The following is a 56,742-nucleotide window of genomic DNA, read 5'->3' on the forward strand; positions in this document are numbered from 1 at the left end:
CGTGGAGGGAAATGGAGCGTTCCGAAAGTGGTCAGGCGGCGGTCCCCTTCTCTGCGGTGGTCAGGAAGTCCTGGGCGATGAGCGGCAGCCGGCGGCGGGCGTGGACGACCGCGATGACCCGGCGCACGGCGGGGTCGAGCGAGCGCACCACCAGGCCGGCGCGACCGGCCTGCTCGGCCATGCCGCGATACCACAGCAGGGATGCCTGGCCGGCGCGTACCGCGTTGAGCCAGCCGTTGCGCTCGTCGGTTTCGAGCACGACGACGGGCGTCACGGCGAACTTGCCGAACATCGCGTCGAGTTCCCTGCGGCGCAGGCTGCCGCGGGCGGGCAGCGCCAGGCGCATGCCGTTCAGCTTGCCCATCGGCACGGGGTTGGGGAGGTCGAGCCCGGGCGGGGAGATCAGCACGATCTCCTGGCGTTCGAGCGGATGGGTGATGAGGTCGGTGGGCACGGGGAGATCGGTGAGCCCTAGATCGGCCCGCTGATCCCTGATGGCGCTGACGACGCCGTCACGGCCGTCGCAGCGGACGATGTGCACGCGCACTCCCGGGTGGTGAGCCGCGTAGGCGGGCAACAACCGCCCTGCGAGACCGGGTTCGAGGCTGGGTGTGGCGGCAATGCGGAGCTCGGCCTCGGTGGTCCCGGCCTGGTTGGCCAGTCCCTCGATCTCGTGAACCGCGTCGAGTGCCTCCCTTGCCAGCTTGACCACCCGGCGACCCTGCGCGGTGACGACCACGCCGCGGCCGGAGCGAGCGAAGAGCGTCATGCCGAGCTCTCGTTCCAGATCCCGAATCGCGCGGGAGAGCGCGGGTTGCGCGATGTAGAGCGATCTTGCCGCGTCGGTCATGGTGCGGTGCTCCGCAGTCGCGACCACATAGCGGAGCTGCTGGAGATTCATGCCAAAGAAGCTAGGACACCACCCGCCGTCGGGACCGAAAGATAGCGGAGATCACCTCGAATGATTTCGGACCGTAACCGAGTACCGCTACATCCGTGACGGGTGAGAAATCAGTATGCTTTTGCCCCAAATTTGGCAAAGGTCCGCCAAGTCGCGGCGCAAAGCCACTGAAAGCAGACAACCACGTGAACGGGGAGACACGGTGACAGGGAACGGGCAGTATCCACCCCCGCCACAAGGGCCAGGGCAGCCACAACGGCCACCGTCCTTGCCGTGGCCGCCACCGGGCTACCGCCAGCCGCAGCCGCAGGGGGGCGGCCCGTACCCGCCGCCGCAAGCGCCACCGCCGCCTCAGCATCCCCCGCAGCACTCCCCCCAGCGCTCCCCTCAGGGCTCCCCTTACCAGAGCCCGCCGCAGGGAGGCCAGCAGTACGGGCAGCAGCCCCCGTACGGGGAGCAGCCCCCTTACGGGCACCAGCCACCGTACGGGCAGCCGCCGCACCGGCAGCCGCCCCCTCCGCCCCCGCCACCGCCTCCCCTGCCGCCGACGCTGCGCTGGCCGCACCCGCCGCCGCGCAAGAAGTCCGGCATGGGCGCCGTCGGGGTGATCGGCGCCGTGCTCGGCTCGGTGGCGGCGCTGTTCGTGCTGATCGTCGTGGGGGCGGCGTTCTTCAAGGGCACGTCGCGGTCGGAGACCTCGAGGCCGATCGCGATCCCGACGTACGAGCCCTCGGAACGCGCCACCGACGACGACGAGCCGTTCCCCGAGCGCACGCGCAGCCAGGAGCCGACCGAGGAGCCCAGCACCAGCGAGCCCACGAGCCGGCCGACGGAGCGGGAGACGGAGGAGGCGGAGCAGGAGCCGCGGCGGACCGTCACGCTCAACACGAGCCTGAAGAACAACACCATGTACCGTGCGGGCATCCTGCCCAGGCTCAGATGCCCGGCGGGCAACGCGAGCATCTTCAGCCACAGCCAGCTCAAGGCGCTCATCCTGAAGACCGGCAAGTGCATGGACCGGGCGTGGAAGCCCATCCTGGAGAAGCAGGGCATCACGTTCAGCCCGCCGGGTTACGCCATCGCCGCCAGACGGGGCAGGGGCGCGTGCGGCGACTACCCGTCGCCGGGGAACATCGTTCCGTACTACTGCCCGCAGAACAACACGATCTACGCCTCCACCTCGGCCATGGCCAGGGGTAACGGCAACGCCCGCGGCTACGGGCAGATCATCTCCTGGCACGGCGGGATCATCAGCATGATGGCCCACGAGTACGGCCACCACGTGCAGAACATCACGGGCCTGATGAACTCGTGGTGGCGCTCGACCCTGGACACCTCGAACAAGAACGCCAAGCTCGCCCTCAGCAGGCGGCTGGAGCTGCAGGCCACGTGCTTCGGCGGCATGTGGATGCGCTCGGTCGCGTCGTCGTACCCGGTGAGCACGTCCAACCGGAGCCGGCTGTTCGCGTTCTACGGCCAGGTGGGCGACCATCCGGGCTATCCGCGCGACCACGGCAAGCCGATCAACAACCACCGCTGGTTCAGGCAGGGCTGGACGAAAAACAAGGCGTACCAGTGCAACACGTGGATGGCGTCGTCCTCAACGACCTCCTGAAGTCAACGAGGAATTCATCTCAGGTTGGGCACATGTCGTTGTTGTCCAGGTATGGGGACTAGAATCCTGGCAATCTTGTGGCCATTGGGGGGCAAACGTCAGTTTTGCCTGGTAGGCGAGTAGGGAGCCGGGTGTGCGCAATCGGGATGGGGAAGCAACCGTGCCAGGAGGCAGGAAACGGCGCCCCGCTCGCCGCCCACGCCCCGCTTCCCCTCGCGGCTCCGGCTCCACACCGCGCAATGTCCCGCCGCGCTTCGCCAAGCCGCTGACCCCCGCCTCCGTCCTCGGGTGGACCGCACTGTCCGCCATCGTGCCCGGCGCCGCACACCTGCGGGCCGGGCAGCGTCGTATCGGGCTGGTGCTCGTCAGCGTGTACGCGGTGCTGGTGCTCGCCGCCCTGGCCTACGGGCTGAGCATCGCCGGCAACCTGGGGAACGCCGCCGCGCTCGTCGGCGACGGCATGCTGGTGACGATCGTCGTCCTCGCCTCGCTCGCCGCGCTGGCGTGGTTCGCGCTGCTGGTGACCTCGTACATCGCGCTCGGCCCGAGCAAGCTCAACCAGCAGGGCCAGATGATCACCGGCATCGTGGTCGGCGTGCTGTGCGTGGCCGTCATGTCGCCGTTCGCCCTCACCGCCAACACCGTGATGACGTTCCGCAGCACCATCAACGGCATCTTCCCCTCGTCGGACGACTCCGACGTGCCACCGGCGGCCAAGGAGGGCGAGGACCCCTGGCACGGCAGGGAACGGGTGAACTTCCTGCTGATCGGCGGCGACGCGGCGAGCAACCGTACCGGCGTGCGGACCGACAGCATGACGGTGGCCAGCGTGGACATCAAGAGCGGCGCCACCGTCCTGTTCAGCCTCCCGCGCAACCTGCAGCACGTACGCTTCCCCGCCTCGTCGCCGCTGCACGACCAGTTCCCGAACGGCTACCTGGCCGAGCTTCCCAACGGCGGCCTGCTCAACGAGGTGTGGCAGTACGCCAACGACCATCCCGAGATCATGGGCGGCAAGAACAAGGGCCCGCGGGCCCTCATGGACGCCATCGGCCACACGCTCGGCCTGAAGATCGACTACTACGCGATGATGAACATGTACGGCTTCGCGGACCTGGTCGACGCCATCGGCGGCCTCAAGATCCGGGTCGAGCAGGACGTCAAGTGGGGCGGCCACTACGGCACCGCGGGCACGATCAAGGCCGGCTACCGGCGGCTCAGCGGCGAGGAGGCCCTCTGGTACGGCCGGTCCAGGGTCAACAGCGACGACTTCTCCCGCATGGGCCGCCAGCGCTGCGTCATCGGCGCCTTCGCCCAGCAGGCCACGCCCGCCGTGATCCTCACCAACTTCACCAAGATCGCCGGTGCGGCCAAGCGGCTGGCGCGCACCAACATCCCGAAGCACCTCGTTCAGCCGCTGGTGGAGCTGGCCGTCAAGGTCAAGGACGCCAAGATCACCAGCCTGCAGTTCGTGCCGCCGCAGTTCTGGCCGGGCAACCCCGAGTGGGCGAAGATCCGCACCGCGGCGCGCAAGGCGATCGCCTCCTCGCTCCGGCCGGCCAAGCAGGCGCAGACGGCCCATGTCGGCGCCTCGCCGACCACCACGTCCAGCTCGGTGAAGACCCAGGCCGCCCAGCCGACCCAGACGCCGACGAGGAACAGCCAGAAGCGCAAGGAGGACGACGCCAAGTCCCTCGAGGAACTCTGCGGCCTTTGAGAGACCGGGCGGGCGCGGCTCAGGTGACGGCGTCGAAGGTCACCGGGAGCCGCTGCGGGCCGCGTACCGTCAGGCTGGCGCGCCAGCTCAGCGTCTCGGGCGGCACCGCCAGGGCCAGCCCGGTCAGGCGGCCCGTGACGGAGGCCAGGGCGGCCCTGCCGACGATGCGCGCGAGCATCGCCCCGAGGCAGTAGTGCGGACCGTGGCCGAAGCTCAGGTGGGCGTTGTCCTCCCGGGCGAGGTCGGGCCGGTCCGGGCCGGGGAAGCGGCGCGGGTCGCGGTTGGCCGCTCCCAGCGCCACCAGGATCGGCTGCCCGGCGGGAACCACCACCCCGCCGATCTTCAGCGGCTCCAGCGCGAAACGCCACGTCGCCAACTCGACCGGACTGTCGTGCCGCAGCAGTTCCTCCACCGCCCGGTCGATCAGCTCCGGCCGTTCCCGCAGCCGGCGGAGCTGGTCGGGATGCCGCAGCAACGTGTACGTGCCCAGCCCGACGAGACCGACGGTCGTCTCGTAGCCGGCCACGAGGAGCAGGAAGATCATCGACATCATCTCCCTCTCGGACAGCCGATTCTGCTCGTCCGCGGCCACCGTGATCGCGCTGATGACGTCGTCCCCCGGCTCGCGCCGCTTGGCGGCCGCCAGCTCGCCCACGTACGCGCCCAGACGGCGCAGCGCCTCGGGCCTGGCCTCGCCGTCCCGCCCCTCCCCCGAACTCACGACGGCCGTGGTCCAGCGCTGGAAGTCCGTACGGTCGCCGGCCGGCACGCCGAGCACGTCGCAGATCGTGGCGAACTGCAACGGCGAGGCGAGGTCCCCCACCAGCTCGGCTCGATCCCTCGCGCGGAACCCGTCGATGAGCGCGCCGGCCCGTTCCTCGACCCGCGGCCGCAGGGCCGCCAGCCTGGCCGGCGTGAAGTAGCGGGCGACCAGGCGGCGCAGCCGGGTGTGCTCGGGCGGGTCCGTGGTGAGCAGGTGGGTGCCCAGCCCCGAACGGTCCTCCAGCGGCCGCCCGCGGCCCGCCTCCTGCCAGTCGGGCGGCGCGTTGCGCGGGTCCTTGCTGAGCCGGGGATCGGCCAGCGCGGCACGGGCGTCGTCGTAGCGGGTCACGAGCCAGCCGTACAGGCCGCTGCGCAGCCTCACGCGGTGGGGCACACCCGACTCCCGCAACCGGGCGTAGGCGGGATAGGGGTCGGCCAGCACGCCGTCGTCGTCGGGCAGCATCTCCTCAAGCATCCATCCCCCACAGGTCGGCCCGCTCCTGTCCCCGGTCTACCCCGGCCGCGCGCCTCCGACCAGGGCGCGCATAACGTCGAGCCGCCGCCGCGCGACACCTGCCCCGAACGACTAAACAGGACCCGGGACACAATCGTGCAGCACGCCATAACGACGCTGCGCGACCCGCATCAGTTCCGTCAGGTCCTTGATGGCATCACGCCCCTTGGCCACCTTTTTGAGATCGATGCGAATCCAGGGATCCGCGTCACCGCAGGCAAAGCGGGAAATCACGTAGTAGGGCCGTCCGCCCAGCATGTCGTTGCCCGCGTAGGCGGCGAACCCCTCTCCGAGATCTGCGGGCAAGTCGGTGGGCTCGGCCATGGCCCAGTTCTCGCGGGTGAGCTCGAGTCGCTTGACGCTGTCATCGGTCGTCGACCACCACACGCCGACGGGATCGCCGTTCTTACCCCCTTCGACCAGGCAACCACCGTCATCACGCCACGGCCCGTCCTTCCGCTCGCTATACGTCCTCGTGTCGCCGCTGACGCGGCGATAGGACTCCCGCGAGACGAATTCGCACCAGTACGGAGGCTGGTCGACGACCGGACGGAGGTCGTTCGGAACCGCATTCGAATCACCGCCGGAGCACGAGGAAACGGCGACCATCGTCAAGAGCGCCGAAACGGCGAGTTGCCGCCTGCTGATCACGGTTATCCTTCAGTCAGAAATCCGATAGGACCGGCGAGCCTCCTCGGCTCCATCATTCATGATGCCTTCGGAGAAGGCCTTGTGGCTGTTGAACCCGGAGTGATCTGCCGCCCAGTTCAGGAAAGCTTCGTACTGCTCCGGCGTCATTTCCACTATCGGTTTCATGGCGGCGTTCTTGTCCGTGAACGACCGTCCCTCGAGGCCCTGGCCGTCGTGCTGGCCGTGGGCGACCGTGGCCGTGGCCACCATCTGCTCCATCAACCGGTTGACCAGCTCCCGGTTCTCCGTCGCCGTGGCGTAGGACTCGTCCAGCATCTTGCCGTTCTTGAAGAATCCGGCGATCCAGTTCGCCCCCTTGTCGAACGCGTACGTCCCCGGCCGTCCGCCTGCCTCGCCCGCCACCTCCTTGGCGAAGCCCTCCAGGCGCATGCCCTTGAACGCCTGCTCCGCCAGCTTGCCGGCGAACTCCTTGCCGGGCACGGGCACGATGCCGATGGCGGAGCGCACCATGGACTCGAGCTCCTTGGCCGCGGCCTCGTTGGCCCTGCCCACCGAGTAGAGGGCCTGCTCGCGGGCGCCAAGGAGGTGGCCGAAGGTCTTGCTCTCCCGGGCGATGGGGTCGGCCAGCCGCGGCCCCTTGTCGGTGAGCGGGAAGATCCGGTCGATCTCCACGCGCGTGTGCTCGGCCTGTGCCCTGGCGATCTGGCCGAACACGGCGTCGTCGCTGGTCGCGAGGAGCAGCGCGTAGTCGATGTCGCGCCGGTTGACCGACTGGTCCTTCAGGGTGGCGCCGACGCCGGACTTGAGCACGTTGCGGCCGTCGATGATCCGGCCGAGAGCGTCGATGTGGGCGGACAGGATGGTGCCGAGCGCGGGCCGCAGGGAGGCGCGCTGGTCGAAGCCGGCCTGGTCGGCGAGCTGGAGTTTCTCGGCGGAGTTGCGGGTGTAGAGGCCGGGCAGGTCGGCTCCGAGGATCTTGAGGGTCTCTGCGGTCAGCCGGAGCGAGACCGAGTCGGAGCCTTTCATCGCGGCTTCCATCGCCGCGCCGAGCGCCCTGGCGTCGCGGTCGTCCGTTGTGGAGTTGGGGTTGTCGGTCCACCAGGCCACCCGGTCGTGCAGCAGGTAGTTGAGGTTGGTGGTGGTGCGGCCGGCGGGCGTGTGGTCGAGGAGCGCCTGGGCCGCGGCGGGGCTGGAGGCGGCCCGCAGCAGGTCGGGGACGAAGGTGCGCATGTCGTCCATGACCTTCGTGCCGTCGCCGTTCTTGAGGGCGTCGTGGACCTCGCGGTCGAGCGCGATCATGTCGCGTCCGACCGTGCGCATGAACTCGGCCGAGTACGGCGGCTCGCCGGGGTGGGCGCCGAGCACGTCGGCCAGGTCGTGGTAGGCGGTGGGCCGCCCTCCCGTCACGCTGTGGATGCCTCTGGAGGTGCGGCCCGCGGCCTTGAGCCGCTGGAGGAAGCCGGCGCCCAGGTAGGCGGGACCGGCCGGGTCGGTGGCGGCGGCCAGCGTCGTGCTCAGGATCCGCAGGACGTGATCGCCCTGGGCGGCCGCCCGTTTGGCCCCGTCATGGTCTCCCGCGCGCTCCCAGGAGGCCTGCTCCAGCCGGATGGCGTGGGCCAGGTCGGTCACGCCCCTGGCGCCGAGCCTGCTCATGAACGCCTTGGCGAAGGCCGGGTCGTGTGCCTTGGCGGCGTACCGCTGCACGACCGCGAGCTGCTCGGGCAGCACCTTGCCCCGCGGCGGCCTGGTGTAGGCGGCGATGGCCGCGTCCGCGGCGGCGGTGCCGTCCAGCATCGCCTGGCCGGTCTCCAGCCTGTCGGGCAGCGGCAGGAACGTGCCGGCGGCGGTGGAGGCGCCGAAGACGACCTTCTTGCGTTCGAGCTCGTCGACCAGTTGCCGGCGCCGCCGCAAATCCTCGGCCTGGGTCTGGGCCTGCCTGGCCAGCTCGCGGATGCGGGTGGCGGGCATGGTGTCCAGGCCCGCGGCCGTCAGCTCGCCGTGCAGCCGGGTGGCGAGGTCGGCGAGCCGTTCGGCGGCGGCGGTGTGCTGGGTGGCCATCGTGTCGAACTGGGGCCGCTTGACGCCCGTGAAGTCAGGGTCGGGGCTCACGGCCGCTCCGGGAGGCCGCTCAGTTTCCGCCTGGCGTCGGCGACGGCCTTGGCGAGCATCTCCCGCAGCCCGCTCGGCCGCGTGCACCTCCTCGCCGAACCTGCGCCCGGTCGGACCCACCCACGCGTTGTCCCGCATCAGCCCGCAGACCTGGTGCAGAGTCCACCAGTGCTCGTCGGACAGCCGCTGGATGCGGGCAACGGCCGCCTGCACCGCCTCGCGATCGGGCTCAGGCATCTCGCTCCTCCGAGGCTCCCGAAGAGCGGGCGCACTCGCCGCGCCTCTCCACGCCAGTCAACCGCAAGGGCGTCGGCGGGAGCGCGGACCATGCCGAACGTCTATGGCGTGAACCGCGCTCCCCTCTGGTCACACCAGCGCGGCCTTCTTCCTCGGCAGCAGCACCAGCGCCCCGATGTAGAGCAGGGCCGCCACGATCAGCAGGCCCTTGTACCCGATGATCAGCGCGGCGTACTCCAGGCAGCCGCCCACCATGGCGCCCAGCAGGTTGGCGCCGAAGGACGTGGTGGCGTCGGCGGTGTCGGCGAACCGCTTGGCGAAGACGATGTTCGCGGCGAAGATCGGCAGGAAGGCCACGGTCACCGCGGCCACCGCGCGCAGCGGCAGCGGCAGGGACAGCAGCCACGCGTTCGGCACCAGCCAGGCCAGCAGCAGTCCGGCGAGCAGCACGCCGTACATGACGGGCAGCGGCGGGGTGCGGAAGCGGCGGGTCACCTCGACGGCGGCGAGGACCGCGACGAGCACGCCGGCGAAGACGATGGCGTTGACCACCCACGTCGTGCCGAACAGCAGCGCGAAACCGGTCACGCTCTTCGTCTCCAGCAGCATGAACGCCACGCCCAGCAGGAACAGGTCGGCGTACGGCCGCATCCGGTCATAGGGGCCCGCGACGACGCGGACGGCGAGGAGGCTGACGATGAGGATCAGGCCGAGCGTGATGATGTAGATCGGCGGGATCGTCGCGTCCTTGAGGTAGAGGAACGGGCGGTCGTCGTCGGCTGGGGCCGGGGTGCCGGGGGCGGCACCGGCCCAGGCGGTGCCGCAGCGCTGGTCGGCCTCGCTCAGGCCGGCGGTGATGACGGCCTGCTGGCCGGCGGTGCTGACGACGTCGACGCACGGCTTGTGGCCGAAGGCGCTCTGCATGGTGGCCGCGAGGCGGTCGACGAGCCAGCTCTCGCGGTAGTAGTTGTACATCGAGAAGGAGCCGCCCGGCTTCAGGTGCTCGCGGGCGGCCCGCATGGCCTCTTCGGTGAACAGGTAGCTCTCCAGGCGCAGCGAGCTGGCTCCGGAGACGAGGGTGAGCGAGTCGGGCAGGGCGAACAGGATGAGGTCGTACTTCTCGCCGGTGCGTTCCAGGAAGGCACGGCCGTCGGTGATGTGGGTGGTGACGCGCGGGTCGTCGTAGGGCCGGTCGGGGTGAACGGAGCCGCCGAGCTCGCGCAGTTTGGGGTCGATCTCGACGGCGTCGACGCGGGCGGCGCCCTTGGACAGCGCGATCGCCACGTCGGTGCCGCTGCCGGCGCCGACGATGAGCACGTCCTTGGGCGGTTTCGTGGTCCGTTCGTACGGCAGGCCGTACTGGCGCTCCCACTGCAACCGGGCGGCGGCGGGCACGGCCTGCTGGTGCGGGATGCCGTTGACCGCGATGTCGGTGACGGCGACGCCCAGCTGCTGGAGCTGCCTGAACGTGACCTTGTAGTAGGGCGACCAGATGGCCCCGGCGGTCAGCGTCTCGGCCAGCAGCAGCCCGACGACGGCCAGCGAGGGCACGGCGACCAGCCCCGCGTAGAGGGCGCGTGGCCGGGGCACCAGCAGCAGCGCGTAGCAGGCCGCGGCGATCAGCCCCCAGAACACCGGCGGCGCGCTCAGGAAGGACAGCGCGGTGAACGCGGCGATGCCGGTGAGGCTGCCGATCAGGTCGTAGCGGTACGCCTCCAGGCGCGGCAGTTCGGGGAAGCAGCGTCCGACGAGCTCGGCGGGGCCCATGAGCACCAGCGCCGCGGCGCAGAAGATCACCGGCAGGATCAGCCACGCGGGCGGGCCGCTGGTGGACAGGCTCGTCCAGTAGAGGACGCCCTCGGTGTTCCTGTCGACGGTCACCGGGAAGGTCAGCACGACCACGACCAGGAGGGCGAGCACGACGGGCGAGTAGTAGGGCTGCCGCCGCGACCGGCCGACGCGCAGGAAGCCGAGCCCGATGCCGAGGAACGAGCCGAGCAGCACGAAGTTCGTGAAGTAGCTGAGGTGGACGATGTTGGATCCGGTCCACCTGATCAGTGCCAGCTCGAGGAAGAGCATGAAGGCGCTGGCGAGGATGAGCCTCGGCCGCACCGCCAGCCAGTGAGTCTTCTCCCCGTCGTCGACCGGCTTCCTGGCCTCCAGCGTCATGCTGCCTCACCGTAGTGAAAAGATCGCCGGCACGGAAGTCCGGCGAGCCGCGGACAAAAGTCGTCCACTTCGCGGCGATTAGCGCATTTCCGCAGGTCAAAACCAGTGCGATCCGCTGGACGCGGGCGGGCGGATGCAGGAATGTTGGGACGTTCGCTCCCCCACACACGTTGGTGGTGACACATGCGGGTCCTGATCCAGCTCCGTCCCTCTCCCGACCTGGTCGCGGCCGTCGCCGACCCCGGCCAGGCCGCCAGCACGGCCGACGTCGCCGACGGGCTGCCCGGAGTCGAGCTCGACTCGGCGTTCGTGCCCGTGGCCGTGCCGAGGCCCGTCCCCTCGACCGGCGGCGACCCTCTCTCGCTCAACCAGCCGCTCGACTTCTCGCTGGCCGCCGAGGACGCGTCGGTCCTGGTCCGGGGGACGATCTCCGACGACGAGCTGGCCTCCAGGGTCACACTGCTTCCCGGCATCAGGACCGACGTGGTCGGCATCTTCGCCGATCCGGTCATCGGGTCGGCGCCTGTGTGCGGGGGCGATCCGCCGGCCGGCGACTGGCACGACGTCGAACGCCTGCTGCACGTCCCCGGGCTGCACGCCGAGGGCCTCGACGGCGCCGGGGTCGCGCTGGCCGTGCTCGACAACGGCATCAACGCCGCCCACACGGCCAGGCAGCTCGGCAGGGCCGTCACGCTGGACGCCGAGCGTTCCTGGAGCCCGCCGGGAGTGTCGGGCGCGCCGGGCGAGTTCGAGGTGGACCACGGCACGATGTGCGCCTTCGACGCCCTCATCGCGGCCCCTCACGCGTCGCTCATCGACATCCCGGTGCTGCTGTCCACCCGGCCGGGCGGCTCGGCGATGGACGGGCTGCTGTCGGACGCGGTGTCGGCCTTCGCGCACCTGCGCAACGTGCTCGACGCCCAGCCCGCGGGGTCCAGGGCGCTGGTGGTGAGCAACTCGTGGGGATCGTTCTCGCCCGAGTGGGACTTTCCCGTCGGGCATCCCGGCAACTACTCCGACAACGCCGCCCACCCGTTCAACCTGATGGTGGCCGGCCTGGACCGGGCGGGCGCGGACGTGTTGTTCGCGGCGGGCAACTGCGGCCGCGAGTGCCCCGACGGCCGGTGCGCCTTCCCCTCCCGGCCGATCGTGGGTGCCAACTCCCATCCGAAGGCCCTGTCGATCGGCGGCATCGACGTCAACGGCGAGCGGGTGGGCTACTCCTCGCAGGGGCCGGGACGGCTGACCGCCCGCAAGCCGGACCTCTGCGCGTACACGCATTTCTCCGGGTCCCAGGCGCTGGGCCCCGGCTCGCCCGACTCGGGCACGTCGGCGGCGGCGCCGGTGGCGGCGGGGCTCGTGGCGGCGGTGCGCACCATGTGGCCGGCGGACAGGCTGTCGCCCGCCCAGCTGCGCGCGCTGCTGCGGCGCACCGCGGAGGACCGCAGCGAGGTGGGGTTCGACTACGGCTACGGCTACGGCATCGTGGACCCGGCGGGTGTCATCGCGGCCCTTCAGCGCCGCGCCAGAAGCGCGGCCTGACCCCTCGCGGGCGTGGCCGGAACGCGGTTGGGCCACGCCGCGCTCCTTACGCGTTCTCCCGGTTGAACACGCGCGTCCCGATGGTGAGGCTGACCACGGCGAACACCGCGGTCACCGCCACGCCGGCGCCGACCGTGCCCGTCAGGTAGTGGCCGTGGAACAGGTCGCGCAGCGCCTCCAGCACATACCGGAACGGGCTGACGTGCGAGAGGGCGTCGAGCCAGCCCGGCGCCATCGACATCGGCAGGAACGAGCCGGACAGCAGGACGAGCGGGATCACCGCCGTGGACATCACCGGCGCGAACAGCTGCTCGTTCATCGTCAGGGCGACGGCGTACGACAGCGCGGCGAGGCTCAGCCCGAGCACGACGACCAGCACGAACGCGGCCACCAGCCCGAGCGCGGGTGCGCGCAGGCCGAAGGCGAAGCCGACCGCCAGGAGCAGCAGCGTCTGCAGGATCAGCGTGACCGCGTTGGTGAGCACACGACCGAGCAGCAGCGACAGCCGGCTGGCCGGGGTGACGCGCATCCGTTCCAGCACGCCGGAGCGTTTCTCGAAGACGATGCCGAACCCGGCCAGCCCCATGCTCATCAGGCCGAGCTGGATGATCAGGCCCGGCACGAGCGTCTCCCAGGTGTCGAACGTGGCGAAGATGGGCCCGAACAGCACGAGGAAGAGCAGCGGCTGGACCGCGCCGAAGACGACGCCGACCTTCTGCCGCAGCGTGGTGCCCACGCCGTGGCGGAACAGCACCCAGGTGTCGCGGAGCATCAGACGCCCTTCCCCGGCAGCGCGCTCTCTTCGCGCAGCGACCTGCCGGTGATGTCGAGAAACACGTCGTCGAGCGTGCGTCCGCAGGCCTTGAGCTCGGCCGGGGCGCCTTCGGCCACGATCCGGCCGCGGTCGATGATCAGCAGCCGGTCGCAGAGAGCGTCGGCCTCGTCGAGGTAGTGGGTCGTGAGGAACACCGTCATGCCCTTCTCCTCGCGCAGCGCGCGGATGTGGCCCCACAGGTTGGCCCGGCTCTGCGGGTCGAGGCCGGTCGTCGGCTCGTCGAGGAAGAGCAGCGCCGGGGCGTGCAGCAGCGCGAACGCGATGTCGAAGCGGCGGCGCTGGCCGCCGGAGAGCGCGCCGCCGAGCCTGGTCTCCAGGCCGGCGAGGTCCAGCCTGGCCAGGACCTCGCCGGCCTTGGCCGCGGACTCCCGGCGGCTCAGCCCGTAGAGCATGCCCTGGAGCTCGAGCTCTCCCTTGAGCGGCACGGTCGGCAGGATGCCGCCGCCCTGGGAGACGTAGCCGATGTGCCTGCGCACCTCCTTCGCATCGGCCCGCAGGTCGTGCCCGGCCACCGTGGCGGCGCCGGACGTGGGGCGCAGCAGGGTGGTCAGCATGCGCATGGTCGTGGTCTTGCCCGCGCCGTTCGGACCGAGGAAACCCACGATCTCACCGCGCTCCACCGCTATGCCGAGGTCTCTGACGGCCTCCACGCCGCCGTCGAAGGTCTTGCTCAGACCTACAGTCGTGATCATTTTATCGCCTCCAAAATTGAGGTAACCACAAAATTAAAGTGACTGCAATTTCGGTACGATGGTGACATGGGTGAGGGGCTGCGGGAGCGGAAGAAACGCGAGACCAGGGAGCGCATCGCCGACATCGCGATGGGCCTGTTCATCGCCAAGGGGTTCGACAACGTGACCGTGGCCGAGGTGGCGCGGGCCGCCGACGTGTCGGTCAACACGGTGTTCAACTACTTCAGCACCAAGGAGGACCTGTTCGCCGACCGGCAGGACCTGGCCGTGGACCACCCCGTGCGGGTGATCCGGGAGCGCGAGCCCGGAGAGAGCGTGGTGCGCGCCTTCCGGCGCGACGTGCTCGACGCCATCGGCACCCGGCACTGGCGCTACGGGTTCAACCTGGGCGCCGACGTGTTCGCCAGGATCGTGAACGCCAGCCCGGCGCTGGTCGCCCGGCTACGCGAGATGCACGAGCAGCGGGAGCAGGCGCTGACCCGGGCGCTCGCCGAGGAGCTCGACGCCGGCCCCGGCGACCTGCGGCCCAGGCTCGTCGCGGCGCACATTCTCACCACGACGCGGCTGCTCACCGACTATTCGGTGAGCAGGAGGCTCGCCGGGCAGGAGTGGGAGAGCATCGAGCCCGACCTCAGAGCGCAGGCGGAGACGGCGTTCGACCTGCTGGAGCCGGGCCTCGGCGACTACGGCCGGCGGCGCTAGAGGCCGCTGGTCAGGAACGCCATCCCCAGCACGAAGAAGATGAGACCGAACGTGAACATCATCAGGACGCTGCTGATGATGCCGCAGATGCGCCCCGCCTGGATCGAGCCGCGGTTCTCGTAGTAATGACCGCTCTCGTCGATCTCGCGCAGCGCTCTGTTGCCCATCACCCAGGCGAAGGGCCCGAGGAGGCTGCAGACCACCAGGCCCAGGATGCCCAGCACGAGGATGACGGTGCCGTTGGGGTGGCTCAGAGGGGGCGGACCGTAGAAGGAAGAGCCGTGATGCGGATAGGACATGTCGTCCGGCAACTCCCCTGCCTGGTCGTGTGGGTCACGCCACAGTCTCCTGCTTGATCATCTTGCGCCATCATGGTGGGGCAAACGATCATTGCCTTAGGAGCCTACCCCCGTGCGTGAACGCATGCGCGACTTCCTCGCCCACCGGCACTTCCAGCGGTTCATCATCGCGGCCATCCTGACCAACGCGGCCGTTCTGGGACTCGAGACCTTCCCTCAGGTGGTCGAGCGCCACGGCGACCTCCTCATTCTCGTCGACCATGTCGCGCTCTACATCTTCGTCGTCGAACTGCTGGCCAAGGTCTACGTCGAGCGTTCGGCGTTCGTCCGCGACCCGTGGAACATCTTCGACGCGGTGATCGTCGGCATCGCCCTCGTCCCGGCGACCGGAGGCCTGTCGGTGCTGCGCTCCCTGCGCATCCTGCGCGCGTTGCGGTTGTTGTCGGTCGTGCCGAGCCTGCGCCGCGTGGTCTCGGCGCTGCTGCGCGCGCTGCCGGGGATGAGCTCGATCGTGGTGCTGCTCTCCCTGGTGCTCTACGTGGCCGCCGTCATGGCCACCAAGCTGTACGGGCAGGCCGCCCCCACCAGGTTCGGCAGCCTGCCCACGTCGTTGTTCACCCTCTACCAGACGATGACGGGTGACGACTGGGGCAACATCGCCAAAGAGGTGATGGATCGTCATCCGTCGGCCTGGATCTTCTTCACGATCTTCATCCTGGTGTGCACGTTCGTCGTGCTGAACCTGTTCCTCGCCGTCGTGGTCAGCGCGATGGACGAGGAGAACTCCGAGGAGCGCGCCGCCAGGGAGAACACCGGCGATCACAGCCAGCGCATCCTCGACGAGCTCGCCGAGCTGCGCAAGGAGCTGGCCGAGCTGCGCGCGCAGCGGGCCCTGGACTGAGCTAGCGGGAGTAGAACTCCACGACGAGCTGCTCGTCCACGGGGATGTCGATCTGCTCGCGCTCCGGCTGGTGCGTCAGCGTGAAGCGGAGGTCGGCGTGGTCGACCGCGAGGTAGGGGGCGATGCGATCGTCGGCGTGAACGCCCTCGGCGGCGGCCACGAACGGCTGCATCCTGCGCGAACGCTCCCTGACGGTGACCACCTGTCCCGGTCTGACCAGGTAGCTGGGGATGTCCACCTTGCGGCCGTCCACGGCGATGTGACCGTGGTTGACGTACTGCCTGGCCGCGTAGATGGACGGAGCCAGCCCGGCGCGCAGCACGAGCGAGGCCAGGCGGGTCTCCAGCAGCGTGACCAGCTCGGCGCCGGACGCGCCCGGCTTGCGCAGAGCGAGGTCCCAGTAGCGGCGCAACTGCCGCTCGGACACGTCGTAGTACCAGCGCAGCTTCTGCTTCTCCATCAGCCGCAGGCCGTAGTCGCCGGTGTTGCGGCGGTTGGTCTTGCGGCCGTGCTCGCCCGGCGGGTAGGGGCGCTGCTCGAAGTAGCGGACGGCTTTCCTGGTCAGCGGGACGCCCGCGCGACGTGACAGTCGCACCTTCGGACCGGTGTAGCGCACGTTCACCTCGATGTGATTAGGTATTCCTTATTTAGGCTTGCCTAACCTAACACACGATTTCCGCCCTCAAGGAGGCGTCATGCTGCCGATCCCCGAGCGGGTCCGCACCCTCGCCGCGACCGCCGGCGTCGCCAAGCTGTCCGTCGACGGCGCCCCGTCACCCGCGCGCGGAGGAGTCGACGAGCGCGGGCGTCCGGTGCTCCTGGTGCTGCCCGGGGAGACGCTGCACGGCCTGCGCGAGGACGCCGTCGTGGCGGTGAACCTGACGGCGATGCGGCAACTGGGCTCCGCCACCCACCCGCGCGGGCTGATCGAGGTGCAGGGCTGGGCGGAGGCCGTCCCCGAGGGCGAGGCGCGCTCGTCGGCGGTCGCGGTGGCCACGCACTGCCCGGACGAGAGCCTGTTCAAGGCGCTGGAGGGGTTCGGGCGGCCGGACGCGCCCCGGCTGCTGCGGCTGGACGTCGGCCAGGTCGTCTACCTGACCGGACAGGAGTCGGGGATGCTCGACGCCGACGACTACCTGGGCGCGGCGCCCGACCCGCTCGCCGAGACGGCCGAGCGGGTGCTCGCCCATGTCAACGCCTCGCACCGGCCGCAGCTCACGGCCGGCGTGTCCAGGCAGCTGGGCGAGCAGGCGGGCGAGGTGTGGTTGTGGGAGCTGGACCGGTTCGGGGCGACCGTACGGGTGGACGAATCGCTCGTGCGTTTCCCGTGGCCGCGCCCGGCGCGTTCCGGCCTGTGCCTGGAGACGGCGCTGCGCGGGCTGCTGTGCACGTGCTGAGCTCGCTACCGGACATCCCTGGATTTTTAGTGATTTACCAGCACATTGCCCGATCGGCGCGCCACATCTCTAGCATGTGAGGGATGACTGGACCGCGCCGTGCACCTGGGCCCGCCGCGCCCGACGACGAGGGCGGGTGGCGCGGGCGGGCGCTGATGGTCACCGGCGTCCTGCTCGGCGTGGTCATGCTGATCGCGGCCGCCGTCCTGGTGGTGCGTACGCCGTACCCCAGCGACCTGGACCCGCTCGACTGGCCCGCCGTCTCCGACCGCGTCCCCGGCGACGTCCCGCCCTTCCCCCCGGTCACGGAGCGTCCCACCGCCACCCGCACGGCCACCCCGTCACCGGACGGCACGCCGGCCGCCTCCACCCAGCTCGCCTCCGCCGAGCCGGTCCGGTCCGCCTCCACCCGGCACACCCCGCCCGCCTCCACCCCGCACGCCCCTCCCGCCTCCACCCGGCATGCCATCCGGCCCGCCCAGCAAGCCGCCCGGCCCGCCCAGCCCGTCGTGGCCCGGTCCGACACGCGGACCGCCCCACCCGGCTCGCGCACCTCCCGGCTTGAGGTGCGCAGCACCGGGCTCGACGCCCGCACCGCACACCCTGGCGCGCGTACGTCCCGGCTTGTCTCCCGCGCCGCCGGATCCGCCGCACCACGGGCCGGAAACGCCGACACCGCCGGGCTCGGGGCCGGCAGCGCCGACACCGCCGGGCTCGGGGCCGGCAGCGCCGACACCGCCGGACTCGGGGCCGGCAGCGCCGACACCGCCGGGCCTGGGGCCGGCTCGCGCTCCACCGCATCCTGGTCGCCGTCCGCGCCCGCGCCGAGCCCCTCCCCTTACGGCAGGCCGGCGGCACCGCACGCGCCGCCCCCCGTGACCGCCCCTTCTGGCCGGTCATGAAGGCCGACGGGTTGCTCGCCGTGACGGCGCGCCCTGCCGGCCGTGCGCCGTGGCGACATGTCACCCGTATCGCGAGCAGTCCTCCGCCGCACCTCCGGCATGAAGCGTTCCGCCCTGCTCGTGACGAGCCGGTTCAGCCGGGCCCGCGACGCCGCGCCTGCTCGGCCTGCTCCATCCCGTCGAGGAGGTAGCCGAGACCTTCGGCGAACGTGGTGTCCCACTCGGTGGAGGGATCGTGCGCGGGCCCGCCGGGGAAGTCGAGACCGTGCTCCGCGAGGGACGGATAGAGGTCGGCGCGCTCCTTCAGGAAGGCGCCCGTGCCGCCCTCGTCGCGTCGCTGCCAGGTGACCTGCATGATGACCGAGCCCATGACGTAGTTGGCCAGGCTGTAGGCGGCGATCTTGGGCGCGGGGAAGCCCGCCTCGGCCAGGGTCTCGTACAGGAACTCGGTGCGCTCCAGCGCGTTCGGGCCCAGGAGCGGCCGGTCGAGGATGGTGGCCGACCAGGGATGGCGTAGCAGCGCGCCCCGCCAGCCGCTCATCAGCTCGTGCGCCGCCGCCCGCCACCCGCCCTCGCGGCCGGGCAGCCGCACCTCGTGGAAGACGGCGTCGAGAGCCAGGTCGAGAACGTCGTCATTGGTCTTGACGTGCCAGTAGAGGGTGGTCGAGCCGGTGTCGAGCCGCTCGGCCAGGCGGCGCATGGTCAGCCGGCCGACGCCTTCCTCGTCGAGCAGCGCCACCGCCTCGGCCACGATCCTGCCGGGCGTCAGCGTCTGCCTGGGCGCCTTCGGGGGGCGCGACCACACGATGTCCACCCGGGAGATAATACGTTGTACGGGATACCGGATCGATGGTCTAGTTGTAGAACGTTGGTCGAGTGGAGGTTCGGGTGGGACACATCGAGGTGAGCGGGCTGGCCTATCTGCTGCCTGACGGGCGGCCGCTGCTGAACGACGTGTCGTTCAAAGTGGGCGACGGCGCCAAGGCGGCGCTGGTCGGGCCGAACGGCGCGGGCAAGACCACGCTCCTGCGGCTGATCGCGGGCGAGCTCGTCCCGGCCGGCGGCCGGATCTCCGGCAGCGGCGGCATCGGCGTGATGCGGCAGTTCCTCGGCTCGGGCACCGTGCACGACCTGCTGCTGAGCGTGGCGCCGCGAAGCGTTCGAGAGGCGGCCGCCGCGCTGGACGCGGCCGAGTCGGCGATCGTGCTGCGCGACGACGAGCCACGCCAGCTCGCCTACGCCCAGGCCGTCGCCGACTACGCCGACGCGGGCGGCTACGACCTGGAGGTCGTGTGGGACGTGTGCACGACCGAGGCGCTGGGGCTGCCGTACTCACGGGTTCGGGACAGAGGGGTGGGCACGCTGTCCGGCGGGGAGCAGAAGCGGCTCATGCTGGCGGCGCTGCTGCGCGGGCCCGACGAGATCCTGCTGCTCGACGAGCCGGACAACTTCCTCGACGTGCGGGGCAAGCAGTGGCTGGAGCGGGCGATCAGGCAGTCGTCCAAGACTCTGCTGCTCGTCTCGCATGACCGGTGGCTGCTGGCGGAGACGGCCGACCGGATCATCACGGTGGAAGGGCGCGGGGCGTGGGTGCACGGCGGCGGGTTCGCCGGTTACGCCGAGGCCCGCAGGCGCCGCGCCGAGCGGCTCGAGGAGCGGCGCGGGCGCTGGGAGGACGAGCGGGCCCGGTTGCGCGGCCTGGCGCACACGTTGCGTCAGCGCTCGGCGAACAACGACGCGCTCGCGGGTGCGTACCGGTCGGCGGTGACGAGGCTGGAGCGGTTCGAGCGGGCCGGTCCGCCCGAGCGCGCGCCGAAGGAGCAGAACGTGCGCATGCGGCTGCGCGGCGGCCGCACCGGCAAGCGGGCGGTCATGTGCGAGCACCTGGAGCTGAGCGGGCTGCTGCGGCCGTTCTCCACGGAGATCTGGTACGGCGAGCGCGTCGGCGTCCTCGGCGCGAACGGCACCGGCAAGTCCCATTTCCTGCGGCTGCTGGCCGGCGAGCCGATCGCGCACACCGGTGTCGCCCGGCTGGGCGCCAGGGTCACGCCGGGACATTTCGCGCAGACCCACGAACGGCCCGACCTGCTCGGGCAGGCCGCGGCCGACGTCGTGATGCGCGAGCACGCCATGACCCGCAACGAGGCGATGGCGGCGCTGGCGCGCTACGAGCTGGCACCGGCGGGCGGCCAGCCGTTCGAGACGCTGTCGGGCGGGCAGCAGGCCCGGCTGCAGATCCTGCTGCTCGAGTTGTCGGGGGCGACGCTGCTGCTGCTCGACGAGCCGACCGACAATCTCGACCTGGCCGGCGCGGAGGCGTTGCAGCGGGGGCTGTCAGGGTTCGCGGGCACGGTGCTGGTGGTCACGCACGACCGGTGGTTCGCCGCCGACCTCGACCGTCACCTGATCTTCCGCGCGGACGGGGGCGTGGAGGACAGCTCCCGGCCGCGCTGGGACCTCTAGCCGGAGGCCGCGCGCTCCGGGCGCAGGGCGGAGACCGTCATCGCCTCGTCGACGGCCTCAGGCGACAGCACGTGGTCGAGCACCATCACCGCGCACCCACTGATGCCGGCGCCCGCCCCGAGCCGGCTCGGCTCGATGCGCAGCCTGCGGGTGGCGAGGGCGGTGGAGCGGCGGTAGACGACCTCGCGGATGCTCGACACGAGCGGCCCGAACGCCTCGGCGACGTCGCCGCCCAGCACCACCACCGACGGGTTGAGGATGTTGACCGCCCCGGCGAGCACCTCGCCGATCCTGCGCCCCGCCTCGCGCACGGTGGCCATCGTCTCGGCGTCGCCCGCCCGCACCAGCGCCGTCACGTCGGCGATCGTCGTGACGTCCTTGCCGCGCGCCCGGAGGTCGCGCAGCAGCGCGGTGCCGCTGGCTACGGAGTCGACGCAGCCGGTGTTGCCGCACCGGCACAACACGTCGCCACCGTCGAGCACGGGGATGTGCCCGATCTCGCCCGCGGCGCCCAGCGCGCCGCGCAGGATCCCGCCGCCGGCGACGACGCCCGCGCCGATCCGCGTCGAGATCTTCACGAACATCAGGTCGTCGAGCTCGGGGTAGGCGCCGCGGTGCTCGCCGATGGCCAGCACGTTGACGTCGTTGTCGACGAGCACCGGGACGGGGAACCGCTCGCGGATGATCGGCGGGATCACCACGCCGGTCCACGAGGCCATCACGCGGGCGCTCTCCGTGCGGCCCTGCGCGAACTCGACCGTCGCCGGCACTCCCATGCCGACGCCCGCGACCATCGAGCGGGGACGGCCGCCGAGCAGCTCGTCCCAGGTGTCCATGAGCAGCGGCAGCACCACGTCGGGGCCCTGCTCCACGTCCATCGCGAACTCGCGGCCGTCGAGCTGGCGCCCGGCCAGGTCGCAGACGGCGACGCTGGTGCGGCTCGCGCCGAGCGCCGCCACCAGCACCACCCCGCCCGAGGCGTTGAACTCCAGCCGGACCGGCGGCCGCCCGCCGGTGGACGGGGCGTCGGCGCGCTCCACGACCAGGCCGCGTTCCAGCAGCTCGCCGACGCGCAACTGCACCGCGGGACGCGACAGACCGGTCACCCGGCCGAGATCTCCGCGTGTCACGGCCTCTCCGGAGCGGATGAGGCGGAGCACCTCGCCACTTGTGGCGAGGCTCGCGGCAGTACGTCGAGGCATCGGCTAAGTGAACCACATGGGGTTAGGTAATGAAAAGTCGAGACTTTTTTATCTCAGATGCCAAAACTCCGCTTGTGTATGCACCAAACTCTGGTTATTGTCCGTTCTGTCCCTGCTTGGTAGATCATGGAGCTCTCAACCGTGTCCCCCCTCTCGACCTCACCCGCAGATCGCCCTACAGATCAGCCCGCGGATCAGCCCGCGGATCACGCCAGTGCGCACACCGCCGACCTCGTCGTCTTCGGCGGGACCGGCGACCTGTCCATGCGCAAGCTGATCCCGGCGCTCTACCACTGCGACAGGGACGGCCGGCTCTCCCATGAATCCCGCATCATCGCCATGTCCAGGGGCGGGCTGACCGACGCCGACTTCCGCGGCAAGGTGGACGCCGAGGTGCGCGACCAGGTGCCGGCCGACGACCAGGCCGGCTGGCAGCGGTTCCTGGGCCGCCTGCACCACGTCTCGGTCGACGTCGGCGCAGGCACCGGAAGAGACGCCGGCGGGGCCGACGGAGCGGGCTGGGGTGCGCTCACCGCGCTGCTGGCCGGGCACGAGCAGCGCGATCGCGTGTTCTACCTGGCCAGCCCGCCCCGCACGTTCGGACCGTTCTGCCGCGAGCTCGACCAGGCCGGGCTGGTGACGCCGCGCTCGCGCGTGGTCCTGGAGAAGCCCCTGGGCCACGACCTGCCGAGCGCGCAGCGCATCAACGACGAGGTCGGCGCCATCTTCGACGAGCACCAGATCTTCCGCATCGACCACTACCTGGGCAAGGAGACCGTCCAGAACCTCCTGGTCCTGCGCTTCGCCAACGCCTTCCTGGAGCCGATCTGGAACTCGTTGTGGATCGACCACGTCCAGATCACCGCGGCCGAGACCGTCGGGACGCCCGGCAGGCGCGGCTACTACGACCACGCCGGCGCGCTGCGCGACATGGTGCAGAACCACCTGCTCCAGCTCCTCACGCTGACCGCGATGGAGCCGCCGGCCCGCAGCGACCGCGAGGCCGTACGCGACGAGAAGGTCAAGGTGCTGCAGGCGCTGCGGCCGATCACGGGCACCGAGGTCGACCGCTTCACCGTGCGCGGCCAGTACGTCGGCGCGGACGGCATGCCCGGCTACCTCGACGAGCCCGCCTCCACGCCGCCGACCGAGGCGTCGCGGCGGGTGGAGACGTTCACCGCGATCCGGGCCGAGGTTAAGAACTGGAGGTGGGCGGGGGTGCCGTTCTACCTGCGCACCGGCAAGCGGATGCCGTACCGGCGTTCGGAGATCGTGGTGCAGTTCAAGGACGTGCCGCACTCCATCTACCCCGGCGGCGCACCGAACCGCCTGGTGCTGCGGCTGCAGCCGGAGGAGGGCATCCGGCTGCACATCATGGCCAAGGAGCCGGGCGCGGGCGAGGTGACGCCGAAGCCGGTGCCGCTGTCGCTGAGCTTCGGCGAGACGTTCACGACGCGGGTGCCGGAGGCGTACGAGCGGCTGCTGACCGACGTGCTGGCCGGGAACCCGACGCTGTTCATGCGGCGCGACGAGGTGGAGGCGGCCTGGCGCTGGATCGACCCGATCCTGCACGCCTGGGAGTCGCAGGCCGACGTGCCCGAGCCCTACCCCGCGGGGACGACCGGCCCCGCGGGAGCCCACGAGCTGCTCGGCCGCAGCGGTCGTGCGTGGCACGAGGAGGACGCGTGAACGAGCGCGGCGGGCCGACCACCGGACCGGTCCTCGGGCGGTTCAGCGGGCCCGCCATCCGGCCGGCCACCTGGTCTGTCATCGGGCCGGTCGTCGGGCCGGTCAGCAGGCCCGTCGTCGGGCCGGTCATCACACGGAGCGACCTCGGGTTCACCGGCCCGACGAAGGAGCGTGCATGAACCCCGTCATACAGGAGATCACCGACCGGATCGCCGAGCGGAGCGCCGCCAGCCGGACCGCGTACCTCGCGCGGATCCGCCGTGACGGCGAGGCCGCGCGGGCGAAAGGGCCCGCGCGGGCGCACCTCGGCTGCGCGAACCTGGCGCACGGCTTCGCGGGCGCGCCGGGCGAGGACAAGCCCGCCCTGCGCGGCACGGCGAAGCCGGGCGTGGCCATCGTGACCAGCTACAACGACATGCTCTCCGCGCACCAGCCGTACGAGACGTACCCGCAGGAGCTGAAGGCGGCCGTGCGCGGGGCCGGGGGCGTTGCGCAGGTGGCGGGCGGGGTGCCCGCGATGTGCGACGGCATCACGCAGGGGCGGCCCGGCATGGAGCTGTCCCTCTACAGCCGCGACGTGATCGCCATGGCCACCGCGATCGCGCTGTCGCACGACATGTTCGACGCGACGCTGCTGCTGGGCGTGTGCGACAAGATCGTGCCGGGGCTGTTCATCGGGGCGCTGCACTTCGGGCACCTGCCCGCGCTCTTCGTGCCGGCCGGGCCGATGACCTCCGGCCTGCCGAACAAGGTCAAGGCCCGCACCCGGCAGCTGTTCGCCGAGGGCAAGGTGGGCAGGGACGAGCTGCTCGACGCCGAGGCCAAGTCGTACCACTCCCCCGGCACCTGCACCTTCTACGGCACCGCCAACTCCAACCAGGCGCTGATGGAGGTCATGGGCCTGCACCTGCCGGGCTCGACGTTCGTCAACCCGCACACCGAGCTGCGCCACGCCCTGACCGGGGCCGCGGGACGCAGGGCGGTGCGGATCACCGCGCACGGCGGGGAGTACACGCCGATCGGCGAGGTGGTCGACGAGAAGGCCATCGTGAACGCCTGCGTCGCCCTGCTGGCGACCGGCGGCTCGACCAACCACACGCTGCACCTGGTGGCCATGGCGGCCGCCGCGGGCATCGTGCTGACCTGGGACGACCTGGCCGGTCTGTCGCGGGTGGTGCCGTCGCTCACGAAGATCTACCCGAACGGCCAGGCGGACGTGAACCACTTCCGCGACGCCGGCGGCATGCAGGTGCTCATCGGCGATCTGCTGGACGAAGGGCTGCTCCACGCCGACGTGCTCACCGTCGCCGGACGCGGCCTCGACCGCTACCGCGAGGCGCCTGCCCTGGTGGACGGCGAGCTGCTCTGGTCGCCGGTCACCGGCGGCAGCGCCGACCTGAACGTGCTGCGTCCCGTCGCCGCGCCGTTCGCCGCGGACGGCGGGATCCACATGGTCGAGGGCAACCTGGGCCGCGCCGTCAGCAAGGTGTCGGCGGTCAAGCCGGAGCACCTGGTGATCGAGGCGCCGGCCAAGGTCTTCGACGACCAGCTCGATCTGCTGAAGGCGTTCGAGGCGGGCGAGCTGGACGGGCAGGACTTCGTGGCGGTCATCCGCTACCAGGGGCCCAGCGCGAACGGCATGCCCGAGCTGCACAAGCTGACCTCGCCGCTGGGCGTGCTGCTCGACCGGGGGCAGCGGGTGGCGATCGTGACCGACGGGCGGATGTCCGGCGCGTCCGGCAAGGTGCCCGCGGCCATCCACCTGTCGCCCGAGGCCGCCGACGGCGGGCCGATCGCGCTGGTGCGCGACGGGGACGTCGTCAGGCTCGACTCGGCGGCGGGCGTCCTGGAGCTGCTGGTGCCCGCCGAGGAGCTGGCCGGTCGTACGCCGGAGGGGCGGCCGCTGAGCGACGCGCAGTGGGTGGGGACGGGACGCGAGCTGTTCGCCGCCTTCCGCCGCATGGCGGGGCACGCGGAGCAGGGGGCCGGCATCTTCGGGGTGAGCGGCGCCGAGTCGCCGCACCACGGCCCCGGGCTGGGGTTCCCCGCCGAGGCGGGCTCCTCCCACCTGGAGGCCGGCGCCCCCGTGGCCGCCCGCCCCGCCGGACTGGCCCGGTGACGCGCCGGCGAAGGCGCGCGGCCGTACGGGACGGCGAAAGCGGGACGGTGAAGGGCGCGCGGCCGTCAGGGCCGGCGCGGAAGGTCGTGGCATCCCGCCGGGTGAGGCGAGCGATCCTGACGCCCGCCCGTGGACGCCGGAGGTATGCGTGAGTGCCTTTGACCTTCCCTGGCTCGTGGCCGACATCGGGGGGACCAACGCCCGGTTCGGCCTGGTCACCTCGATGGGGGCGCGGCCGTCGAACGTCGCGGTCCTGGCGGGGTCGGCGTACGCCACGCTGCCGGAAGCCGTGGACGCCTATCTCGCGGAGCACGCGGCCGGGGCGCGGCCGGGGGCGGTCTGCCTGGCCGTGGCGGGGCCGGTCGACGGCGACCGCTACCGGCTCACGAACTCCCCGTGGGCGGGGTCCGTGCGCGACCTCGACGTCCCGTACGCGCGGCTGCTCAACGACTTCGAGGCGCTGGCGGTGTCGCTGCCGCACCTGGAGGGCGATGACCTGGTGCACCTGGGCGGCCCCGGCCTCTGCCACGGTGTCAAGGCCGTGCTGGGGCCGGGCACCGGGCTGGGCGTGGGCGGTCTGGCGCCGGCGGACGGCGGCTGGACGCCGATCCCTGGCGAGGGCGGGCACGTCACGGTGCCGGTGGTGGAGCGGCGCGAGTTCGAGATCGTACGGGTCCTCCAGTCGCAGGGGCTGGCGCACGTCGTCGCCGAGCACGTGCTGTCCGGGCCGGGCCTGGTCCGGCTGCACCGGGCGCTGGCCCAGGTGAACGGGGTCGCCGCGCCCGAGCTGACCGCCTCGGACATCGTGGCCGGGCTCGACGACTCGTTGTGCGCCGAGACGGTCGAGGTGTTCTGCGGGATGCTGGGCGGCTTCTCGGGGAACGTGGCGCTGACCCTGGGCGCGAGGGGCGGGGTCTACCTGGGCGGCGGAGTGCTGCCCCGTATCGTGGAGCGCGTGCGTGCCGGCGGCTTCCGTACGCGGTTCGCCGCCAATCCCGACATGGCGGATTACCTTTCCGCCATCGGGACGGCGCTGATCGTCGCGCCGCAGCCGGCGCTGACGGGCGCCGCGGCCTGGCTGAGCCGGCGCGCGCGCAGGGAACCGGTGGGTTGAGGCCGTATCCCCCGAGGGTTCGGACGGCCTCGCTGGTAGCGCGGGCCGGAAGCATCAGTCCGGAAATATCAGTACGGAAGGTCCCATGCGGGGCCGACGAGGAGAAGAACGTATGAGTAGCCTGCTCGATCTCGCCCCGGTGATCCCCGTCGTGGTGATCGACGACGCGGAGAGCGCCGTGCCGCTGGCCAGGGCCCTGGTCGCCGGAGGGCTGCCGGTCATCGAGGTGACCCTGCGCACGCCGGCCGCCCGCGAGGCGCTCGCCAGGATCGCCGCGGAGGTGCCGGAGGCGACCGTGGGCGCCGGAACGATCCGGACTTCTGCCGATATTTCAGCATCGGTGTCAGCCGGGGCCAGGTTCCTGGTCTCGCCGGGCACCACCCTGTCGCTGGTCGAGGCGCTCGACGCGAGCGGCGTCCCCTACCTGCCCGGCGCGGCCACCGTGTCGGAGGCGATGGCGCTGGCCGAACGCGGGATCAAGGAGCTCAAGTTCTTCCCCGCCGAGGCCGCGGGCGGCGTCCCCTACCTCAAGTCGCTGGGCGGGCCGCTGCCGGACGTGCGCTTCTGCCCGACGGGCGGCATCCGGGCGGACACGGCGGCCGCCTACCTCGCGCTGCCCAACGTGGGCTGTGTCGGCGGCACCTGGCTGACCCCGGCCGACGCGCTCGCGGCGGGCGACTGGGGCCGGATCGAGAAGCTCGCGTCGGAGGCCGCCGCGCTGAGGTAGCGCCCCGGAAGCGGGCGTACGCCCGCAGGCCCGACCAGAGACCTGAAACCACTGTGACGTGGACATTTCCGGATCCGCGAAGATCATCAGACCGCGTTGACCGGGTATCAACGAGTGGTCAACCGGGTAGGTCAAGGCATGCACGACCGCGGCCCCCGGGAAGCCCCTTTCGCTCCTCGGAAAGCGAAAGGACAGTCATGCCGACACAGACGGCCGGTCACGGGCAGCACGTCACGGACGACCGCCGGGCCGCGCAACCGGGCAGCCTGGAACGCGGGATCGACATCCTCCTCGCGCTCAGTGTGGCCGCCCGCCCGGTGAGCCTGTCGGAGCTGTGCCGGCGCACGGGGCTGCCCAAGTCGACCGCGCACCGCATCCTCGGCGTGCTGTGCGCCCGCGAGTTGGCTCGACGGGTCGGCAACGGCTACGTGCCCGGCGAGCTGCTGGAGACGATGGCCGGCACCGCCCGCGCCCTCGTGCCGGGCACCCGCGCGGTGGTGCTGCCGTACCTGCTCTACCTGTACGAGGCCACCCGGCAGACGGTGAACCTCGCCGTGCCGGCCGGCCTGGAGGCCCGTTACGTCGAGCGCCTCTACGGTCACAACCGCGTCGGCTCGCGCTCCGACGGCACCGACCGGGCGCCGCTGCACTGCACGGCCATGGGCAAGGCGCTGCTGGCCTTCGATCCCCGGCTGCGCCACGAGCTGATCGCGCGCGGCCCCTTCGAACGCTGGACGCGCCGCACCGTCACCACCCTGACCGCGCTGGAACGCGAGCTGGCCCAGGTCCGCAGGCACGGCGTGGCGTACGCGCAGGAGGAGTACACCGAGGGCGTGGCCTGCGTGGCCGCGCCCGTGTTCGGGCCCGCGGGCACGGTGTGCATGGCGCTGGGCGTGGCCGCGCCCGCGCACGCGGCCCAGCTCGCCAGGCTCGGCATCTCCGTGCGCGGCGCCGCCCAGGCCATCTCGGCCGCGCTCTCCCCCTCCAGCTGCTCCTGGCCGCCGCGCGTCCCGTGAGGCCGGAGGTGTTCCGGTCACCGGAACACCTCCGGCGCACGCGGCGGCAGGCGTTCCGCTGACCGAAACCCCGGATTGCGAACGGGGCCCCGCGGCGATCACATCGGCATATGAACTTCCTCCCCGCTCCGGCCATCCAGGAGGCGCCCGCGGGCTCAGGGCCGAGGGCCCACCAGGCCCGGACCTCGCGGGCGCCGGCCGGGCTCCGGGAGGCCGCGCGTGCCTAGAGGGCTGCCCAGGGCCACCGCGCTGGAGAGCCTGCGCCTCAAGGCCGCCCTCGTCCCGCCCGGCACGCCCCACCTCACGCCCGGACGCGACCTACTGCGCTCCCGCACGCTGCTGTCGGAGCTCGAAGCCCGGTACGGCGGCCGCCCCGTCCTGGTCCGCGGCCCGCGCGGCCCTGCGCTGCTGATCATGTCCAAGCGCGACGCGCTGCGCGTGCTGGCCGAGGACGACGAGGCGTACGCACCGGCCGTCGAGACACGCCCCCTGGGCCTGCCGACGGACGTGCTGCGCCCCGCGTTCATCGAGATCGCCCGCGAGGAGGCCAAGGAGCTGACCGAGGGCGTGGTGGACTACGCGCGGCTCAACGGCCGCTGGCAGCGCGTCGCCCGGCGCTGCGTCTACGGGGACGGCGCGGCCGGCGACGAGGAGCTCACGCGGCTGCTGGCGGACCTCACGCGGGCGGGACGGCTGCGGGCCAGGCGGCGCCAGCAGCTCCTGTCCGGACGCTACGACGCCCGGATCATCGACCACCTGCGCCGCGCCGAGCCCGGCAGCCTGGCCGGGCTGATCGCCGAGGCCCCCGGGCAGGCCGAGTCGCGAGGGCTCATGCAGGCGGCGTTCTGGCTGATGGGGCTCGGCGTGACCGCGCCCGGGCTGATGCAGACCCTCGCCCTGCTGGCCGCACACCCGGCACACCGCAAGGCGGCCCGCACCGACCCCTGCCATCTGCGCGCCTGCCTGCGCGAGGGCCTGCGCCTGTGGCCGCCCGTGCCGGCGCTGACCCGCCTCACCACGGTGGAGACCTCCTGGTACGGCGCCGCCCTGCCCGCGGGCACCACCGTCATGGTGCCGATGGCCGTCCACCAGCGCAGTCCGCGCCTGCCGTACGCGAACACCTTCGCTCCCGAGATCTGGCTGGACGGCACCGCCGCGAGCGAGTGGTGGGCCAGACCCGGCTGCGAGGGCGTGCACCTGACGCTCGTCGTCGGCACGGCCTTCCTGGCGGGCATCCTGCGCGGCTCGCGGCCCAAGCCGGTCGGGCGGCTCGTCTCGCCGCACCGGCCGCTGCCCCACACGCTCGATCTCGCACGGCTGCGGGTGACGATGATCCCCGCGCGCCGCAAGCCCGCTCACGCCTAGTGGCCGACGAGTAGGCCCTTCCTCCGTTAGAGTCTTGGGGTACAAACGGGATGCCGTGCGGCTGAACGGTGCGGGTCGCGTCATGACGACCGGCCGGGGCGGAGGATCGGGTCGGGTTGAGACGGGATGACGACGGCGAGAGGACGGCGACGTTGGGGCGCTCCGCTGGCTCTCCGCTGAAGCCGGACGATCCGCCGGCGATCGGCCCCTATGAGCTGCTCAGCCGTCTCGGCTCCGGCGGCATGGGGGTGGTCTACCTCGCCAAGGCCGCCGACGGGTCACGGGTGGCGCTCAAGGCGATCCGGCGCGACTTCACCGCCGACCCGGTCTATCGCGCGCGCTTCCACGAAGAGGTGTCCAACGCGCGCAAGGTGGCGTCGTTCTGCACGGCGCGGGTACTCGACCACGGCGAGGACCGCGGCCGCCTCTATCTCGTCACCGAGTTCATCGACGGCATCTCCCTCGAGGACCACCTCATCGAGCACGGCGCGTTGTCGCCGTCGGTGCTGCACGCCGCGGCCGTCGGCGTGGCCGCCGCGCTGACCGCCATCCACGCTGCCGGGCTGGTGCACCGCGACCTCAAGCCGGCCAACGTGATGCTGACGCTGGCCGGGCCGCGGGTGATCGACTTCGGGCTGGCGCGCTCGACGCACGTCGACTCCCGGCACACCAACGCCGGCATGGTCATGGGCACGCCCGGGTGGATCGCTCCCGAGCAGGTCTTCGAGGGGCGCACGAGCCCGGCGGGCGACGTGTTCGCCTGGGGCTCGCTCATCGCGTACGCGGGGCTCGGCGGGCACCCGTTCGGCGAGGGCGACGCCTACGTGATGGCGGCCAGGGCCCGCACCGCGCCTCCCGACCTGCGGGGGCTGCCTGTCCCGCTCGACCGGCTGGTGGCGGCGGCCATCCATCCCGACCCGGCGCGGCGGCCCGCGGCCAGGCAGCTGCTGCTGGAGCTGGTGGAGGCGGCCGACGAGCCGGCCGCGCAGCTGGCCGCGACCAAGCACCTGACCAACGCGTGGAACCCGTCGGAGTTCGGGCCGCTGATGCCGCGGGCTCCGCACCGCCCGCCGCCCGACCGTGCCGCGCCGGGATCGCCCCCTCCGCACCGCCATCCCGAGGCCGCCCGCCGCGGCCCGCAGCAGGTCCCGCCCGCCGAGCGGACGGGCCCCACTCCCGGCTCCAGCCGGAGCCCGCAACCGCCGCCGGCAGAGCGCACGGGGCCCACGGCGACCGGCCAGGGCCACCTGCCGCATCCCGAACGCACGGGACCCACGGCGACCGGCCAGGGCCACCTGCCGCATCCCGAACGCACGGGGCCGCTGCCGCACACCCCACGCGGTCCGCAGGCGCCGCATCCCGAGCACACCGGCCCGCTCGCCACCGGACGCGGGCCGCTGCCGCACCACCGGACCGGCCAGGCGCCGCCGCACCACACCTTCACCGGCCCCGTCACCGGCACGGGGACCGGGCAGGGCCCGCTGCCCGGCTACCGGCCGCCCGAGCGCAAGCGCAGCGTGTTCGGCGGCTGCCTGACCGTCCTGGTCGTCGCGGCGGTGCTGCTGGTCCTGCTGCTGGCCGTGCTCGCCTGGGTGTTCCGCCCTCCTCCCGCGGCCGGTGCGGACGGGCCCGTGCAGGACGGCAAGCTGAAGTTCGCCGTGACGAGCACGAAGTGTTCCAAGCCCGCGAAGTCCGCGGCCGAACGGGTCTGCCGGATCGGCGTGACGATCGACAACGTCGGCCCTGACGCCCGCGTGCTCTACCCCGGGCAGCAGAAGCTGATCGACGAGGACGACGCGTCGCACCCCGGCATCAGGCTGCTCGACGAGGCGGGCAAGGAGATCACGCCGGTCCGGATCGAGGCCGGGCGGTCGTTCACCGGCGCCCTGGTGTTCGAGCTGGCCAAGGGGCGCACGCCCGTGGGGCTCGAGGTGCACGACTCGGGATTGAGCGCGGGCGCGCGGATCAACCTGCGCGACCGGCCCGACGCCGCCGCCCCCGGCACCCGTCACCATCCGTCGCCCGCCTGACCCGCCCGCCTCACGAGCCCGCACCGCTGCCGGACCCGCCCGCACCGCGACGCCCGCGCACCGTCAGAGAACGAGCCCGCGCCATGTGCCGGAAGCGCCCGCGCTCGCCTGCGCCGGCACCGCCTGCCGGCCGAGCTCCGTCGTCCGGCGGAGGCTCCCCCTCGCGTGGCAGGCCGGACGGCGGCATCGGTGGTCACCTCGATCGCCGCTGGACGAGGGCGGCCATGGCGGGACCGCGGTCATGCGGCCCGGCGACGCCGGTGGAGGGGTCAGAAGCCCTGGGACGGGGAGACCACGCCTTCGAGCGGGGCGCCTTCGGCGAAGCGGCGCACGTTGGCGGTGACGCGTTCGGCCAGGCCGCGCCAGTAGGCCTCGCGCGGGTTGGCGCAGTGCGGTGTGATCAGGGCGTTGTCCAGCTCCCACAGCGGATGCCCGTCCGGCAGCGGCTCGGGGTCGGTGACGTCGAGGGCGGCGCCCCCGATGTGGCCCGCGCGCAACGCGTCCACCAGGTCCTCGGTCACCACGAGCCCGCCCCGCGCGACGTTCACCAGCCAGGCGTCCGAGCGCATGAGGCCGAACTCGCGCGCCCCGAACATCCCGCGGGTCTGCGGGGTAGCGGGCGCCGCGACCACCACGTAGCCGGCCTCGGGCAGCGTCTCGCGGTAGCGGGCTCGCGGCACGATCTCCGCCGCCCCCGGCGCCTCTCCCCTGTCGGTGACCGCCAGGACCCGGCAGCCGAACGGCTCCAGCATCGGCATGAGCGCCCGCCCGATGCCGCCGAAGCCGACGATCGAGACCGTCGAGCCGGCGAACTCCTTCGAGGTGTTGGGCCCCCACGAGGTGGCCCTGGCGTGCCGGTGCAGGCCGCGCGCGGCCGCCAGCATCAGTGCCAGCGCGTGCTCGGCCACGGCCGGCCCGTAGGCGCCCGCGGCGGCGGTGAAGACCGGCTGCTCGGTGATGACCCCCGCGGCCGCCCATCGTTCGACGCCCGCGTGCGGCAGTTGCACCCAGCGGACGCCGCCGTGGATCATCGCCCGGATCTCCGCGGGCTCGTCGCTGCCGTAGTAGACGATCGCCTCGGCCCGCTCCAGCGGCACGACCTTGCCGCCCGCCCGCTCCACGGCCTCGATGAGGACGGGCACGGGCTCGGGGCCGACGTGGACGGCGACGGTCATGATGGATCCTCCTGATAGCCGAGATGCTCGGAGATGGCGCCTGCGCACCGGCGCACCGGCGGGAGCAGGGCGTGCAGGGCGGCGCGATCGGCCTGGGCGCGCAGCGCGGTCAGCGAGACCGCCGCGGTCACGTCGCCGAAGGCGTTGCGCACGGGCACGGCCACGCAGTGGACGAACTCCTCGAACTCCCCCTCATCGGCCGCCCACCCCCGCTCACGCACGGCCCGCAGCTCCTGGTCGAGCGCGGCCCTCGTGATCAGCGTAGCGGGAGTGTACGGGGTGAACTCCCAGCCCTCCAGCACCTCGTCGGCGTGGGCGGCGGGCAGGTGGGCGAGGATCGCCTTGCTCACGCCCGCCGTGTGCAGGGGGACGGGCCGCCCGATGCGGGCGTACATGCGGACGGGGCCGGGCGGCGAGAGCTTGTCGACGTAGACGATCGTGCTCTCGCGCAGGGCGGCCAGGTGGACGGTGTGGCCGGTCGACTCCTGCAGCGCGGCGAGGTGCGGGTGGGCGAGGTCGCGCAGCCCGAACTGGCCGCCGGCGCGGGCCGCCAGCGCGGCGAGCCCGCGCCCCGCGCCCCACGTGCCGTCAGGCAGCCGCCGGACCAGGCCGGCCTCGGCGAGCGTGTGGAGCAGGCGCAGCGCGGTGGTGCGGTGCACGCCGAGCCGGTCGCCGATCTCCGCGAGGCTGCGCGGGCCGTCGCACGCCAGCTGGAGGATCGTGGTCGCCCTGCTCACGGTCTGCGACATCAGGCTCTGCCCTTTACAGCGGTGTTGACACGACCGAATACCTGCAGCAGGGTAATGGTATCACCATTAATTCGCAGTGTGCATATGTTGCACAGGAGGTCACGGGATGAGCGTCGGCGAGCTGGAGCGAGAGACCATGCGCCGGGTGACCGGCCGCCTGATGCCGCTGATCGTCGTCTGCTACATCGTGGCCTACATCGACCGGTCGAACGTCTCGGTCGCCGCCCTGAGCATGAACGAGGCGATCGGGCTGACCGCCGCGCAGTTCGGGCTCGGGGTCAGCATGTTCTTCGTCACGTACGTGATCTTCGAGGTGCCCAGCAACATCGTGCTGGCCAGGATCGGCGCCCGCCGCTGGATCGCGCGCATCATGATCAGCTGGGGGATCGTGTCGGCCTGCATGGCCCTGGTGCAGGGCGAGAAGTCGTTCATCATCGTGCGGTTGTTGCTCGGCGCCGCCGAGGCGGGGTTCACCCCGGGCATCATCTGGTATCTGGCCCGCTGGTTCCCCGCCAGCCACCGGGGGCGGGCGATGGGCCGCTTCTACGTCGGCGCCGCGCTGGCCACCGTCATCGGCGCGCCCATCAGCGCCTTCATCATGAAGATGGACGGGTTCCTCGACGTCGCCGGATGGCAGTGGCTGTTCGTCATCGAGGGCCTGCCCGCCGTCGCGCTCGGGTTCGTGGTGCTGAGGTTCCTCACCGACGAGCCGCGCGAGGCCGGGTGGCTGCCGGAGCGCGGGCGCGCGTGGCTCGTCGAGCGGCTCGCGCGCGAGCAGGCGGAGATCGACGGTCAGCGGACGGTCTCCGTGCGGCAGGCGCTGTCCAGCCCGGGGGTGCTGCTGCTGGCGCTGTTCTTCTTCCTGTACTCCTTCAACAGCATCGGGCTGACTCTGTGGATGCCGCAGGTGATCCAGGGCGGGTTCGGCGAGCCGAGCGATTTCGTGAGCGCGCTGCTGACCGCGGTGCCGTACGCGCTGGCCGTGGTGGCGATGGTGCTCGTGGCGCGCGGCGTCGACCGGCGGGGCAGGCACGCGCTGCACATGGCGGTGCCGATGGCGGCCTCCGGGGTGATGCTGGTGGGCAGCGTGCTGGCCGGGCCGGGCGTGCTCGGGTTCGCGCTGCTGGCGCTGTCCACCGGTGCCGCGTGGTCGGCCGTGCCCGCGTTGTGGGGCAGCGCCACGTCGTTCATGACGGGCGTGGCCGCGGCGGCCGGGGTGGCCCTCATCAACTCCGTCGCCAACATCGCGGGCCTGGCGGTCACGCCGCTGATCGGGGTGATCAAGGAGGCCACAGGGTCGTTCGACGCCCCGTTGCTCGTCATCGCGGGGGCCATGTTCCTGGGGGCGGTCGTGGCGATGGCGTCGGCGCCGTTCACGGCGCCCGGACGGCTGGCCGCCGAGACCGCCGCCCCGAGCGAGCGCGACCCCGCCTGACCCCCCGCGACCCCGCCCGCGCGGGCGTGTCCGTGCCTGCGCCGGCGCTCTGGCTAAGCGAGGGTGGTGTCGCCGTCGAGAAGGCGTTCGACCTCGTCGCGGGCTGACTCCACGATCGAGCGCACCGCCTCGGCGGCCTCCGCCCTGCGGCCCGCCGCGACGGCCTCGGCCACGTCGAGGTGCCGCCTGACGGCGGCCGTGTCGAGCCGCTCGGGCAGGAGCAGCAGGTCGCGCCGGGCCTTGAGCAGTTCCTCGGTCACCTCGGCGAGCTGGGCGAACATGCCGTTGCCCGACGCGGCGAGCAGCACACGGTGGAAGGCGGCGTCGGCCGCCACCAGCCCCTCGCTGTCGCCGTCGCGCGCCGCGCTCGTCAGTGCCTGCGCGTGGGCGATCAGCTCCTGCCGCACGCCCTGCCCCGCGAGGCCGGCGGCCAGCGCCGCGGCGGCGGGCTCCACCGCGGCGCGCAGCTCGGCCAGCTCGCGCAGCTGCGCCGCGCGCCCCGGCGAGGCGAGCCGCCACCGGATCACCTGGGGGTCATAGAGGTTCCAGGCGCTCATCGGGCGCACGGTGACGCCGATGCGCGGCCGGCTGGTGACCACCCGCTTGGACTCCAGCACGCGCACGGCCTCGCGGGCGACCGTGCGCGAGACGGCGTACCGCGCCTGGACGTCTTCCAGGCGCAGCACCTGACCGGCGCGCAGCTCACCCGCCGCGAGCGAACCGCCGATCCTGTCGACCACCTGCCCGTGCAGGCCCTGTAGCTCCACGCCGCTCTCCGTCGCTGGTAAAGGTCGCTCATGTGAAGGGACGCGGGCCGGCCCGCCGGCGATCATGCCGCGGGCGCCAGCCCGAACTCCTCGACGAACCGGTCGATCATCCGGTGTTCCTCCTCGTCGAGCCGGTGGCCGGGGGCCCGGCAGTGCGCCGAGCCGATCCAGCCGCGCCGGCGCGAGATCTCCTTCTCCGCGGCGACGATCAGCTCCACGCCCTGCATCCAGTAGGACAGGTAGGGCAGCATGCGGGTGTGCAGGGCCAGCGCCCCCTCTTCGTCGCCGCTCTCCCAGCGCCGCCACAACTCCACGTAGAGGTCGGTGAACGAGCAGCCCGGCTGCACACCGACCGCGCCGCGGCGCAGCGCGTCGGGCAGGTGCAGCCCGGCGTAGCCGACCAGGGCGGGCAGCGGCCGCTCCCCCTCCGCCAGCGCCGCGACCATCCGGCCCGGCGGCGCCGACTCGACCTTCACCCAGTGCAGGTTGGGGTGCTCGGCGGCGAGCCGGTGCAGGGTGCCGGCGTCGAGCGCGGTGCCGGTCTGGGCGGGGGCGTACTGGAGCACGACCGGCAGCGGCGCCACCGCGGCCAGCACCGCGCGCACGTGCGCCAGCACGGCCTCGCGGGAGGGGCTCATGAAGTGCGGCGGGAGCAGGTTGATCGCGTCGGCGCCCCGCTCGGCGGCGCGTACGGCCTGCGCGACGGCGTGATAGGTGGCGTGGTCGGGGACCGAGACGATCGCGGCCACGTCGTCGCGCGGGCGGGTGACGTCGAGCAGCAGGGTGGTGAGCAGCTCGCGCTCCGCGTCGTCGAGTTTGTGGAACTCGCCGGCGAAGCCGGGGAACATGACCGACGTGACGCCCGTGGCCAGCACCTCCGCGGCCACCCTGGCGAAGCCGTCGGGATCGAGGGCGCCGTCGTCGTGGAAGGGCACCTCCAGGACGGGCGAGACACCGCGTACGAGATCGAGCACGGCTCAATCGTACTATCACATTATTGAGGAGCGGCTCTCGCGAGCAGCAGTGCCTCCGTGATCGGCGACTCGTGCGTGCCGGTGACCGTGCAGGCGTGCGCCCCGGCGATCGAGCCCAGCCGCACGCACTCCTCCAGCGGCCTGCCGTGCGCCGTGCCGTACAGGAAGCCGGAGACGAACGCGTCGCCCGCCCCGTTGCTGTCGGCCGCCGGGGCGGGCAGCGGCGCGGCCGGGAAGGCGCGCACGCCGGAGCCGCGCGTCAGGACGAGACAACCGCCGGCGCCGCGCGTGCACACGACCGTGTGAGCGCGCCCGTGCGCGATGAGGTCGCGCATGGCCGCGGCCGGATCCGGCAGGGCGGCCTCCGACATGAACACGAGGTCGGCGCGGTAGGCGAAGTCCTTGTGGTAGTCGGCGGCGCCGTCCCAGTCGTGCAGATCGGTGGAGATCGGGACGCCGTCGAAGTCGTCGAGGGCGTGGCGGCAGAAGTCCATGATCGACACGTGCACGTGCCGGGGGCGTACGTCCGCGTAGAGCTCGCGCGCCAGGCGCTCGCCCTGCGTGACCTTCGCGTCGTAGAACGAGGTGCGGCGGCCGTCGGGCCCCACGAGCAGGACGCTGCGCCGGGTGCCCGCCTCGGCGTGCCCCCAGCGGCACTCGACCGCGTCCAGCGCCCGGCGGACCAGCGCGCCCTGCGGGTCGTCACCGATCAGGTCGGCGAACGCGACTGCGAGGCCGAGCGCGTGGCAGCCCAGCGCCACGCCCGCGCCGGTGTTGCCGATCCGGTCGACGACCGGCGGCACCTGGTAGGTGTCGCGGTAGGGAAGCGGCAGCTCGGGCACGTAGACCGTCGTGTCGACCCCGGCGCCCCCGAGGACGAGGATGTCGCGGGTCACCGGTTGACCAGGGGGCCCGAGCCGGTGGAGCCGCGGACCACGAGTTCCGGCTGGAAGATCAGCTCGACGTGTCTGGCGGGGGCGCCGTTGACCTCTTCGAGCAGCGTCTGCACGGCCGCCGAGGCCATCGCGCCGATCGGCTTGCGCACGGTGGTCAGCGGCGGGTCGGTGAAAGCGATCAGCGGCGAGTCGTCGAACCCCACCACGGACACCTCACCCGGCACCGACAACCCCCTCTGCCGGCAGGCGCGGATCGCCCCCAGCGCCATCAGGTCGCTCGCGCACACGATGCCGGTGCAGCCGCGGGCCAGCAGTTGCGTGGCGGCCGCCTGCCCGCCCTCGACGGAGAACAGCGAGTGCGCGATCAGCTCGTCGACGTCGGAGGTGGCGAGCAGCTGCGCCATGGCCTGCTTGTAGCCCTCGATCTTCCTGATCACGGGGACGAACCGGTGGGGCCCCAGCGCGATGCCGATGCGCTCGTGGCCCAGGTCGACCAGGTGCTGGACGGCCAGCCGCGCGGCCAGGCGGTCGTCGGGCGAGATGAAGGGGGCGTCGATGTGCTCGCTGTAGCCGTCGACCAGCACGATCGGCAGCCCGCGATCGGTGAGGCGGGTGTATCGGTCCATCCGCGCGGTGGTGTCGGCGTGCAGGCCCGACACGAAGACGATGCCGCTGACCCCGCGATCCACGAGCAGCTCGGTGAACTCGTCCTCGGGGGCGCCGCCAGGAAGCTGCGTGCACAACACCGGCGTGTAGCCGTGCTGGGTCAGCGCCTTCTCGATGGCCTGGGCGAACGCGGGGAAGATCGGATTGTCCAGCTCGGGCGTCACCAGGCCGATCAGCCCGTTGCTGCGCTGCCGCAGCCGGGGTGGCCGCTCGTAGCCCATGAGGTCGAGCGCCGTCATGACCGCCTGGCGGGTGGCGGCCGAGACGCCGGGTTTGCCGTTGAGCACCCGGCTGACCGTGGCCTCACTCACCCCGGCCTGGGCGGCGATGTCGGCTAGGCGAGCGTGACCGTTCATGCCTCACACTGTACTTTCCACCACGCCGCCGAATCGGCCGCGCCGGGGACGTCGGAGGCCAGCAGGAGCTCCCCGTCGACCTCGAAGTCCACGGGGTCCGCGGTGAGGTTGACCGTGCAGGCGAACGCGCCCCTGGAGAAGACCAGCGTGCCCGCGGGCGACTCGTGCCAGGTCAGCTCGCCGCGGAGGTCACGCCGCAGGCGCAGCGCCGTACGGTAGAGCTCCAGTGTCGAGCCGGCCACGCCCTGCTGGGCCTGCACGCTCACCTCCCCCCACTCCTCGGGGATGGGCAACCACGGGCGCGTCCAGCCGGACTCGCGCGTCCACGGCATCGGGACGCGGCACCCGTCCCGGCCGCTGTCGGGGTCGCGCAGCCGCTGCGGGTCCTGGCACAGCTCCGGCGGCAGGTCGAGCACCTCCGGCAGGCCGAGCTCCTCGCCCTGGTAGACGTACGCCGAGCCGGGCAGGGCGAGCGTGAGCAGCGCGGCGGCGCGGGCTCTCGCCAGGCTGCCGTAGCGGGTGACGTGCCGCTTGACGTCGTGGTTCGACAGCACCCAGGTGGTGGGGGCGCCGACGGAGCCGGCCGTGGCCAGCGAGGAGTCGATCACCTCGCGCAGCTCGGCCGCGTCCCAGGGGGCGAACAGGTAGTGGAAGTTGAACGCCTGGTGCAGCTCGTCCCGGCGGACGTACCGGGCCAGCCGCTCGGGTGTGGGGGCCCACGCCTCGGCCACGCCGATCCGCTCGCCGGGGTAGGAGTCCAGCACGCGCCGCCACGAACGGTGGATCTCGTGGACGCCGTCGTTGTCGAAGAACGGCACCGGCTCCCTGCCCACCATCGTGGCCTGGTTGCCGCGGCCGATGTCGGGCAACCCTTCCGGCTTGACCATGCCGTGCGCCACGTCCACCCGGAAGCCGTCGACGCCGAGGTCGAGCCAGAACCGCAGGATCGACTCGAACTCCCCGCGCACCTCGTCGTTGTCCCAGTTGAGGTCGGGCTGGGCGGGGTCGAACAGGTGAAGGTACCACTGCCCGTCCTCGACCCGCGTCCACGCCGGACCGCCGAAGATCGACTCCCAGTCGTTCGGCCGGTCGCGGAAGATGTAGCGGTCTCGGCCCTCGCCGCGCAGCGCCTGCTGGAACCAGGGGTGGGCCGAGGAGGTGTGGTTGGGGACGACGTCGACGATCACCCGCATCCCGAGGGCGTGCACCTCGTCGATGAGCGCCTTCGCGTCCGCGAGCGTCCCGAACAGCGGGTCGACGTCGCGGTAGTCGGCCACGTCGTAGCCGAAGTCGGCCATCGGCGAGGTGTAGAACGGGGTCAGCCAGACGGCGTCGACGCCGAGCCCGGCCAGATACGGCAGGCGATCGCGAACGCCGATCAGGTCGCCGACTCCGTCACCGTTGCCGTCGGCGAAGCTGCGTACGTAAACCTGGTAGATCACGGCGTCGCGCCACCATGCGGTCATAGTCTCCCCCGGTCGTTTCGACCATGAAAGCTCTTTCCGCAAGTTTACGCAAGCCCTTCCACACCCCTAATAACCGGAAATCAATGCCTACGGATGCCCATAACCCCCGACCGAAACGCAACTGAACGAGATTCTTTACATCAAGGGTGGACATGTACCGTTAAGGCGCGATGTACTACCTCATCAATCAGCCCCCGTCACAGGTGACACGCGCGCAAGGTGTGGGCCCATGAGCTCGGTCGTTCTCGACAAAGTGACCAAGGTGTATCCGGGCGACTACCTCGCAGTCGACCGCCTCAGCCTGCAGGCGGAAGCCGGCGAGTTTCTCGTCCTGCTCGGCCCTTCCGGGTGCGGGAAGTCCACGCTGCTGCGCATGATCGCCGGCCTGGAGGAAATCACCGAAGGCGAGCTCTGGCTCGACGGCCAGATGGCCAACCATCTGGCCCCGCGCGATCGTGACGTCGCCATGGTGTTCCAGAACGGCGCCTTATATCCGCACAGGACCGTACGCGGCAACATCGCCTTTCCCCTGGAGATCGCCAAGGCGGACCCGGGAATGGTGCGCGAGCGCGTCACCGAACTCTCCAAGGCCCTGCACATCGACGAGACGCTCGAGCGCCGCCCCGGCACCCTCTCCGGCGGCCAGCGGCAACGCGTCGCGATGGGCCGGGCCATCGTCCGCCAACCCAAGCTGTTCCTCATGGACGAGCCCCTGTCGAACCTCGACGCGGGCATGCGCACCGAACTGCGCATGGAGATCTCGGCCCTGGTCAGATCGCTCGGCGTCACCACCATCTACGTGACCCACGACCAGGTCGAGGCGCTGACCCTGGCCGACAGGATCGCCATCCTCAACCGCGGCGTCCTCCAGGACGTCGGCACCCCGGCCCAGATTTACAACGATCCAGCGACAGCCTTCGTGGCGGCCTTCCTCAACTCCCAGCAGCTCAACCTGTTGGCGGCCAACGTCAGGACACCGCAGAACCAGTACGTCATGCTCGACTTCGGCCCGCACCGGCTGACGATGCCGTGGAGCGATCCCAGGGCGTACGCGATCTCCCAGCACACGGGCGGGCAGGTCCTGGTCGGCCTGCGCCCCGACGGGCTGGCGCCGGTGCCGGAGACGTACGACGGGCCCTCGTTCTACGGGCGGGTGCGGGCGCTGGAATATCACGGGCACGAGTGGCTCGCCTACCTCGAGTCGGGGATGTCGTTCGCGCCGGTGCCCGAGCCGCCGGACCCCGCCCGGCGCGTCAACGGCTCGAAGAACGGATCAGGAAGGCTGACAGGGCTGGTGAAGCGGCTGTTCTCGCAGCAGGAGCAGCACCAGGAGCAGGAGCGGGTGGGGCAGCACCCCAACAGCGGCATCCACCGCCGTTCCGACCTCATCGTCCGGCTGGGCAACCGTCCCGTCTGGCGTGCCGGCGACCCCGCCAAGGTGGGCGTCGACCTCAGCCGTGTCATGATCTTCACCCTGGACGGCGCCCGCATCGACCCCCCACGACGCTAGCCCGCTCCGGTGTGCGGGCGGGCGAGATCACGCGCCAGGTGCCCGCGAGAACGCTGCGACTCCATCACCGCCGGACGCCCTTCCGGCGGGGCATCCGGCGGTGGCTCAGCGGCGCCGTCGTCCAGTGAGCAGGGCAGGGTCGAACGAGACCGGGAACGGCTGGTCCAGCGTGAGAACGGTGCCCGCCTTCGCCTCCGCGACCAGCTCGTAGGCACCCTTGCCCAGGTGGAAGACCTCGACGCGCGGGGTGCCGTGACCTTCCAGGTCGATCCGCAGGAACACGGGTATTCCCGCCGCCGCATATCTCGGTGGTTTGATGGTGTAGTCGCGCTCCCGGTTGACCTTGCCAGGGCTGACCACCTCGGCCACACACACGACGTCCGACGCGGAAAGCGCGACAGGGCCCGCGATTATCGCGTCGGCATGCCCCACCACCACGTCCGGGATGAGCCCGTCGTCTCCGACTCGGAGGTTGCCTGTCTCGACCACCTCGAACTCGTCGGGCGCCGCATCGAGCAGGATCGCCCGCAGCCTTCCGGCGCAGAGCGCGTGATCGTATGCGGGCATGGGACTCACGACGAAACTCCCGTCGATCAACTCGATCCACTCCCCGGTTTCGGGCAGTCTGAGCCAGTCCTCGACGGTGTAACCATCCTTGGTGGGTGGGAGGGAGAAGAGCCTGGCACGTCGCGGTGGCGGGTGGGCGACCAGCCAGCCGTCCGCAGGCAGAGCGCTCATCTCCTCATCGCCTTCCATGGGATCGAGTCTCGCACGCACGCCGATACAGCGCCAAGCGTGGTCACGTGATCACGTCGAGTGACGGAATCACGTTACCGTGCTTTTACCTGCCGCGTCATCACGACGCGGAGGTCCAGCGGGGGCCGTCGGGGGTGTCCTCCACGACCACGCCCCCGTCGAGCAGCGCCGAGCGCAGCGAGTCGGCGAGCTCGTAACGTCCCTCGTCGCGCAGCCTGGCGCGGAGCGCGAGCAGCGGCTCCACCACGGCGCCCAGCCCCAGGGAGCGCAGGCGGGCCGTCGAGGCCGGCTCGCCGAGCCGGGCGATGAGCAGCCGCATCAGTTCCCTGGCCTGGTCGACCCCGCCGGAGTCCTCCTCGGTGTCGGCGGCCCACCTGACGATCTCGGTCTCCAAGTCGAGGACGGCCTGCGCGGCCGCCACCATGTCGGGTTCGGTCACGGCGGCGTTGAAACGTTTCTCGCAGGCGCGCGCGGTCTCCTCCAGCGTCGCCCCTGCGGGCGCGGGCTCGGCCCCCGGCGCGGGCGCGGCCGGCCGGGAGACGGTGGCGCGGCCCTCGGCCAGGCGGCGGAGCTCGGCGAGGTCGGTGCGCGTCCCCGCGGCCAGGACGGCCTGTGAGCCCGGCCGCCGGACGGTCAGGCCGCCGCGGCCCGCCACGTGCGCGGACTCATCGTCCAGGTCGATGACGAGCGCCGTGTGCTCGTCGAGGCCGAGCACCGCCGTGCCGGGCGGCAGTTCGCGCTCCATGCGCGAGAGCCGCCGCTCGCCGAGATAGCAGTAGCGGGTGTCGTGGGTGCCGCCCTCGGCGTTGTCGAAGTGGGGGATCACCACGGCCCGCAGGCCGAGCGGCTCCAGCAGGTCGAGCCCCGCACGCCAGTGGGGCTCTGCGCCTGCCTTGTAGATCTCGTAGACCGGCACGGTGGCCAGGCCCGCGGTGCAGGCCGCCGCCGAGGCCAGCACGGTCACCCCCTGGCGGGCGCGTACGCGCGCCCGCAGGTCTCCGGCCACGCCCGAGGCGGCCCACCGGTCGAGCGCGTAGGTGGGACTGCCGGGGCCGGAGAACACCCAGTCGGCCCCGGTGACGCCGGCCGCCACCTCGACGTCCAGGCCGACGCTGCGGGCGAAGTAGCGTCGGGCGCGGGCGGAGATGTCGGCGCGGTTCTCCTGGAAGGCGTACGGGGTGTCGAGCAGGACGGCCCGCGGCCCCGCGCGCAGGGTACGCGCCGCGGCGCGATGGATCTCGACCATGGTCGGGCTCGTCTCCCCCGACCCCATCAGCACCAGCGAACCGGGCATGCCTGTCGGCCTCTCTCTCGCACCTCATCGACTCCAGCCGGAACGGCCGAGCTGTTCAAGAGCGGGACGCACATGCGCATGTGACGCATCTGCACGTGGATGGCAGTAAGTTGGTGGCGGTGACGGGAAGACACATGGTCTCGGTTGAGACGCTCATGCTCCGGGTGGGCTCTGACGATCGCTGGTCCTACCGGCATGCACGTACCCAGCCGGAGCACGGCGAAAGCCCTGACGAGGCCGCCCGGCGGATCAGCGGGGTCACCGCCGCCGATCCGGCCACCGTCGTGCACTCCACGAGCTGGCGCTACGACCCCGCCGGCGAGATCATCCTGACGTACGCGGTGTGCCCCGATCCGGAGCCGTGGCTGCCCGCGGCCGAGCTGCCCGTGCTGGAGATCGCCCGGGGCCGGGCGCCCGCGACGCCGTCACCTGAGCGCGTCGCTCTGGCCCACGTGGTCGCGCACGCCGTCAGGCGCCTGGCCCTCCTCCTCGCCGAGGACGCCGTCGTCGCGCGCGCGCTCCGGCTGCGCCCGGAGATCGCCCGGGCTCTCGAGCCGGTCGCCGCCCCTGCCTGAGAGGCGCCGGCCGAGCTCCTGCATGGGCTTCTCGACGAAGCGGTAGGTCAGCGCGCTGCCGGCCAGGATCAGGGCCAGGACCAGCACGGTCATGCCGATCTGCACCGGCAGCGCCGCCTTGCGCAGGTCGCCGGTGACCGCCACGAAATACTTCAGCAGCGGGTGGTGCACCAGGTAGAGCGAGTAGCTGATCATCCCGAGCCAGGTGAGCACCTTGGGCAGCCGCCGCCCGCGCAGCGCCATGCCGCCCGCGAACGTGAGACCGGTCAGCACGATCGTGGTCAGCCACACGTCACCCTGCACCCACCACCAGCCGCTGGTCACGGCCCACAGGGGCGCCATCACGACCAGTGCCGTGGTGACCGCCACCGGCCACAGCCGCCCGTCGCCGCGCTCCCAGCGGTGGATGGCCGTGCCCGCGAACATCACCGCGACCACCGCCACCCCCAGCCACGGGACCCGGCTGCTCAGCAGCAGCAACAGCAGCGCCATCACCCCGAGCACGCAGGCGGCGGTGGTGCGGAACCGACCCGTGACGACGCACGCCAGCCCGACGGCGAACACCGCGCACGACACGTACGCCGGCCAGACGCCCGCCATGACCGCCCCCGACGTCACCAGTCCGACCACGACGGCGCCGGCCGCGAACACCATCGCCAGCAGCCCGCTGTGACCGTGGCCCCTCAGCAGGAAGAGCGCCGTGACCAGCAGGTAGAACACCATCTCGTACGACAACGTCCACATCGTGTCGGCGATGCCTCCGACGCCGACGACGTCGAGCAGCATGGTCGCGTGAGCGGCCACCGCGCTCGCGTCGCGCGGGACGGCCTCGCGCACCGGCACCCACCAGGCGAGGGCCAGCACCACGACGATCACGCTGAGGTAGAGGGGGTAGAGCCGGAAGAACCGGCTGAACCAGAACGTGCGCACGTCGCCGTGGCGTTCGAGGGAGACGGGGATGATGTAGCCGCTGACCAGGAAGAACACCAGGATGCCGTAGACACCGACGTTGAAGAAGTAGGGCCGGATCTGGGGGATGAACCAGGGCAGCATGTGCTCGGCCACCACCGCCATCGCACCTATGCCCCTCAGGGCGTCCAGCCAGGCGAGCCGGGTGGAGGGAAGCGGGTGAGGGGGCGCGGAGGCGGGGGCGGCTGCAGACACCCCCACCAACATACCCGTATCAGCCCAAGAGATGCGCCCGCGGGACGCTTCCCCGGATCACCAGCCGAGGCGGCCCTTGCCGGAGACGAGCGCGCGGGCGATCACCATGCGCTGGATGTCGTTGGTGCCCTCCCCGATCGCCATCAGCGGCGCGTCCCGGTAGAGCCGTTCGACGACGAACTCCTGGGAGTAGCCGTACCCGCCGTGGATCCGCATCGACTCCAGCGAGGCCTTCAGCGCCACCTCCGAGGCGAAGTACTTCGCCATCCCCGCCTCCATGTCCACCCGCTCCCCCCTGTCGGCCCGCGCGGCCGACCAGTAGGTGAGCAGGCGGGCGGCCTGGATCTCGGTGGCCATGTCGGCGAGCTTGAGCTGGATGGCCTGGAAGTCCGCGATCGGCTGCCCGAAGGCCGTGCGCTCCCGGGCGTAGGCGAGCGCCGCGTCGTAGGCCGCCTGGGCGACGCCGACGGCACGGGCCGCGATGTTGATGCGGCCGATCTCCAGCCCGCCGAGCACCTGCTGCATCCCGCGTCCTTCGACGCCTCCGAGCAGGCAGGACACCGGCACGCGCACCGCGTCGAGCACCACCTCGCACGTCTCGGTGCCCTTGTAGCCGAGCTTCGGCAGGTCGCGGCTGACGCTGAAGCCCTCCGCTGAGGGGTCGACGAGCAGCACCGACATGCCCCTGTGGGCGGGCTCCTCGATCGAGGTCTTGACGAGCACGGGCAGCGGGTCGGCGTGGCGGGCGTTGGTGATCCACGTCTTGGTGCCGGTCACGACGTAGTGGTCGCCGTCGCGTACGGCACGCGTCTGGATGCTCTGCAGGTCGGTGCCCGCGCCCGGCTCGGTGAGCGCGATCGCGGTGCGGCGGACGCCGCCGGCCAGGTCGGCCAGGTGGCGGCTCTTCTGCTCCTCGGTGCCGTGGCGGGCGATCATCCAGCAGGCCAGCGAATGGGAGCCGATGGTGCCCGCCACGCCCATCCAGCCGCGCGCGATCTCCTCGAAGACCAGGGCGAAGGAGACCATGTCGGCGCCCATCCCGCCGTACTCCTCGGGCACGCTGAGGCCGAACAGCCCCATCTGCTTCATCTTCTCGATGATCTCGGCCGGGTATCGGCCGGAGTGCTCCCACTCCGTGGCCACCGGCTGGATCTCCTTGTCCACGAACGCCCGCAGGGTCTCGCGGAACGCCTTCTGCTCGTCCGTCAGCTCGAAGTCCATGGCTCTCGATCCGTCAAGGGGCCGTCAGAGGGGGCCGCTCCTGGCCCGCGGGAAGTAGTCCTTGTCGTGCGGCGCGTCGCGCTTGTAGACCATGACGGTGCGCGTCCACGACATGATCTCGTCGCCGTCCTGGTTGAGGCCGCGCGTGTAGCAGGTGACGATGCCCGCGTACGGGCGCGATCCCGACTCGCGTTTCGCGGTGACCTTCGACTCGGCGTAGACGGTGTCGCCCACGAACACGGGATGGGTGAGCCGGATGCCCTCCCAGCCGAGGTTCATGATCGCGGTCTGGCTGACGTCGATGACGGAGAGGCCGAGCACGATGGCCACGGTCAGGCCGGAGTTCACGATGATCTTGCCGGTGGGGGCCCTGGCGGCGAAGTGGGCGTTGAAGTGGTTCTGGTTGGTGTTCATGGTCAGGAGCGTGAACCAGGTGTTGTCGGCCTCGCTGATCGTGCGGCCCATGGGGTGCTGGTAGACGTCCCCGACGGTGAAGTCTTCGTAGTAGCGGCCGATGCTGGGCTCGTGAACGGTCAAGAGCGGCTCCTGTTCGCACCGATCACGTTAGTGACGAGGTGATCGCCCGGTCAATGACCCGCGCGTACGGACGTGGGCCGGGCGGCGAGCGTGGCGACCACGTCCACGATGCGCGCGGCGCGTTCGACCTCGGCGCGGTGGAACACCGGCCCGCCGGACCTGGCGACCACCACGTGCAGGCCCTGGGTGAGCACCGGGAGCAACATCAGCCGCAGCTCGCGGGCGTCGACGGTGATGGCCCGCGGCGGGCGCTCGGGCGGGTCGAACTCGGCGGGGGCGGCCAGCGAGGCGTGCCGCACGGCGCCGTCGGCCACGGCCACCGACCATTCCGCCCCGCACAGCCCGGGCAGCGCGTCCACCAGCGTGGCGAACCCTCGTGCGGGCTCGGCCGCGACGTGCATCAACAGGTCGTAGTCGGGGGCGGATCCCGGCATCTCCTTGGTCTGCCAGACCCCTTCCACGCGTACGCCGGGCATGGAGGACAGCCGCTCGCTCGCCTCGCACGGAGTGATCGGGCCCGGCCAGGAGACGGTGAAGTCGTCCACGGCGCGGCCGCACTCGCGTTCGAGCACGACGACCTGCAGGATGTCGGCTCCCAGCGCCCCCAGCGCCTTGGCGATCTGCCCCAGACCGCCTGGCCTGTCCGGAAGAGACACCCTCAGTCGCAGCAGCATCGCGCCCCCCTTTCCAGAGGCTCCCACAGTGCCGTGGAGAGATGTCGGGCATGTTCCACGGATGTGTCGCACATGCTGCGGTTTATATCCCAGCATGCAGCGTTAAGTCCGGATTGTCGATAAAGCGTATTGCGGTTTTCCGCAGGTCATCGTATGGCGGACCGCATGGCCGGGTCCTCCCCTGATTTCTACAGTCGTCCCCATGATTTCCCTGAAGATAGCCGCTCTTTCGCTCGTCCTGACCTCGCTCGCACCCGCGGACGACCGTCTCGCGTCACTCGAACGACAGCTCGACAACCTGGTGAAGGCCAAGGCCCTGTCGGCGGCCCTGGTCCGGGTCAGCGACAAGGGAAAGGACTGGACGGCCGCCGCCGGATACCGCGACGTGGTCTCGCGCAAACCGGCCGACCCCGAAGGCCATTTCCGCATCGGCAGCGTGACCAAGACGTTCGTGGCCACCGTCGTGCTGCAACTCGCCGACGAGGGCAAGCTGTCACTCGACGACCCGATCTCCAAGCACCTGCCCGGCGCGTTGCCCGAGGGCAGCCCGATCACGGTGCGGCAGGTGCTGAATCACACCAGCGGGCTGTTCGACTACGCGGGCGCGGGCATCCCCGGCTGGTCGGTGCGCGACTTCCGGCCGGTCGAGTCGCGCTACGACCAGACGCCGGAGGAACTGCTGGCGGTCGGGCTGTCCAAGCCGCCGTACTTCAAGCCGGGCAAGGGCTGGCGTTACTCCAACACGAACTACGTGGTGGCCGCCATGCTGATCGAGAAGCTGACAGGCGGCTCGTACGCCGACGCGATCACCACCAGGATCCTGCGCCCCCTCCGCCTGACCCGCACGTCCCTGCCGGGGCACCGCCAGTCGATGCCCAAGCCGCACGCCCGCGGCTACGCCGTCCACAAGGGCAAGGTGGTGGACGCCACCCGGATCAACCCGTCCCTGGAGTACGGCGCAGGCGAGATGATCTCGACCACGGCCGACCTGGCCCGCTTTCTCGACGCCCTGCTGGGCGGGAAGCTGACCAGCACGTCCGCGCTCAAGCAGATGCGCACCACGCAGCCGGTGGCCGACGGCATGGGGTACGGGCTCGGCCTGCAGAAGTTCGACCTGACGTGCGGCAAGAGCGTCCACGGCCACAGCGGCGGCGTCTTCGGCTACATCACGTACGCGCTGCGCTCGGACGACGGCCGCACGCTCGTGATGTCCGGCAACCCCTACAGCGAGACGGCCTCCGCCGACGCCCTGCAGAAGGCCCTGGACACCGTGTTCTGCTGACCGAGGGCCTTCGGGAGCGTCGGCGCGCGGACGCGGAGCCGGAGCGCGCCACCGGGGGGTCAGGCGAAGACGTCCTGCTGGTAGCGCCCGCCCTCCTCCAGCCCGGCCAGCCACGCCGCGCCGTCGCGGCCGGTCGCCCGGCGGTGGACGTCCAGCAGCGCCTGCCGCACGGCCGGCGCCATCCGCAGGCCGTCGCCGCAGACGTAGACGTGGGCGCCCTGCTCCAGCAGCTCCCACACCTCGGCGGCGCGCGCGGCGATGGCGTCCTGCACGAACCGGTACGGATGCCCCGGCACGGCGGAGTACGCGGCGTGCACGGTCACCGCGTCCGACGCGGCCCAGGCCGCCAGCTCGCCCGCGTACAGCTGGTCGTGGTCCGGATGGCGGCAGCCGGTGAACACCGTGGCCAGCCCGGTCGCACCGGTCAGCGCCCGCTCCTCCAGGAAGCCGCGCAGCGGCGCGAACCCGGTGCCGGGGCCGACGAGGATCACCGGCGTGGCCGGGTCCTCGGGCAGCCGGAACGGCGGCGCGGGGACCCGGACGTAGCCGTAGAAGACGTCGCCCTCCTTCAGCCCCGCCAGGTAGGCCGAGCACATGCCGTGGTAGGTGCCGGAGCCGGACCAGGCGGGCCCCTCGACCAGGCCGACGGTGAGCCGGACGAGGCCGGGATCGGCCAGCGGCGAGGAGGAGACCGAGTAGTAGCGCGGCCTGATCGGCCCGGCCATCTCCAGGAAGGCGGGGAGCGGCAGCTCGATCGCCGGGAAGCGGTCGAGCAGGGCAAGCGGGGAGACCCGCTTGGCGAGGATCTCGTCGGCGTAGCTCGCGGTCAGCTCGGCGATCTGGCCGCGGGTCCACGGGCAGCCGGTGTGCGCGGCCATCGCCTCCAGGTCGGACCTGGTGGCGACCTCCTGCAACTCGGCGAACTCGGTCAGCAGCAGGCCCGCCGTGACCGGCGTGCCGACGGGCAGGTGGGTGGCTCCGGCGGCGCGCAGCCGTACGACCCGGTCCCGGGGGACGCGCAGGCGGCCCAGCGCCCACTCCACCAGCTCGGGGTCGTTCTTGGCGAAGACGGCCACGTGGTCGCCCGCCGTGTACGTGACGCCCTCGGGCAGCCTGGCCACGATGGAGCGCACGCCGGGGCGGGGCGACTCGATCGAGAAGTCCCAGAGTCCCGCGGGGTCGCCGGTCAGTTCCTCGGTCGAGACGACGGTCAGCGGGAAGGCCCGCTCGGACACGACCGCCGGCCGAACCTCGGTCTCGCTGAGCACCTCCATCTCGTAGCGGGGGCCGGCGCCCGCGGTGGGCGCGCTGTACTCGGCTGCCAGCGCCTCCCACAGCCGGGCCGTCCACGCCGACACGTCGCCGTCGAAGTCGCCGTCCGTGTCGGCCTCGCCGCGTTCGATCAGCGGCACGGCGCCCGCCGCCGTCAGCTTCTCGTACGCCCGCTTGGGGAACTCCTGGTACGTGGGCCACTGCGTGTTGCCGCAGCCCAGCACGGCCAGCCGCACCCCGGACATGTCGGGCAGCGACTCCAGGGCGTCGAAGCGCTGGGCGTTGTCGGGGGCCTTGCCGTTGTAGGAGGAGGCGACCACGACGAGCAGGCCCTCGCCCGGCGGCGTCAGCTCGTCCAGCGCCGTCAGCGTCGTGGCGAACCCGGCCCGCCCCGCCCGCTCGGCCAGGCGTTCGGCGAGGTCGGCGCTGGTGCCGAGGTTGGAGCCGTACGCGACGGTGAGGGGGACGCCGGTGACGGCGATCTCCTGCTGCTCGGTCTGCCGCTCCTGCGGAACGGCCACGACCGCCCGCTCGTGGGCGCGGCGCTCGCGGACCCTGAGCGTGAAGCCGTCCGGCTTGAGGGTGAGCGTCTGCTTGATCTTCATGCGGTAGACGCTCGGGTCGGACACGGCGAAGCGTCGCAGGATCAGCGCCAGGGCGAGCCTGGCCTCGGTGAGCGCGAACTGGCGGCCGATGCAGGCCCGCTCGCCGTTGCCGAACGGCTTGTACGCCGCCGGGTGGTGGTCCTTCTTCTGCTCGGGCAGCCAGCGGTCGATGTCGAACTCGCCGGGCCGGTCCCACGCCTTGGGGTGGCGGTGCAAGGCCGGCAGCAGCACGCCGGCCCTGGCGCCCTCGGGCAGGGTGTAGTCGCCGATCGTGGTGTTCTCGGCCGTGTTCCCGATCGGGCTCACGGCGAACAGCGGGATCGGCGACCAGACGCGCAGCGTCTCCTCCAGGACGCGGGGGATCACGTCGAGCTTCATGATCGTCTCGTAGGAGGGCGGCTCGTCGTCCGGCAGCAGCCGGTCCACCTCGTCGTACGCGCGGGCCAGGGTGTGGGGCTCGCGCAGGAGGTTGTACAGGGCGAAGGAGAGCAGGCCGCTGGTCGTCTCGTGCCCGGCGATCAGGAAGGTGAGCACCTGGTCGCGGATGTTCTCGTCGGACAGGCGGGCGCCGCTGCGCGGGTCGGACGCCTCCAGCATGAGCCCGAGCAGGTCCTTCGAGCCCGCCGAACTCCCGGAACGGCGCTGACTGATCACGTCGTCGACGAGCTCCTGCATGGTGGCGATGTCGCGGCGGTAGGCCTCCTCGCGCCTGCGCTGGAGCTTGGTGACGAACGGGAGCTGCTGGTTGCGCAGCATGGCCTCGGTCAGCGCGCCGCCCATGGCCGTGAGGAACGGGTGCAGCTCGGGCGAGTCGAACGAGTGGAAGCGGTAGCCGAAGCCGGTGAGCGAGATCGTGTCCAGGGTGAGCCTGGTCATGTCGTCGGCGACGGGCAGGTCCTCCCCCTGGCGGCCGGCCCACGACGCGACGAGCTGCTCGGCGACCTCGAGCATCTGCGGGTAGTACGCCTTCATCGAGCGCTGGCTGAAGGCCGGCATCAGGATGCGGTGCGCCTGTCCCCAGACGGGCTCGTCCCGGTCGGCGGTGAACAGCCCGTCGCCGGCGAAGTCGCGCACGATCGACAGCGGCGGCCCGATGCGCTTGACGAACCGGCTCTCGTCGCACACCTCCGCGACGAGATCCGGGTCGTACACGAGAACGAGCGTGCGACCGGCGATCTCGAGCTGGAAGATGCCCTCGTCGTACCGGGAGGCGACCTTGACGAAGTGCTCCACCGGCGAGTGCGAGGGGATCTGCAGCGTGTTGCCCACGACGGGCAGGCCCGGCGGGGCGGGGATGCGTGCCATGAGAGAGCTCCCTTGAGTAGCCATACACCGTATGGCGGACGCTACCATACGGCGTATGGCTGTGAGCGCGCGCAGAGGAACGCCCCTGACACTGGAAGAGATCAGCTCGACGGCGCTCCGCCTCATAGACGAGGGCGGCGTGGAGGGGTTGTCCATGCGCAAGCTGGCGGCCGAGCTCGATGTCAACCCGATGTCGCTCTACCACCACGTGGCGAGCAAGGACGCGCTGATCCGGCTGATCTGCGCCACGATCCAGCAGCGCGTGCACCTCCCGCCGGACGACGGCACCTCCTGGCAGGGCCAGCTCAGGACGCTGGCCCTGGCCTACTACCGGCACGCGCGCAGCCACCCGGCCATGTGGACCCATCTGCACGCCCACCCGGAGATCATCGAGGACAGGACGCTGGTGATCTGGACGACCCTCTACCGCATCCTGCGGCAGGCCGGGGTGCCGGACCCCGAGCTGCGCAGGACGAGTGACGTGCTGCACGCGTTCGTCACAGGGCTGATCACGGCCGAGATCCAGGGCCACGTGCCGGACGACCCCGACGAGACGGCCCGCACCCTCGACACGGCCGTCCACCTGATGATCAATGGCCTGGCGAGCTATTCCGCCCGGTAGGCGGGCTCAGCCGGCGGCGGCCCAGACGGCCTCGAACGCCGCCTCGGTGATCTCGGTGAGCTCCCAGATCTCCAGCGGCTGGTCGGTCAGGAAGCCGTCGTCGTCCTGCAGCCGCCGCCACCAGTAGCGGCGGGCCGCCCGGTCGGCGCCCACCTCCACCTGCCTGACCGCCCAGTGCTCGCCGTCGCCCTCGACGCTCTCGAACAACCAGGCCCGACCGTCCTCATCGCCCATGTGCCAGTAGTGGCGTGGAGCGTCGGACTCGGCGAGCTGCCTCACCAGAGGCCCGCGAACATCGTGCAGCACGTCGCTCACTCTAGACCCGGCGCCGGGGGCGCGGGTCAGCGCTGGTACGCCCCCGCGTCGGGCGAACCGGTCAGCGCCTTGCCCTTCATGTCCTTGGCGAAGGCCTTGCCGCCGTACCACGACGGGGGCAGGACGATGCCGCGGCCGAGCGCCGGGGAGCCGGCGCGAGGGCGCAGGTCGGTGCGGGAGGTGAAGTTCGGATCGGCCATGACCGACTTCGGGCCCAGCTTGAACCTGGCCTTGCGGCCCTTGTACACGCTGCCGCCCTCGTCGGCGCCCTTGCCGTCCTCGAAGCCGGTCTCGCCGCCGACGACGATCACGTTGTTGCGCAGCTTCAGGATGGACGGCGCGCAGCCGTCGTGGCAGGACCAGCCGACGGTGTCGCGGGCCGGCAGGTAGACCGAGTTGTGCACGGCGACCGTGCCCTTGACCGGCCCGACGATGTGGCGGGGACCGCGGGTGATGAGGAAGGAGCCGCGCTTGCGGGAGGAGGTCACGACGTTGAAGGCGAACACGTTGCCGGTGGCGGTCTTGCCCTTCTTGGCCCCGAGCTCGGTGAACGTCTCGTTGTTGCTGGCGGTGTTGTGGGTGACGCGGTTGCGGTCGCCGCCGAAGACCTCGACGGCGGCGCCGTCGGTGCCGTAGTCCTCGCTCCTGGCGAAGCTGCCGGTGATGGTGTTGCGGGTCACCACGTTGTCGTCGCCGTTGAGCAGCACGCCGAAGGCGCCGGAGTCGTTGTCGCCGCCCTTGTCGTTGACGCTCATCCGGTTGTTGTCGGTGAAGACGCTGTCGCGGATGGTGTTGCGGGCGCCGGAGGGCGTGACGAAGGCGCCGGCGATGTTCTTGTCGGCCTGCACGCCGATCAGCTCGTTGTCGTCGCCGTCGAGCCGGAAGCCGGCCCAGCGGCAGGCGGAGGCCCGCAGGCCGCTGATGCGCCAGTGATGGCCCTCGACCACGACGCAGTCGCCGCCGGAGCCGCTGATCCTGGGCCTGGCCCCGGAACCGTACGTCGTGATGGTGATCGGCTGGGCCTTCGTGCCGCTGGCGGTGAGGGTGATGGGGGCGGTGAAGCCGCTGCCGCGCCTGACGCTGACGGTGTCGCCGGGCTTGAGGTCGGAGATCGCCTGGTCGAGAGACTTCCACGCGGTGCTCGCGCTGGTGCCGGCGGCCGCGTCGTCGCCCGACCGGGAGTCGACGTAGTACGTCGTTCCGGCGTGGGCCTGAGCCGCTGCCGGCGCGGCCGGCAGGAGCGAGACGATGACGGCTACGGGCAACACCCTCATGCGAGCACACCACTATCTAGTTGAAATGCTGACCACGGCAGAGGGCAACCGTAGCGTGATCAAGGGGCGGGACGCCACATGCGCGCTGACATCCGCAGCCTCCTTGGAGGTTCCGCCGAGACCGCAAGAACTTGCGCAATGCGCGGCGGGATCCCCACACCTTCTGACCTCGCGACCGGCCGTTCCAGCGCGGGACGGTGATCTCTGCAACTTTCCGCAAGTTGCACTTGACCGCCGGAGAACGATCGCGGCATCCTTCACCAGACCATCCCGACATCTCGGGACATCCGGGGGAAGGACAGACATGCTCGGCAATGACGACTGGTGGCGCGACGCCGTCGTGTACCAGGTGTATCCCCGCAGCTTCGCCGACTCCGACGGCGACGGCGTCGGCGACCTCGAAGGCGTGCGCGGCCGGCTGCCCTACCTCGCGCGCCTGGGCGTGGACGCCATCTGGCTGAGCCCTTTCTACACCTCGCCGATGGCCGACGGCGGCTACGACGTGGCCGACTACCGGGACGTGGACCCCATGTTCGGCTCGCTCGCCGATTTCGACGCGCTCGTCGCCGGCGCGCACGAGGCCGGCATCAGGGTCATCGTGGACCTCGTGCCGAACCACTCCTCCGACCGGCACCCGTGGTTCCAGGCCGGGCTGCGCGACCGCTACATCTTCCGCGACCGGCCCAACGACTGGGAGTCGATCTTCGGCGGCCCCGCCTGGACCCAGGTCGAGGACGGGCAGTGGTACCTCCACCTCTTCGCGCCCGAGCAGCCCGACCTCAACTGGGAGAACCCGGAGGTGCGCGCCGAGTTCACGGGCATCCTGCGGTTCTGGCTCGACCGCGGCGTGGACGGCTTCCGCATCGACGTGGCGCACGGCATGGTCAAGGCCCCCGGACTGCCCGACGTGGGATCGAAGGACGGGCGCCAGGCCGAGATGCTGGGCGGGGAGCAGGTGCCGTACTTCGACCAGGACGGCGTGCACGACATCTACCGCGAGTGGCGGCCGATCCTCGACTCCTACCCGGGCGGCAGGATGGCGGTGGCCGAGGCGTGGGTGTCCTCGCCGGAGCGGCTGGCCCGCTACATCGGCCCGGACGAGCTGCACCAGGCGTTCAACTTCGACTTCATGCTGGCCGACTTCCACGCCAAGTCGTTCCGTACGGTCATCGAGAAGTCGCTGAAGGAGGCGGAGCTGGTCGGGGCGCCCACCACGTGGGTGCTGTCCAACCACGACAAGCCGCGCCACGTCACCCGCCACGGCGGCCTGGCCCGCGCCCGGGCGGCCACGCTGCTCATGCTGGCCCTGCCGGGCTCGGCCTACCTCTACAACGGCGAGGAGCTCGGCCTGCCCGAGGTGCTCGACCTGCCGGACGAGCTGCGCCAGGACCCGGCGTTCCTGCGCCGCGGCGACAGCCGCGACGGCTGCCGGGTGCCGATCCCGTGGACCGGCTCCGGGGGCATGGGCTGGACGGACCCGTGGTTGCCGATCCCCGCCTCGTGGGCGGCGCTGTCGGCGCAGGCCCAGGAGGACGACCCCGGCTCCACGCTGAACCTCTACCGGGCCGCCCTGCGGATCCGCAAGGAGCACCCGGCGCTCGGCGGCGGAACGCTCGCGTGGCTCGACTCCCCCGAGGACGTGCTGGCCATCGAGCGCGACCCCGGCCTGGTCGTGGTGGTCAACACGGGCGAGGAGCCGGTGCGTCCCGACGTGACGGGCGAGGTGCTGCTGTCCAGCGGGCCGCTGCCGCGCGACGGCTCCGTCCCGCCGGACACCACGGTCTGGATCCAGCGCTCCACGGTTGGGTGAATCTTTGTCTTAACCCGACATATAGCGGCAATCACGCTCGGTAACCTCAGGGGATGGCACCCTGGTGGGCCAGGTCCCTGCGCGGACGCGTGACCCTCATAGCGACGGCCGTTGCCGCCCTCGTGTTCATCCCCCTCGCCATCGTCGGCATCGTGGTGGCCAGGTCCGTCATCGAGGCGAGCGTCTTCCAGTCGACGAGGGACACCGCCGAGCGCATCGCCGCCGAGATGCGCGGCGGCGCGCTCCCCGCGGGCGCCGCCATCCCGGTGGTCGACCCGTCGGTCGACCTGATCCAGGTCGTCGGCCCCAACGGGCAGGTCCTCGCCACGAGCGACGCGGCCAGGAACCTGCCGCCGCTCAGCGACGTGCGCC

General features: G+C 71.7%; 49 protein-coding genes (1 of these 49 running past the window's edge). 22 read left to right on the forward strand and 27 right to left on the reverse strand.

Going from position 1 to position 56,742, the window contains the following annotated elements:
- Positions 1-31: 31 nt before the first annotated feature.
- Complete coding sequence (locus ACTWPV_RS35075; RefSeq protein ID WP_347647331.1) at positions 32-901, reverse strand: LysR family transcriptional regulator; 870 nt, start codon at positions 899-901, stop codon at positions 32-34.
- Positions 902-1,490: 589 nt separating this feature from the next.
- Here ACTWPV_RS35075 and ACTWPV_RS35080 point away from each other — a divergent pair.
- Positions 1,491-2,516: a neutral zinc metallopeptidase gene (locus tag ACTWPV_RS35080; RefSeq protein ID WP_347647330.1), complete on the forward strand. Its 1,026-nt coding sequence runs from the start codon at positions 1,491-1,493 to the stop codon at positions 2,514-2,516.
- Between the two features lie 310 nt (positions 2,517-2,826).
- A complete protein-coding gene (locus tag ACTWPV_RS35085) occupies positions 2,827-4,233 on the forward strand; it encodes an LCP family protein (RefSeq protein ID WP_443155059.1) in 1,407 nt (468 codons plus the stop codon).
- 19 nt (positions 4,234-4,252) lie between these two features.
- On the opposite strand, the gene ACTWPV_RS35090 is transcribed toward ACTWPV_RS35085, so the two are convergent.
- From ACTWPV_RS35090 to ACTWPV_RS35105, 4 genes are all read right to left on the reverse strand, one after another.
- A complete protein-coding gene (locus tag ACTWPV_RS35090) occupies positions 4,253-5,470 on the reverse strand; it encodes a cytochrome P450 family protein (RefSeq protein ID WP_443155060.1) in 1,218 nt (405 codons plus the stop codon).
- A 111-nt stretch (positions 5,471-5,581) separates the two neighbouring features.
- Positions 5,582-6,160 carry a hypothetical protein gene (locus tag ACTWPV_RS35095; protein WP_443155061.1) on the reverse strand — a complete coding sequence of 193 codons (579 nt, stop codon included), beginning with the start codon at positions 6,158-6,160 and terminating at the stop codon, positions 5,582-5,584.
- Between the two features lie 9 nt (positions 6,161-6,169).
- Complete coding sequence (locus tag ACTWPV_RS35100; RefSeq protein ID WP_443155062.1) at positions 6,170-8,506, reverse strand: hypothetical protein; 2,337 nt, start codon at positions 8,504-8,506, stop codon at positions 6,170-6,172.
- Between the two features lie 129 nt (positions 8,507-8,635).
- The gene (locus ACTWPV_RS35105) at positions 8,636-10,675 is read right to left on the reverse strand and encodes a spermidine synthase (RefSeq protein WP_443155063.1); all 2,040 of its coding nucleotides are present in this window, start codon (positions 10,673-10,675) and stop codon (positions 8,636-8,638) included.
- A 183-nt stretch (positions 10,676-10,858) separates the two neighbouring features.
- On the opposite strand from ACTWPV_RS35105, the gene ACTWPV_RS35110 reads away from it, so the two are divergent.
- On the forward strand, positions 10,859-12,217 hold the full coding sequence (locus ACTWPV_RS35110; RefSeq protein WP_347647322.1) for a S8 family serine peptidase: 1,359 nt from the start codon (positions 10,859-10,861) through the stop codon (positions 12,215-12,217).
- 46 nt (positions 12,218-12,263) lie between these two features.
- On the opposite strand, the gene ACTWPV_RS35115 is transcribed toward ACTWPV_RS35110, so the two are convergent.
- Both ACTWPV_RS35115 and ACTWPV_RS35120 read right to left on the reverse strand, forming a co-directional pair.
- Positions 12,264-12,989: an ABC transporter permease gene (locus ACTWPV_RS35115; protein ID WP_443155064.1), complete on the reverse strand. Its 726-nt coding sequence runs from the start codon at positions 12,987-12,989 to the stop codon at positions 12,264-12,266.
- A complete protein-coding gene (locus ACTWPV_RS35120; protein WP_443155065.1) occupies positions 12,989-13,744 on the reverse strand; it encodes an ABC transporter ATP-binding protein in 756 nt (251 codons plus the stop codon). Before ACTWPV_RS35120 ends, ACTWPV_RS35115 begins: the two co-directional genes overlap by 1 nt.
- A gap of 66 nt (positions 13,745-13,810) precedes the next feature.
- Here ACTWPV_RS35120 and ACTWPV_RS35125 point away from each other — a divergent pair, with 66 nt between their 5' ends.
- Positions 13,811-14,446 carry a TetR/AcrR family transcriptional regulator gene (locus ACTWPV_RS35125; protein WP_443155066.1) on the forward strand — a complete coding sequence of 212 codons (636 nt, stop codon included), beginning with the start codon at positions 13,811-13,813 and terminating at the stop codon, positions 14,444-14,446.
- Here the strand turns inward: ACTWPV_RS35125 and ACTWPV_RS35130 are convergent.
- Positions 14,443-14,745 (reverse strand): DUF4190 domain-containing protein, encoded by a 303-nt coding sequence (locus ACTWPV_RS35130; protein ID WP_443155067.1) that lies wholly within the window; start codon positions 14,743-14,745, stop codon positions 14,443-14,445. The two genes, ACTWPV_RS35125 and ACTWPV_RS35130, sit on opposite strands and share 4 nt — an antisense overlap.
- Positions 14,746-14,857: 112 nt before the next feature.
- On the opposite strand from ACTWPV_RS35130, the gene ACTWPV_RS35135 reads away from it, so the two are divergent.
- A complete protein-coding gene (locus tag ACTWPV_RS35135; protein ID WP_443155068.1) occupies positions 14,858-15,646 on the forward strand; it encodes an ion transporter in 789 nt (262 codons plus the stop codon).
- Between the two features lies 1 nt (position 15,647).
- On the opposite strand, the gene rpsD is transcribed toward ACTWPV_RS35135, so the two are convergent.
- A complete protein-coding gene (rpsD, locus tag ACTWPV_RS35140; protein WP_347647500.1) occupies positions 15,648-16,262 on the reverse strand; it encodes a 30S ribosomal protein S4 in 615 nt (204 codons plus the stop codon).
- 79 nt (positions 16,263-16,341) lie between these two features.
- Between rpsD and ACTWPV_RS35145 the strand changes: the two genes are divergently transcribed.
- Complete coding sequence (locus ACTWPV_RS35145) at positions 16,342-17,043, forward strand: DUF2470 domain-containing protein (protein ID WP_347647315.1); 702 nt, start codon at positions 16,342-16,344, stop codon at positions 17,041-17,043.
- An 83-nt stretch (positions 17,044-17,126) separates the two neighbouring features.
- Positions 17,127-17,945 (forward strand): hypothetical protein, encoded by an 819-nt coding sequence (locus tag ACTWPV_RS35150; protein WP_443155069.1) that lies wholly within the window; start codon positions 17,127-17,129, stop codon positions 17,943-17,945.
- 133 nt (positions 17,946-18,078) lie between these two features.
- Here the strand turns inward: ACTWPV_RS35150 and ACTWPV_RS35155 are convergent, their stop codons facing one another.
- On the reverse strand, positions 18,079-18,759 hold the full coding sequence (locus ACTWPV_RS35155) for a TetR/AcrR family transcriptional regulator (protein WP_443155070.1): 681 nt from the start codon (positions 18,757-18,759) through the stop codon (positions 18,079-18,081).
- A 74-nt stretch (positions 18,760-18,833) separates the two neighbouring features.
- Here ACTWPV_RS35155 and ACTWPV_RS35160 point away from each other — a divergent pair, with 74 nt between their 5' ends.
- Positions 18,834-20,408: an ATP-binding cassette domain-containing protein gene (locus tag ACTWPV_RS35160; RefSeq protein ID WP_443155071.1), complete on the forward strand. Its 1,575-nt coding sequence runs from the start codon at positions 18,834-18,836 to the stop codon at positions 20,406-20,408.
- On the opposite strand, the gene ACTWPV_RS35165 is transcribed toward ACTWPV_RS35160, so the two are convergent.
- Positions 20,405-21,610, reverse strand: a complete 1,206-nt coding sequence (locus ACTWPV_RS35165; RefSeq protein WP_443155072.1) for an ROK family transcriptional regulator — start codon at positions 21,608-21,610, stop codon at positions 20,405-20,407. The two genes, ACTWPV_RS35160 and ACTWPV_RS35165, sit on opposite strands and share 4 nt — an antisense overlap.
- A gap of 141 nt (positions 21,611-21,751) precedes the next feature.
- On the opposite strand from ACTWPV_RS35165, the gene zwf reads away from it, so the two are divergent.
- The 8 genes from zwf (at position 21,752) to ACTWPV_RS35205 (ending at position 31,670) form a co-directional block, all read left to right on the forward strand.
- Positions 21,752-23,299 (forward strand): glucose-6-phosphate dehydrogenase, encoded by a 1,548-nt coding sequence (zwf, locus tag ACTWPV_RS35170; protein ID WP_443155073.1) that lies wholly within the window; start codon positions 21,752-21,754, stop codon positions 23,297-23,299.
- The gene (locus tag ACTWPV_RS35175) at positions 23,296-23,478 is read left to right on the forward strand and encodes a hypothetical protein (RefSeq protein ID WP_443155074.1); all 183 of its coding nucleotides are present in this window, start codon (positions 23,296-23,298) and stop codon (positions 23,476-23,478) included. Before zwf ends, ACTWPV_RS35175 begins: the two co-directional genes overlap by 4 nt.
- Positions 23,475-25,418, forward strand: coding sequence for a phosphogluconate dehydratase (edd, locus tag ACTWPV_RS35180; protein ID WP_443155075.1), 1,944 nt, complete (start codon positions 23,475-23,477; stop codon positions 25,416-25,418). The genes ACTWPV_RS35175 and edd overlap by 4 nt, the downstream gene beginning before the upstream one ends.
- Before the next feature lie 148 nt (positions 25,419-25,566).
- Positions 25,567-26,532 carry a glucokinase gene (locus ACTWPV_RS35185; RefSeq protein ID WP_443155076.1) on the forward strand — a complete coding sequence of 322 codons (966 nt, stop codon included), beginning with the start codon at positions 25,567-25,569 and terminating at the stop codon, positions 26,530-26,532.
- A gap of 112 nt (positions 26,533-26,644) precedes the next feature.
- Complete coding sequence (eda, locus tag ACTWPV_RS35190; protein WP_347647307.1) at positions 26,645-27,259, forward strand: bifunctional 4-hydroxy-2-oxoglutarate aldolase/2-dehydro-3-deoxy-phosphogluconate aldolase; 615 nt, start codon at positions 26,645-26,647, stop codon at positions 27,257-27,259.
- 197 nt (positions 27,260-27,456) lie between these two features.
- Entirely contained in the window at positions 27,457-28,275 is an 819-nt protein-coding gene (locus tag ACTWPV_RS35195; RefSeq protein WP_443155077.1) for an IclR family transcriptional regulator, read from the forward strand.
- A gap of 219 nt (positions 28,276-28,494) precedes the next feature.
- A complete protein-coding gene (locus tag ACTWPV_RS35200; RefSeq protein WP_443155078.1) occupies positions 28,495-29,640 on the forward strand; it encodes a cytochrome P450 in 1,146 nt (381 codons plus the stop codon).
- 152 nt (positions 29,641-29,792) lie between these two features.
- Positions 29,793-31,670, forward strand: a complete 1,878-nt coding sequence (locus ACTWPV_RS35205; RefSeq protein ID WP_443155079.1) for a protein kinase domain-containing protein — start codon at positions 29,793-29,795, stop codon at positions 31,668-31,670.
- Between the two features lie 269 nt (positions 31,671-31,939).
- On the opposite strand, the gene ACTWPV_RS35210 is transcribed toward ACTWPV_RS35205, so the two are convergent.
- A complete protein-coding gene (locus ACTWPV_RS35210; RefSeq protein ID WP_443155080.1) occupies positions 31,940-32,845 on the reverse strand; it encodes a D-isomer specific 2-hydroxyacid dehydrogenase family protein in 906 nt (301 codons plus the stop codon).
- Positions 32,842-33,594: an IclR family transcriptional regulator gene (locus tag ACTWPV_RS35215; protein WP_347647301.1), complete on the reverse strand. Its 753-nt coding sequence runs from the start codon at positions 33,592-33,594 to the stop codon at positions 32,842-32,844. The genes ACTWPV_RS35210 and ACTWPV_RS35215 overlap by 4 nt, the downstream gene beginning before the upstream one ends.
- 106 nt (positions 33,595-33,700) lie before the next feature.
- On the opposite strand from ACTWPV_RS35215, the gene ACTWPV_RS35220 reads away from it, so the two are divergent.
- Complete coding sequence (locus ACTWPV_RS35220; RefSeq protein ID WP_443155081.1) at positions 33,701-35,029, forward strand: MFS transporter; 1,329 nt, start codon at positions 33,701-33,703, stop codon at positions 35,027-35,029.
- A gap of 53 nt (positions 35,030-35,082) precedes the next feature.
- On the opposite strand, the gene ACTWPV_RS35225 is transcribed toward ACTWPV_RS35220, so the two are convergent.
- From ACTWPV_RS35225 to ACTWPV_RS35245, 5 genes are all read right to left on the reverse strand, one after another.
- A complete protein-coding gene (locus ACTWPV_RS35225; RefSeq protein ID WP_347647299.1) occupies positions 35,083-35,796 on the reverse strand; it encodes a FadR/GntR family transcriptional regulator in 714 nt (237 codons plus the stop codon).
- A gap of 62 nt (positions 35,797-35,858) precedes the next feature.
- Positions 35,859-36,770 (reverse strand): dihydrodipicolinate synthase family protein, encoded by a 912-nt coding sequence (locus ACTWPV_RS35230; protein ID WP_443155082.1) that lies wholly within the window; start codon positions 36,768-36,770, stop codon positions 35,859-35,861.
- A gap of 20 nt (positions 36,771-36,790) precedes the next feature.
- Positions 36,791-37,666, reverse strand: a complete 876-nt coding sequence (locus ACTWPV_RS35235) for a carbohydrate kinase family protein (protein ID WP_443155083.1) — start codon at positions 37,664-37,666, stop codon at positions 36,791-36,793.
- Complete coding sequence (locus ACTWPV_RS35240) at positions 37,663-38,688, reverse strand: LacI family DNA-binding transcriptional regulator (RefSeq protein ID WP_347647296.1); 1,026 nt, start codon at positions 38,686-38,688, stop codon at positions 37,663-37,665. The genes ACTWPV_RS35235 and ACTWPV_RS35240 overlap by 4 nt, the downstream gene beginning before the upstream one ends.
- A complete protein-coding gene (locus tag ACTWPV_RS35245) occupies positions 38,685-40,154 on the reverse strand; it encodes a glycoside hydrolase family 13 protein (protein WP_443155084.1) in 1,470 nt (489 codons plus the stop codon). Before ACTWPV_RS35245 ends, ACTWPV_RS35240 begins: the two co-directional genes overlap by 4 nt.
- A 229-nt stretch (positions 40,155-40,383) precedes the next feature.
- Here ACTWPV_RS35245 and ACTWPV_RS35250 point away from each other — a divergent pair, with 229 nt between their 5' ends.
- On the forward strand, positions 40,384-41,664 hold the full coding sequence (locus tag ACTWPV_RS35250) for an ABC transporter ATP-binding protein (protein WP_347647294.1): 1,281 nt from the start codon (positions 40,384-40,386) through the stop codon (positions 41,662-41,664).
- A 105-nt stretch (positions 41,665-41,769) separates the two neighbouring features.
- Here the strand turns inward: ACTWPV_RS35250 and ACTWPV_RS35255 are convergent, their stop codons facing one another.
- From ACTWPV_RS35255 to ACTWPV_RS35280, 6 genes are all read right to left on the reverse strand, one after another.
- The gene (locus tag ACTWPV_RS35255; protein ID WP_443155085.1) at positions 41,770-42,420 is read right to left on the reverse strand and encodes a Uma2 family endonuclease; all 651 of its coding nucleotides are present in this window, start codon (positions 42,418-42,420) and stop codon (positions 41,770-41,772) included.
- 100 nt (positions 42,421-42,520) lie between these two features.
- On the reverse strand, positions 42,521-43,714 hold the full coding sequence (locus tag ACTWPV_RS35260) for a CysS/YqeB C-terminal domain-containing protein (protein WP_443155086.1): 1,194 nt from the start codon (positions 43,712-43,714) through the stop codon (positions 42,521-42,523).
- Positions 43,715-44,139: 425 nt separating this feature from the next.
- Positions 44,140-45,453, reverse strand: a complete 1,314-nt coding sequence (locus ACTWPV_RS35265; protein WP_443155087.1) for an acyltransferase family protein — start codon at positions 45,451-45,453, stop codon at positions 44,140-44,142.
- Positions 45,454-45,510: 57 nt separating this feature from the next.
- Positions 45,511-46,674: an acyl-CoA dehydrogenase family protein gene (locus tag ACTWPV_RS35270; protein ID WP_443155088.1), complete on the reverse strand. Its 1,164-nt coding sequence runs from the start codon at positions 46,672-46,674 to the stop codon at positions 45,511-45,513.
- A 24-nt stretch (positions 46,675-46,698) separates the two neighbouring features.
- Positions 46,699-47,211, reverse strand: a complete 513-nt coding sequence (locus tag ACTWPV_RS35275) for a MaoC family dehydratase (protein WP_443155089.1) — start codon at positions 47,209-47,211, stop codon at positions 46,699-46,701.
- A gap of 50 nt (positions 47,212-47,261) precedes the next feature.
- Positions 47,262-47,885 carry an amino acid-binding protein gene (locus ACTWPV_RS35280; RefSeq protein ID WP_347647288.1) on the reverse strand — a complete coding sequence of 208 codons (624 nt, stop codon included), beginning with the start codon at positions 47,883-47,885 and terminating at the stop codon, positions 47,262-47,264.
- A gap of 202 nt (positions 47,886-48,087) precedes the next feature.
- On the opposite strand from ACTWPV_RS35280, the gene ACTWPV_RS35285 reads away from it, so the two are divergent.
- On the forward strand, positions 48,088-49,167 hold the full coding sequence (locus tag ACTWPV_RS35285) for a serine hydrolase domain-containing protein (RefSeq protein ID WP_443155090.1): 1,080 nt from the start codon (positions 48,088-48,090) through the stop codon (positions 49,165-49,167).
- A gap of 59 nt (positions 49,168-49,226) precedes the next feature.
- Here the strand turns inward: ACTWPV_RS35285 and ACTWPV_RS35290 are convergent, their stop codons facing one another.
- The gene (locus ACTWPV_RS35290) at positions 49,227-52,349 is read right to left on the reverse strand and encodes a bifunctional cytochrome P450/NADPH--P450 reductase (RefSeq protein WP_443155091.1); all 3,123 of its coding nucleotides are present in this window, start codon (positions 52,347-52,349) and stop codon (positions 49,227-49,229) included.
- Between the two features lie 55 nt (positions 52,350-52,404).
- On the opposite strand from ACTWPV_RS35290, the gene ACTWPV_RS35295 reads away from it, so the two are divergent.
- Complete coding sequence (locus tag ACTWPV_RS35295) at positions 52,405-52,971, forward strand: TetR/AcrR family transcriptional regulator (protein ID WP_347647285.1); 567 nt, start codon at positions 52,405-52,407, stop codon at positions 52,969-52,971.
- A gap of 6 nt (positions 52,972-52,977) precedes the next feature.
- On the opposite strand, the gene ACTWPV_RS35300 is transcribed toward ACTWPV_RS35295, so the two are convergent.
- Positions 52,978-53,277: a hypothetical protein gene (locus ACTWPV_RS35300; protein ID WP_443155092.1), complete on the reverse strand. Its 300-nt coding sequence runs from the start codon at positions 53,275-53,277 to the stop codon at positions 52,978-52,980.
- A gap of 35 nt (positions 53,278-53,312) precedes the next feature.
- Positions 53,313-54,560 (reverse strand): right-handed parallel beta-helix repeat-containing protein, encoded by a 1,248-nt coding sequence (locus ACTWPV_RS35305; RefSeq protein ID WP_443155093.1) that lies wholly within the window; start codon positions 54,558-54,560, stop codon positions 53,313-53,315.
- Positions 54,561-54,864: 304 nt separating this feature from the next.
- Here ACTWPV_RS35305 and ACTWPV_RS35310 point away from each other — a divergent pair, with 304 nt between their 5' ends.
- Together ACTWPV_RS35310 and ACTWPV_RS35315 are read left to right on the forward strand one after the other, a co-directional pair.
- Positions 54,865-56,370, forward strand: coding sequence for a glycoside hydrolase family 13 protein (locus tag ACTWPV_RS35310; protein WP_443155094.1), 1,506 nt, complete (start codon positions 54,865-54,867; stop codon positions 56,368-56,370).
- Between the two features lie 53 nt (positions 56,371-56,423).
- Positions 56,424-56,742: the 5' portion of a sensor histidine kinase gene (locus ACTWPV_RS35315; protein WP_347647281.1), read on the forward strand. Its footprint extends 1,025 nt past the window's final position; the window shows 319 of its 1,344 coding nt (coding positions 1-319); it begins with the start codon at positions 56,424-56,426; the stop codon falls past the right edge of the window.

This window comes from Nonomuraea sp. KM88 (assembly GCF_052245635.1).
Classification (GTDB): Bacteria; Actinomycetota; Actinomycetes; order Streptosporangiales; family Streptosporangiaceae; genus Nonomuraea.

What these genes read in the sequence shown, in the direction of transcription:
- ACTWPV_RS35110 (WP_347647322.1), top strand. Translation starts at nt 10,859, where the DNA reads ATGCGGGTCCTGATCCAGCTCCGTCCCTCTCCCGACCTGGTCGCGGCC.
- ACTWPV_RS35305 (WP_443155093.1), bottom strand. Translation starts at nt 54,560, where the DNA reads ATGAGGGTGTTGCCCGTAGCCGTCATCGTCTCGCTCCTGCCGGCCGCG.
- ACTWPV_RS35195 (WP_443155077.1), top strand. Translation starts at nt 27,457, where the DNA reads ATGCCGACACAGACGGCCGGTCACGGGCAGCACGTCACGGACGACCGC.
- ACTWPV_RS35080 (WP_347647330.1), top strand. Translation starts at nt 1,491, where the DNA reads ATGGGCGCCGTCGGGGTGATCGGCGCCGTGCTCGGCTCGGTGGCGGCG.
- eda (WP_347647307.1), top strand. Translation starts at nt 26,645, where the DNA reads ATGAGTAGCCTGCTCGATCTCGCCCCGGTGATCCCCGTCGTGGTGATC.
- ACTWPV_RS35280 (WP_347647288.1), bottom strand. Translation starts at nt 47,885, where the DNA reads ATGCTGCTGCGACTGAGGGTGTCTCTTCCGGACAGGCCAGGCGGTCTG.
- ACTWPV_RS35145 (WP_347647315.1), top strand. Translation starts at nt 16,342, where the DNA reads ATGCTGCCGATCCCCGAGCGGGTCCGCACCCTCGCCGCGACCGCCGGC.
- ACTWPV_RS35295 (WP_347647285.1), top strand. Translation starts at nt 52,405, where the DNA reads ATGGCTGTGAGCGCGCGCAGAGGAACGCCCCTGACACTGGAAGAGATC.
- ACTWPV_RS35290 (WP_443155091.1), bottom strand. Translation starts at nt 52,349, where the DNA reads ATGGCACGCATCCCCGCCCCGCCGGGCCTGCCCGTCGTGGGCAACACG.
- ACTWPV_RS35100 (WP_443155062.1), bottom strand. Translation starts at nt 8,506, where the DNA reads ATGCCTGAGCCCGATCGCGAGGCGGTGCAGGCGGCCGTTGCCCGCATC.
- ACTWPV_RS35270 (WP_443155088.1), bottom strand. Translation starts at nt 46,674, where the DNA reads ATGGACTTCGAGCTGACGGACGAGCAGAAGGCGTTCCGCGAGACCCTG.
- ACTWPV_RS35285 (WP_443155090.1), top strand. Translation starts at nt 48,088, where the DNA reads ATGATTTCCCTGAAGATAGCCGCTCTTTCGCTCGTCCTGACCTCGCTC.
- ACTWPV_RS35075 (WP_347647331.1), bottom strand. Translation starts at nt 901, where the DNA reads ATGAATCTCCAGCAGCTCCGCTATGTGGTCGCGACTGCGGAGCACCGC.
- ACTWPV_RS35105 (WP_443155063.1), bottom strand. Translation starts at nt 10,675, where the DNA reads ATGACGCTGGAGGCCAGGAAGCCGGTCGACGACGGGGAGAAGACTCAC.
- ACTWPV_RS35245 (WP_443155084.1), bottom strand. Translation starts at nt 40,154, where the DNA reads ATGACCGCATGGTGGCGCGACGCCGTGATCTACCAGGTTTACGTACGC.
- ACTWPV_RS35165 (WP_443155072.1), bottom strand. Translation starts at nt 21,610, where the DNA reads ATGCCTCGACGTACTGCCGCGAGCCTCGCCACAAGTGGCGAGGTGCTC.
- ACTWPV_RS35210 (WP_443155080.1), bottom strand. Translation starts at nt 32,845, where the DNA reads ATGACCGTCGCCGTCCACGTCGGCCCCGAGCCCGTGCCCGTCCTCATC.
- ACTWPV_RS35250 (WP_347647294.1), top strand. Translation starts at nt 40,384, where the DNA reads ATGAGCTCGGTCGTTCTCGACAAAGTGACCAAGGTGTATCCGGGCGAC.
- ACTWPV_RS35255 (WP_443155085.1), bottom strand. Translation starts at nt 42,420, where the DNA reads ATGGAAGGCGATGAGGAGATGAGCGCTCTGCCTGCGGACGGCTGGCTG.
- edd (WP_443155075.1), top strand. Translation starts at nt 23,475, where the DNA reads ATGAACCCCGTCATACAGGAGATCACCGACCGGATCGCCGAGCGGAGC.
- ACTWPV_RS35115 (WP_443155064.1), bottom strand. Translation starts at nt 12,989, where the DNA reads ATGCTCCGCGACACCTGGGTGCTGTTCCGCCACGGCGTGGGCACCACG.
- ACTWPV_RS35120 (WP_443155065.1), bottom strand. Translation starts at nt 13,744, where the DNA reads ATGATCACGACTGTAGGTCTGAGCAAGACCTTCGACGGCGGCGTGGAG.
- ACTWPV_RS35150 (WP_443155069.1), top strand. Translation starts at nt 17,127, where the DNA reads ATGACTGGACCGCGCCGTGCACCTGGGCCCGCCGCGCCCGACGACGAG.
- ACTWPV_RS35310 (WP_443155094.1), top strand. Translation starts at nt 54,865, where the DNA reads ATGCTCGGCAATGACGACTGGTGGCGCGACGCCGTCGTGTACCAGGTG.
- ACTWPV_RS35090 (WP_443155060.1), bottom strand. Translation starts at nt 5,470, where the DNA reads ATGCTTGAGGAGATGCTGCCCGACGACGACGGCGTGCTGGCCGACCCC.
- ACTWPV_RS35240 (WP_347647296.1), bottom strand. Translation starts at nt 38,688, where the DNA reads ATGAACGGTCACGCTCGCCTAGCCGACATCGCCGCCCAGGCCGGGGTG.
- ACTWPV_RS35260 (WP_443155086.1), bottom strand. Translation starts at nt 43,714, where the DNA reads ATGCCCGGTTCGCTGGTGCTGATGGGGTCGGGGGAGACGAGCCCGACC.
- ACTWPV_RS35130 (WP_443155067.1), bottom strand. Translation starts at nt 14,745, where the DNA reads ATGTCCTATCCGCATCACGGCTCTTCCTTCTACGGTCCGCCCCCTCTG.
- ACTWPV_RS35125 (WP_443155066.1), top strand. Translation starts at nt 13,811, where the DNA reads ATGGGTGAGGGGCTGCGGGAGCGGAAGAAACGCGAGACCAGGGAGCGC.
- ACTWPV_RS35215 (WP_347647301.1), bottom strand. Translation starts at nt 33,594, where the DNA reads ATGTCGCAGACCGTGAGCAGGGCGACCACGATCCTCCAGCTGGCGTGC.
- ACTWPV_RS35220 (WP_443155081.1), top strand. Translation starts at nt 33,701, where the DNA reads ATGAGCGTCGGCGAGCTGGAGCGAGAGACCATGCGCCGGGTGACCGGC.